The organism is Sphaerisporangium rhizosphaerae, from assembly GCF_042665155.1.
Classification (GTDB): Bacteria; Actinomycetota; Actinomycetes; order Streptosporangiales; family Streptosporangiaceae; genus Sphaerisporangium; species Sphaerisporangium rhizosphaerae.
Genome location: NZ_JBHTCG010000004.1, coordinates 1 through 57,671, shown reverse-complemented (window position 1 = coordinate 57,671; position 57,671 = coordinate 1). Strand labels below are relative to the sequence as shown.

General features: G+C 70.4%; 44 protein-coding genes and 1 pseudogene (1 of these 45 running past the window's edge). 13 read left to right on the top strand and 32 right to left on the bottom strand.

What is annotated here, in order from left to right:
* The 13 genes and pseudogenes from ACFQSB_RS07425 to ACFQSB_RS07365 form a co-directional block, all read right to left on the bottom strand.
* Nucleotides 1-528: the 5' portion of a D-sedoheptulose-7-phosphate isomerase gene (locus tag ACFQSB_RS07425; RefSeq protein ID WP_459117327.1), read on the bottom strand. 204 nt of this gene lie to the left of the window's left edge; the window shows 528 of its 732 coding nt (coding positions 1-528); it begins with the start codon at nt 526-528; the stop codon falls past the left edge of the window.
* 5 nt (nt 529-533) lie between these two features.
* On the bottom strand, nt 534-1,757 hold the full coding sequence (locus tag ACFQSB_RS07420; protein ID WP_380825128.1) for a glycosyltransferase: 1,224 nt from the start codon (nt 1,755-1,757) through the stop codon (nt 534-536).
* Between the two features lie 242 nt (nt 1,758-1,999).
* Nucleotides 2,000-3,022, bottom strand: a pseudogene (locus ACFQSB_RS07415) (glycosyltransferase family 9 protein); the annotation flags it as partial.
* Nucleotides 3,019-4,134, bottom strand: coding sequence for a glycosyltransferase family 2 protein (locus ACFQSB_RS07410; RefSeq protein ID WP_380825125.1), 1,116 nt, complete (start codon nt 4,132-4,134; stop codon nt 3,019-3,021). The gene ACFQSB_RS07410 and the pseudogene ACFQSB_RS07415, both read right to left, overlap by 4 nt.
* Nucleotides 4,131-5,843 carry a carbamoyltransferase family protein gene (locus ACFQSB_RS07405; protein WP_380825124.1) on the bottom strand — a complete coding sequence of 571 codons (1,713 nt, stop codon included), beginning with the start codon at nt 5,841-5,843 and terminating at the stop codon, nt 4,131-4,133. The genes ACFQSB_RS07410 and ACFQSB_RS07405 overlap by 4 nt, the downstream gene beginning before the upstream one ends.
* 342 nt (nt 5,844-6,185) lie before the next feature.
* Complete coding sequence (locus ACFQSB_RS07400; protein WP_380825123.1) at nt 6,186-6,872, bottom strand: hemerythrin domain-containing protein; 687 nt, start codon at nt 6,870-6,872, stop codon at nt 6,186-6,188.
* A 244-nt stretch (nt 6,873-7,116) separates the two neighbouring features.
* Nucleotides 7,117-8,304 carry a hypothetical protein gene (locus ACFQSB_RS07395; protein ID WP_380825121.1) on the bottom strand — a complete coding sequence of 396 codons (1,188 nt, stop codon included), beginning with the start codon at nt 8,302-8,304 and terminating at the stop codon, nt 7,117-7,119.
* Nucleotides 8,301-8,609: a PadR family transcriptional regulator gene (locus ACFQSB_RS07390; RefSeq protein ID WP_354853543.1), complete on the bottom strand. Its 309-nt coding sequence runs from the start codon at nt 8,607-8,609 to the stop codon at nt 8,301-8,303. Before ACFQSB_RS07390 ends, ACFQSB_RS07395 begins: the two co-directional genes overlap by 4 nt.
* Nucleotides 8,610-8,827: 218 nt before the next feature.
* Nucleotides 8,828-9,223, bottom strand: coding sequence for a hypothetical protein (locus tag ACFQSB_RS07385; protein ID WP_380825120.1), 396 nt, complete (start codon nt 9,221-9,223; stop codon nt 8,828-8,830).
* A gap of 219 nt (nt 9,224-9,442) precedes the next feature.
* Nucleotides 9,443-11,581 carry a DEAD/DEAH box helicase gene (locus ACFQSB_RS07380; RefSeq protein WP_380825118.1) on the bottom strand — a complete coding sequence of 713 codons (2,139 nt, stop codon included), beginning with the start codon at nt 11,579-11,581 and terminating at the stop codon, nt 9,443-9,445.
* Nucleotides 11,578-12,912: a BREX system ATP-binding protein BrxD gene (brxD, locus tag ACFQSB_RS07375; RefSeq protein ID WP_380825117.1), complete on the bottom strand. Its 1,335-nt coding sequence runs from the start codon at nt 12,910-12,912 to the stop codon at nt 11,578-11,580. The genes ACFQSB_RS07380 and brxD overlap by 4 nt, the downstream gene beginning before the upstream one ends.
* An 8-nt stretch (nt 12,913-12,920) precedes the next feature.
* The gene (gene pglZ / locus ACFQSB_RS07370) at nt 12,921-15,830 is read right to left on the bottom strand and encodes a BREX-2 system phosphatase PglZ (RefSeq protein ID WP_380825116.1); all 2,910 of its coding nucleotides are present in this window, start codon (nt 15,828-15,830) and stop codon (nt 12,921-12,923) included.
* On the bottom strand, nt 15,827-19,714 hold the full coding sequence (locus ACFQSB_RS07365; RefSeq protein WP_380825114.1) for a hypothetical protein: 3,888 nt from the start codon (nt 19,712-19,714) through the stop codon (nt 15,827-15,829). Before ACFQSB_RS07365 ends, pglZ begins: the two co-directional genes overlap by 4 nt.
* 229 nt (nt 19,715-19,943) lie before the next feature.
* Between ACFQSB_RS07365 and ACFQSB_RS07360 the strand changes: the two genes are divergently transcribed.
* The 3 genes from ACFQSB_RS07360 (at nt 19,944) to ACFQSB_RS07350 (ending at nt 22,210) form a co-directional block, all read left to right on the top strand.
* Nucleotides 19,944-21,242, top strand: a complete 1,299-nt coding sequence (locus ACFQSB_RS07360; RefSeq protein ID WP_380825113.1) for an AAA family ATPase — start codon at nt 19,944-19,946, stop codon at nt 21,240-21,242.
* Nucleotides 21,133-21,807 carry an RloB family protein gene (locus ACFQSB_RS07355; RefSeq protein WP_380825111.1) on the top strand — a complete coding sequence of 225 codons (675 nt, stop codon included), beginning with the start codon at nt 21,133-21,135 and terminating at the stop codon, nt 21,805-21,807. Before ACFQSB_RS07360 ends, ACFQSB_RS07355 begins: the two co-directional genes overlap by 110 nt.
* Nucleotides 21,808-21,883: 76 nt before the next feature.
* Nucleotides 21,884-22,210: a cold-shock protein gene (locus ACFQSB_RS07350; RefSeq protein WP_380825110.1), complete on the top strand. Its 327-nt coding sequence runs from the start codon at nt 21,884-21,886 to the stop codon at nt 22,208-22,210.
* A 15-nt stretch (nt 22,211-22,225) separates the two neighbouring features.
* On the opposite strand, the gene ACFQSB_RS07345 is transcribed toward ACFQSB_RS07350, so the two are convergent.
* A complete protein-coding gene (locus ACFQSB_RS07345) occupies nt 22,226-23,044 on the bottom strand; it encodes an ATP-binding protein (RefSeq protein WP_380825109.1) in 819 nt (272 codons plus the stop codon).
* Nucleotides 23,045-24,139: 1,095 nt separating this feature from the next.
* Between ACFQSB_RS07345 and ACFQSB_RS07340 the strand changes: the two genes are divergently transcribed.
* The gene (locus ACFQSB_RS07340; RefSeq protein WP_380825108.1) at nt 24,140-25,117 is read left to right on the top strand and encodes a helix-turn-helix domain-containing protein; all 978 of its coding nucleotides are present in this window, start codon (nt 24,140-24,142) and stop codon (nt 25,115-25,117) included.
* A complete protein-coding gene (locus ACFQSB_RS07335; protein ID WP_380825107.1) occupies nt 25,108-25,320 on the top strand; it encodes a DUF397 domain-containing protein in 213 nt (70 codons plus the stop codon). Before ACFQSB_RS07340 ends, ACFQSB_RS07335 begins: the two co-directional genes overlap by 10 nt.
* A gap of 86 nt (nt 25,321-25,406) precedes the next feature.
* Here ACFQSB_RS07335 and ACFQSB_RS07330 read toward each other — a convergent pair whose 3' ends face one another.
* The 11 genes from ACFQSB_RS07330 to ACFQSB_RS07280 form a co-directional block, all read right to left on the bottom strand.
* Nucleotides 25,407-26,792: a serine/threonine-protein kinase gene (locus ACFQSB_RS07330; RefSeq protein ID WP_380825106.1), complete on the bottom strand. Its 1,386-nt coding sequence runs from the start codon at nt 26,790-26,792 to the stop codon at nt 25,407-25,409.
* A 132-nt stretch (nt 26,793-26,924) separates the two neighbouring features.
* The gene (locus ACFQSB_RS07325; protein ID WP_380825105.1) at nt 26,925-27,359 is read right to left on the bottom strand and encodes an NUDIX domain-containing protein; all 435 of its coding nucleotides are present in this window, start codon (nt 27,357-27,359) and stop codon (nt 26,925-26,927) included.
* Between the two features lie 35 nt (nt 27,360-27,394).
* Nucleotides 27,395-28,225 (bottom strand): protein phosphatase 2C domain-containing protein, encoded by an 831-nt coding sequence (locus ACFQSB_RS07320; protein WP_380825103.1) that lies wholly within the window; start codon nt 28,223-28,225, stop codon nt 27,395-27,397.
* Nucleotides 28,226-28,232: 7 nt separating this feature from the next.
* Nucleotides 28,233-29,195, bottom strand: coding sequence for a hypothetical protein (locus ACFQSB_RS07315; RefSeq protein ID WP_380825102.1), 963 nt, complete (start codon nt 29,193-29,195; stop codon nt 28,233-28,235).
* Between the two features lie 29 nt (nt 29,196-29,224).
* Entirely contained in the window at nt 29,225-29,980 is a 756-nt protein-coding gene (locus ACFQSB_RS07310; RefSeq protein ID WP_380825101.1) for a TauD/TfdA family dioxygenase, read from the bottom strand.
* A 111-nt stretch (nt 29,981-30,091) separates the two neighbouring features.
* Nucleotides 30,092-33,952 (bottom strand): BREX-2 system adenine-specific DNA-methyltransferase PglX, encoded by a 3,861-nt coding sequence (pglX, locus tag ACFQSB_RS07305; RefSeq protein WP_380825099.1) that lies wholly within the window; start codon nt 33,950-33,952, stop codon nt 30,092-30,094.
* Entirely contained in the window at nt 33,949-38,292 is a 4,344-nt protein-coding gene (gene pglW / locus ACFQSB_RS07300) for a BREX system serine/threonine kinase PglW (RefSeq protein WP_380825098.1), read from the bottom strand. The genes pglX and pglW overlap by 4 nt, the downstream gene beginning before the upstream one ends.
* 304 nt (nt 38,293-38,596) lie before the next feature.
* Nucleotides 38,597-39,640 (bottom strand): cobalamin B12-binding domain-containing protein, encoded by a 1,044-nt coding sequence (locus tag ACFQSB_RS07295; RefSeq protein ID WP_380825097.1) that lies wholly within the window; start codon nt 39,638-39,640, stop codon nt 38,597-38,599.
* Nucleotides 39,637-41,487, bottom strand: a complete 1,851-nt coding sequence (locus ACFQSB_RS07290; protein WP_380825095.1) for a SpoIIE family protein phosphatase — start codon at nt 41,485-41,487, stop codon at nt 39,637-39,639. Before ACFQSB_RS07290 ends, ACFQSB_RS07295 begins: the two co-directional genes overlap by 4 nt.
* A 133-nt stretch (nt 41,488-41,620) precedes the next feature.
* Nucleotides 41,621-41,899, bottom strand: a complete 279-nt coding sequence (locus ACFQSB_RS07285) for a hypothetical protein (RefSeq protein ID WP_354853506.1) — start codon at nt 41,897-41,899, stop codon at nt 41,621-41,623.
* Nucleotides 41,900-42,197: 298 nt separating this feature from the next.
* Nucleotides 42,198-42,974 (bottom strand): TetR/AcrR family transcriptional regulator, encoded by a 777-nt coding sequence (locus tag ACFQSB_RS07280; protein ID WP_380825093.1) that lies wholly within the window; start codon nt 42,972-42,974, stop codon nt 42,198-42,200.
* A gap of 137 nt (nt 42,975-43,111) precedes the next feature.
* Here ACFQSB_RS07280 and ACFQSB_RS07275 point away from each other — a divergent pair, with 137 nt between their 5' ends.
* The gene (locus ACFQSB_RS07275; protein WP_380825091.1) at nt 43,112-43,888 is read left to right on the top strand and encodes a DUF2306 domain-containing protein; all 777 of its coding nucleotides are present in this window, start codon (nt 43,112-43,114) and stop codon (nt 43,886-43,888) included.
* Between the two features lie 78 nt (nt 43,889-43,966).
* Here ACFQSB_RS07275 and ACFQSB_RS07270 read toward each other — a convergent pair whose 3' ends face one another.
* A complete protein-coding gene (locus tag ACFQSB_RS07270) occupies nt 43,967-44,758 on the bottom strand; it encodes a glycosyltransferase family 2 protein (protein WP_380825090.1) in 792 nt (263 codons plus the stop codon).
* A gap of 297 nt (nt 44,759-45,055) precedes the next feature.
* Here ACFQSB_RS07270 and ACFQSB_RS07265 point away from each other — a divergent pair, with 297 nt between their 5' ends.
* The 3 genes from ACFQSB_RS07265 (at nt 45,056) to ACFQSB_RS07255 (ending at nt 47,568) form a co-directional block, all read left to right on the top strand.
* Nucleotides 45,056-45,832 carry a CPBP family intramembrane glutamic endopeptidase gene (locus ACFQSB_RS07265; RefSeq protein WP_380825089.1) on the top strand — a complete coding sequence of 259 codons (777 nt, stop codon included), beginning with the start codon at nt 45,056-45,058 and terminating at the stop codon, nt 45,830-45,832.
* A gap of 107 nt (nt 45,833-45,939) precedes the next feature.
* Complete coding sequence (locus ACFQSB_RS07260; protein WP_380825086.1) at nt 45,940-46,749, top strand: polysaccharide deacetylase family protein; 810 nt, start codon at nt 45,940-45,942, stop codon at nt 46,747-46,749.
* Between the two features lie 117 nt (nt 46,750-46,866).
* Nucleotides 46,867-47,568 carry an HNH endonuclease family protein gene (locus ACFQSB_RS07255; RefSeq protein WP_380825085.1) on the top strand — a complete coding sequence of 234 codons (702 nt, stop codon included), beginning with the start codon at nt 46,867-46,869 and terminating at the stop codon, nt 47,566-47,568.
* Nucleotides 47,569-47,679: 111 nt separating this feature from the next.
* On the opposite strand, the gene ACFQSB_RS07250 is transcribed toward ACFQSB_RS07255, so the two are convergent.
* Nucleotides 47,680-47,988 carry a hypothetical protein gene (locus tag ACFQSB_RS07250; protein WP_380825083.1) on the bottom strand — a complete coding sequence of 103 codons (309 nt, stop codon included), beginning with the start codon at nt 47,986-47,988 and terminating at the stop codon, nt 47,680-47,682.
* Nucleotides 47,989-48,342: 354 nt separating this feature from the next.
* Between ACFQSB_RS07250 and ACFQSB_RS07245 the strand changes: the two genes are divergently transcribed.
* Nucleotides 48,343-50,571: a molybdopterin-dependent oxidoreductase gene (locus ACFQSB_RS07245; RefSeq protein ID WP_380825082.1), complete on the top strand. Its 2,229-nt coding sequence runs from the start codon at nt 48,343-48,345 to the stop codon at nt 50,569-50,571.
* On the opposite strand, the gene ACFQSB_RS07240 is transcribed toward ACFQSB_RS07245, so the two are convergent.
* Nucleotides 50,508-51,566, bottom strand: coding sequence for an anti-sigma factor RsbA family regulatory protein (locus ACFQSB_RS07240; protein WP_380825081.1), 1,059 nt, complete (start codon nt 51,564-51,566; stop codon nt 50,508-50,510). The two genes, ACFQSB_RS07245 and ACFQSB_RS07240, sit on opposite strands and share 64 nt — an antisense overlap.
* Nucleotides 51,563-52,420: an MEDS domain-containing protein gene (locus tag ACFQSB_RS07235; protein ID WP_380825079.1), complete on the bottom strand. Its 858-nt coding sequence runs from the start codon at nt 52,418-52,420 to the stop codon at nt 51,563-51,565. Before ACFQSB_RS07235 ends, ACFQSB_RS07240 begins: the two co-directional genes overlap by 4 nt.
* A 300-nt stretch (nt 52,421-52,720) precedes the next feature.
* Here ACFQSB_RS07235 and ACFQSB_RS07230 point away from each other — a divergent pair, with 300 nt between their 5' ends.
* Entirely contained in the window at nt 52,721-53,824 is a 1,104-nt protein-coding gene (locus ACFQSB_RS07230) for an acyltransferase family protein (RefSeq protein ID WP_380825078.1), read from the top strand.
* On the opposite strand, the gene ACFQSB_RS07225 is transcribed toward ACFQSB_RS07230, so the two are convergent.
* On the bottom strand, nt 53,803-54,483 hold the full coding sequence (locus tag ACFQSB_RS07225; protein ID WP_354853473.1) for a polysaccharide deacetylase family protein: 681 nt from the start codon (nt 54,481-54,483) through the stop codon (nt 53,803-53,805). The genes ACFQSB_RS07230 and ACFQSB_RS07225 overlap by 22 nt on opposite strands.
* 317 nt (nt 54,484-54,800) lie before the next feature.
* Here ACFQSB_RS07225 and ACFQSB_RS07220 point away from each other — a divergent pair, with 317 nt between their 5' ends.
* Nucleotides 54,801-55,163 carry a YciI family protein gene (locus ACFQSB_RS07220; RefSeq protein ID WP_380825076.1) on the top strand — a complete coding sequence of 121 codons (363 nt, stop codon included), beginning with the start codon at nt 54,801-54,803 and terminating at the stop codon, nt 55,161-55,163.
* 111 nt (nt 55,164-55,274) lie between these two features.
* Here the strand turns inward: ACFQSB_RS07220 and ACFQSB_RS07215 are convergent, their stop codons facing one another.
* Together ACFQSB_RS07215 and ACFQSB_RS07210 are read right to left on the bottom strand one after the other, a co-directional pair.
* On the bottom strand, nt 55,275-56,480 hold the full coding sequence (locus ACFQSB_RS07215; protein WP_380825073.1) for a cytochrome P450: 1,206 nt from the start codon (nt 56,478-56,480) through the stop codon (nt 55,275-55,277).
* A gap of 38 nt (nt 56,481-56,518) precedes the next feature.
* Nucleotides 56,519-56,980, bottom strand: a complete 462-nt coding sequence (locus tag ACFQSB_RS07210; RefSeq protein WP_380825071.1) for a GbsR/MarR family transcriptional regulator — start codon at nt 56,978-56,980, stop codon at nt 56,519-56,521.
* Between the two features lie 390 nt (nt 56,981-57,370).
* Here ACFQSB_RS07210 and ACFQSB_RS07205 point away from each other — a divergent pair.
* Nucleotides 57,371-57,671, top strand: a 301-nt coding sequence (locus ACFQSB_RS07205) for an endo-1,4-beta-xylanase (RefSeq protein ID WP_380825070.1), incomplete at its 3' end; no start/stop codon positions are given.

Genomic DNA, 57,671 nt, shown 5'->3' with positions numbered 1-57,671 from the left:
GTCGCAGAGCAGGTGGATCACCGCGAGGTGGACCTCCTGGACGGTCGCGCAGTCCTGCGAGGGCACCGCCACCGTCCCGTCGCAGCGCGCGGCCAGGGGGTTCGGGGCGCGCCCGGTCAGGGCCCAGGTGATGAGCCCGCACTCCCGGGCGGCCTCGGCGGCGGCGAGCACGTTCTGGCTGGTCCCGCTGGTCGACAGGCACAGCAGGACGTCCCCGGCGCGGCCGTGCGCGCGCACCTGCCGGGCGTACACCTCCTCGGCGCCGAAGTCGTTGGCGATCGCCGTGGCGGAGGAGGTGTCGGCGTGCAGCGGGATCGCCGCGTACGGGCGCCTGTCGGTGCGGAAGCGGCCGACCAGCTCGGCCGTCAGGTGCTGCGCCTCGGCCGCCGAGCCGCCGTTTCCGCAGGCCAGCAGCCTGCCGCCGCCGGCCAGCACCGCGGCCAGCGTGCGGCCCCAGGCGCGGACCCTCGGGGTGTCGGCGTCCACCGCCGACAGCGCGGCGCTCAGCCGGGAGAAGTGCGGGTGCATGGCTGTCAACCTCCCGCCGCGGCGAGCCGGTCCAGGCGGTCGCCGATCAGGCTGCGGTACACCGACTCGGTCTGCGCCGCCACCCGTGGCCAGCCGTATCTGGACCGGGCGCGGCGCACGCCGGCGTCGGCCATCGAGGCCCGCACGTCGGGCCGGGCGAGCAGGTCGCGCAGCACTCCGGCCAGCGCGCGGGGCCGGCGTGGCGGCACGAGCGCGCCGCACCCGGACACCGTGTCCAGGTGGCCGCCGACCGCCGAGGCGACCACGGGAACCCCGCAGGCCATGGCCTCCACCGGCACCATGCCGAACGGCTCGTACCACGGCACGGTGACCACGGCGAGCGCCGATCTCATGAGGGCGGGGACGTCCGCGCGGGCGACGCTGCCGATCAGCCGGACCCGGCCGGACAGCCCGGACGCTGCGACCAGCCGGGACAGTCGCGTCGACTCCTCGTCGCCGGGGTCGCCGCCCGCGATGGTGAGATGCGCCCCGGGCACGTGCGCCAGCGCCTCGATGATCGTCTCGACCCCTTTGCGCGGGACCAGCCGGCCGATGCTGAGGATCCGCGCGACCCCGTCCAGTCGCGGACGGCGCCCGTCCGCGTCGGCCGGGTGCTGCAGCGGCGCGTCGGGGTGGAACAGCGCGAGGTCCACGCCGCAGGGGACGACCGTGACCCGCTCGACCGGCACGTCCATCGCCGCCAGCTCGCTGACCTCGTCGGTGCAGGTGGCGACGACGGCGGCGGCCCGCCGTCCGATGTCGCGCTCGACGGCGAGGCGGCTGGGAGGGCTGGTGTCGGCCGCGCCCTGCCAGCGCCGTTTGACCGTGCCGAGGGCGTGGAAGGTCTGGACGACCGGGACGCGGAGCTTCTCGGCCGCCGTCAGGGCCGCCAGCCCGCTCATCCAGAAGTGCGCGTGCGCGACGTCCGGCCGCGCGGCCCGCCAGCGCCGCGCGAGATGGGCGGCGAAGGCGGGCATGTGCGGTAGCAGCTCGTCCTTGGGGAGCGGCTCGGGCGGCCCGGCGGGCACGTGCTCGACCGTCACCCCCGGGGACATCGTCACCGTGAGAGGTTCGTGCCCGGCGACGCGCCGGGTGTACACGGTGACCTCGTGGCCGAGCCCGGCCAGGGCCGCGGCCAGGCCGGCGACGTGGACGTTCTGGCCGCCCGCGTCGACGCCTCCCACGGCGGCGAGCGGGTTGGCGTGCTCGGACACCAGGGCGATCCTCATCGCGCCCCCTCGGGGACGCCGCCCGGGCCGCCGTCGCCGAGACCGGGATCGTCCGACCCGGGGACCTCCGGGCGGTGAGATTCCGGGCGGTGAGCCTTCGGGCCGTGAGCCTCGGGGCGGTGAGCTTCCGGGCGGTGAGATTTCGGGCGCTGAGCCTTCGAGCTGTGAGCCTCCGGCGGGACCGTCCGGAGCGGCAGGATGGCCCCGCCCTGCCCTGCGCCGCCTCGCCCCGCGCCGTCTCCCTGGGCGGCGACGAGGGCGAGCACCGTGCCGACGACCTGCTCGCTGGTCACCGACGACAGGCACGGGTGCCCGGCGACCGGGCACGCGCGCGCCCGGCTGCCACGGCACGGCGCGTTCTGGTCGCCGAGCAGGACGACCGGCACGCGGTACGGCGCCCAGCGCGCGGCCGGCACGACCGGGGCGAACAGGCTGACCACCGGGGTGCCGACGGCCGCCGCCAGGTGGGCGGGCCCGGTGTTGGCCACCACGGCCGCCGAGGCCCCGGCGAGCACGGCCGCGAGCTCGGGGAAGGTCGTCACGCCGCCGAGGTCGCTGCCGTAGGCGCCGGCGACCTGCGCGGTGAGCGCCTGCTCGTCCGGATCGCCGGTCACGACCACCCGCACTCCGGCGAGGACCAGGTCGCGCACCGTCCGGGCGTGGTGCTCGGCGGGCCAGGCCCGCGCGGGCGCCGAGGTCCCCGGGTGGACGACCACGTACCCGGGCGGTCCGGTGAACTGGTGCACCGAGGGCAGCGGCCGGCGTACCGCGAGCGCTCCGTCGTCGCCGGGGGGCAGCTCGAACCCGGCGGCCCGGACGAGGCCGAGCATGCGTTCGGCCTCGGGCACGTCCACGGTCTCGTCCACGATGTGCCGCACGTCGAGCAGCGACCCGGGGTAGTCCTCGCTGATCGCGGCGATGCGCGGCACGCCCGCCAGACGGAGCAGCAGCGCGAGCGGCAGCGACGACTGGTGGAAGGAGGTCAGCACGACGGCCATCTCCGGTGCGGCCTTCTCCACCAGGGAGGTCAGCCGGTCCACGTGCGAGCGGCTCAGCGGCAGCGGCTCGGGATCGATCCACGGCGCCCGCCATTCCAGCACCCGGTGCACTCCCGGCAGGAGCTGGGCGGCGGCGCCGCCGTTCGGGCCGGTGAGCAGCACGACCTCGCGGGCCGAGGCCGCGATCGCACGGATGGCGGGGCCGGCCAGCAGCACGTCCCCGGCGTTGTCCAGCCGCGCCACGAGCACGGTGCCGGGCCCGTTCACCGGCGCGCCCGCAGTTCGCCGCGCAGGCGGTGCACGCAGGCGACCGGAGGGATGATCACGCTGGTCACGGCCATGCGCAGCACCTCCTCGGGGGTACGGGGGCCGGGCGCGAGCCGCGTCCAGGCGAACTCGGCGGTCAGCGCGAGCCAGGCCAGCCCGGCCGCGGAGCCGAGCGTGGCCAGGCGGCGAGAGGCGAACGCGGACGGGCTGTGGGCGCCGGAGCCGAGCGCGGACGGGCCGTGGTGGGCGCCAGAGCCGAACGCATACGGGGTGTGGTGGGCGCCAGAGCCGAACGCAGACAGGGCGTGGTGGGCGCCGGAGCCGAGTGCGGGGAGGCTGTGGTGGGCGCGGGAGCCGCCGCGCGTCCCGCGGCCGCCGGTCGCCATCAGGGCGCACGCCAGCAGGCCGAGAGCGGTGGTCAGCGCGTGCAGGGCGAGGCGGCCGGGGACGTCGTCGACGGCCGCCCGCCAGCCCGCCCCGTGCAACCGCCGCATCAGCGCGTCGTCGGCGTTGCCGCGCTGGGCGCGGACGCTGGCCCAGAACCCGTCGTCGCGCACGGGGTGCAGGGTGACGCGCCGGCCTTTGGCGAGCCCGTACCCGGCCTTGAGCAGCCGCAGCGCGATGTCGGCGTCCTCGCGGTAGGCGTGCGGGAAGCGTTCGTCGAAGCCGCCGACGCGGTCGAGCGCCGACCTGCGGTAGGCCATGTCGGCCGTCGCCCAGGCGGCTCCGGCGAGCGCGGCGGTGTTGCGCTCGGCGTCGGTGGGCCGCCGTCCGCTCGGCAGGTCGACGCGCAGGCGTCCCTGCGAGCCGGCGACGTCGCCGGGAAGGTCGGCCAGGTCGGCGGCGAGCGCGTCGCGCCAGCCGGGGCGCGGCACGACGTCGTCGTCCAGGAAGGCGACCCACGGCGTGGTGGCCGCCCGCCAGCCCGCGTTCCTCGCGGCGGCGGGCCCGCGCCCGCCGGTGCGCAGCACCTGGACGTGGCCGGGCACCTTGAGCGCCGGGGAGAAGCGCGGCCGGTCGTCCACCACGATGGTCGGCACGTCCGCGTCCAGCGCGTCGAGGACCCGCCGCAGGCTCCGCCGGCCGATGGTGGGGATCACGACGGTGATCATGAGCGGAGCACCTCCCCACGGCGCACCAGGTAGGGGCCGATGGCGAGTACGTCGACCGGGGCGGAGCCGAAGCACTCCAGCGCGTCGCGCGGGTCGTCCACGATGGGACGGCCGGCGGTGTTCAGGCTGGTGTTGACCACGACGGGCAGTCCGGTGCGGGCCTGGAACGCCTCCAGCAGGCGCGCGAGCAACGGCTCGGCGCCGTGGTCCACGGTCTGCACCCGTGCCGTGCCGTCCACGTGGACGACGGCGGGGATGCGGTCGCGCCATTCGGGGCGCACGTCGTGGACGAACAGCATGTAAGGGCTGGGCAGCGGTCCGCGCTCGAAGATCTCGTGGGCGCGGTCGGCGAGGACCATGGGGGCGATGGGGCGGAACTGTTCGCGGCCTTTGACGGCATTCAGCCGCTCGGTGTTGCCGGGTCGTCCTGGGTGGGCGAGCAGTGAGCGGCGGCCGAGGGCGCGCGGGCCGTACTCCGAGCGGCCCTGGAACCAGGCCACGATGCGGTCGGCGGCCAGCTCGGCGGCCACCGCGTCGCCGAGGTCCTCGGGCCGCGTATAGGGCACTCCCGCGGAGGTCAGCCAGGCCGCGAGCTCGTCGTCGGTCCACTCGCGGCCGAGGTCGGTGCCCGTCATCGGGACGACGGCGTCGCCGTGCAGGTGTGCCAGGTGCAGCGCGCCGCCGAGCGCGGTGCCGGAGTCCCCGGCGGCGGGCTGGACCCAGATGTCCTGGAACGGGCCCTCGGTCAGCAGCCGGGTGTTGGCCACGCAGTTCAGCGCCACCCCGCCGGCCATGGTCAGGTACCGCTCGCCGGTCCGCTCGTGCAGCCACCGGGCCAGCTCCAGCAGCACCTCCTCCAGCCGCGCCTGCACACTGGCCGCCAGATCGGCATGGTCGGCGGTCCACGACTCGCCCCGCCGCAGCGCCTTGGCGTACTGGCCCCAGTCCACCGCCTCCACCCGGAACCCCCCGTCCCCGGTGGTGTAGACGCGCTCGCGCAGCTCACCCAGATGACGCGGCTCACCGTAGGAGGCCAGCGCCATCACCTTGTACTCATCACTCGACCGCAGGAACCCCAGATGCTCGGTGACCTCCTCGTACATCAACCCGAGCGAGTGGGGGAGCTGCTGGGCGGCCAGGACGGCCAGGTCGCCGCCGCGGTAGTGGCCGGCCAGGTGCGACACCGCCTCACCCCGCCCGTCGCACACCAGCACCGCCGAATCACGATAGGGCGCGGCCAACCCGGCCGAGGCGGCGTGCGCGACGTGATGCGGGACGAACCGCACCTGCGCGGTGTCCAGACCGGGCAGCGCGGTGGCCAGGAACGCCGGAGCGCGGCGCGCGTAGGTGGTGCGCAGGCCCTCCCAGCAGACCTCGGCCGTCGGGTCGGGCGGCATCGCCGCGTCCCAGGCGAGCCCGGGAGCCGCGGCCGGCGGGCCGAATCCGGCGGGCGACTGCTGGTCCAGGCGCACGAGCTCGGGATCGTAGGAGTAGGCGACGCCGTCCAGGTCCTCGGGGCGCAGGCCCGCCTGGCTCAGGCACCACGCGGCGGCCTGCTCGGGGAGCTCCCAGGCCGAGAAGGGCACGGGACGTTTGCCATGTTTGCGGCGGCTGAACCGTTCTTCCTCCGCCGCCGCGACGACCTCTCCGTCCACGACCAAGGCCGCTGCCGGATCATGAAATATGGCGTTGATCCCCAGAAACCGCATCGGCATACCTCCGTAGGGCCGCGAGTGGTCTGGTTACCGAGCGAAGCGGCTCTCAAACGCGCCTTTGCGCATACGTCGAGGTAGAAAGGTGTGAATCTTGAGCTTTGTCACTATGTGTAGCGAGAATCGGGCTTTTGTCGCTACGGGCGGGCGGCGTCGCGACCGGCCTCGGAGGGCGTCACCTGGCGGCTCGGGGAAACGTTTCCACCACCCCGTCGATCACCCTCGACGCGCATGTGGCTACGGCATTCTCCATGGCGGATGCAGACGTCCCAGCATGTGTCGGCGCGCTGTTCCGACCGGCGACCGCGACCGCCCCGGCCGCCGGGCGTCCTGTGCCGGTCAGCCCTGGCTGCGGGCGGGCGTGGTGGTGCCGTACACCCGCTTCGCGTGCGACGCGTACGCCCGCGGGGCCATGATCGGCATCAGCAGTCGCGCCACCAGGGGAGCCTCGGCGAGAACGTTCTTGATGACCTGCGGGTCCCCCTCGTACATGGCCATGCCGAAGGCCAGCGGGAGCCGCTTCTTCGGCAGATCCTCCATGCTGTGCTTGCCGAGCTCCTGCCATTCGGAGGCCGTGACGTACTTCTCGGCCAGGGGGAGGATGTGCTTCTCCTCCAGCGCCATGTGCTCGACCAGCGCGGCGTCGAGCCGGTCGAGGGCGCTTGCCAGCACCTCGCGGTCGTGCGCGGAAGCCTCGCGGCGCCAGGCGGTCAGCCCCGCCATGACCTCTTCGTTCGTCCGGTCGATCACCTCGTGCTGGCTCTCCATCCGGTGCACGACCGGGGCGACCTCCGTGCTCCCGCGCTCCAGCAGCTTCGGCCACAGCAGCGCGTCCTCTCCACCATGGTGCGCGTGAAGAATGGTGCAGAGAAGGCCGAGATGGTCGCTGACCGTCTCGCATCTGGCCTTGTCGCCCGCCGTGACGCCACGCACGAGGGCGGGCGCGAGACCGAACTCGCGGCGCAGCGAGATGTGCGCCATGTACATGTCACGGACGTCGGCCATCGGGCCTTCGACGGATGTCACCTGTTCCCCCGGACTTCCCCGTAGCCGGTGGGCCACGCGTACCGAGGCGGTCCACAGGCGCGCCGGCTACGGCAGTGCTTGAAATTTCAATCGACATTAACAGGGGGATATGACGAAAAAGTTACCCACAAGTGCGGTGACCGCATACGTTCACCGGGCGCCGCTCTCCACCCGGGCCATGCCGGCGCCGTCCTACGGCGGGGACCCGGTGACCCGCTCGCCATACGAGGCGGATGCGCTTGCTTCACGTCTCGACGTCCCCGCGGAGCCCGGCCCGCTGCCACGACGGCCGGGTTCCCTCCCGCCTCGGTGCGGTGGTCAAGGTGAGGATTCCCAGGACGGTGGCCGTCAGGGCGCTGAGGACGGCGCCCGTCTGCTCGCCGGCGGTCGCGGCGAGGCTGGTGAGCGCGGCGCCGGCGAAGGTCAGCGTCCGCAGCACCGCCGTCCGTCTCCGTACCACCGGGCGGATCATCGTCGCCAGCACCCCGGCGAGCAGGCTGCCCCACACGATGGCCGCGACGTATTCGTCGCCCGCCTCCATGCGGCTCAGCGCCTGCCGCACCTGCGGCGAGCCCGCGTTGAGCGGAACGATGTTCGGCATCCGCTCAGGGAACAGCAGCCACGCCGCGTCGCCGAGGACGGTCACGACCGCGCACCCGACGGCGCCGGCGCAGAGCACGGCCATGAACACCTGCGCGGTGTCACCGGTGCGCCGGGCGACCGCGAACATCGCCGCCGCCAGGGCGCCCACGAGCGTCAACGCCGGCCAGAGATCCTGCCCTGGCAAGGCGTCGGCCAGCGGCGGCATGACGCGTTCGAAGGGGATGAGCGCGAAGCCCGCCGCCCCGGCGACCACACCCGCCGCCGTCCCGTACGCGAGCGCCGCCGGCCGCGCGGCCGACCCGCGGGCGGTGGCCGCCAGCATCACGGCGGTATAGAGGACCAGCATGATCATGCTGAGCGGGATGTGCAGCTCGGGCCGCAGGTACTGCGGGCCCCGAAGGTCCCTGACGGCGACCAGCAGGTACGCCACCGCCACGGCGTAACCGGCGGTTCGGATCACCCGCGCCGTCGGCGAGCTCGCCACCGGCCCGAACAGGCCCGGCCTGCCGCCCAGCCAGGCCAGCGCGGCGAGAACCAGCGTCAGCGTGACGACGAGCACCCGGGCGCCGGGGTAGACGATGCCGGCCGCCAGCACCGCGGCCACCGCGGCCGCCGTGCCTCCCAGATGGCCCAGAGCGCGCTGCGCCGAAGGCTGGACCAGGGCGGCCCGGACGCAGCCGAGCGCGAAGCGCAGGCGCGCCCCACCGCCGTCGACCTGCTCCAGTTCGCCCCGCATGGCGGCACCCCACTCCCGCCGCGTCGCGGGCAGCAGCCACACGGCGAACGCGAGCAGGCGTCCCGCCGCGTCCCGGGACGGCCGCCGGTTCACCACGCGCTCCGCAGTTCGCCGCTGACGCGGCTCGCCGGCGCCTCGGCCGCGGCCCTGGCCATCTCCAGCCCGGCGCCGGTCAGGCGGTACAGATGCCTGGGCGGACGGCCCGCTGGGGGGTCGGACTCCCATGCCGTCTCCAGCATCCCCCGGTCGGACAGCCGCATGAGGATGGGGTAGAGGGAACCGGCCTTGAGGCCGACCTGCCGTCCCAGCTCATAGCCGTACCGCCACTCGGACGGGTCGGCGGCGAGGGCGGACAGCACGGCGACGGTCTGCGGGGAAGGACGTCGGGCTCGGATCACCCGGGTAACTCTACCTATATAGACTTATTCGGCAAGGGCGTGACCGGATGTGGACACGCGGCCTTCACACCTCCGCAGTACTGATCGGCCCGGCACCACCTTCACGGCATCCGGCCCGGACACCGCCTTCCCGACGTCCAGCCCGGCACTGCTTCGTGGCATCCCGCCCGGACACTGCCCATGTGGCGTCCGGCCCGGCGTCGCCGCCGTGGCGGTGGTCATCCGGTCCGGCGGCGCCGTCGCCGCAGGACGGTGACGACGACGGGCCATGGCAGGCCGCAGGCGGCGGTGACCGCCGCGCACATCGCGAGCGACAGCGGGGTCAGGTACGCCAGCGCCAGAAAGATCAGCGGGACCAGCACCAGGCCGTCGAGCACCGGATGGGCCTTCGACCACGCGGTGACCTCCTCGAAGAACAGCGGGACGAACGTCAGCGCCCCGTACACCACCGCCGCGAGGACGCCGACCGCCAGGCCGTGCTTCTCACCCAGGCTGATGGCCAGGTAGACGTCCACCGGGACCAGCAGCAGCCCCAGCCACCAGGGCGGCATCCGCCCGTCGAGTGCGCGCCGCACGGACGACGCGGACGGTACGGGATGTTCGGACGTGGTCATGAGTGCCTCCTCTGACGTCCCCTGCGAACGGACGGCACGCGTTCACCCACACCGCCCCGCCTCCCCCAGTGAACGGCGCGCCGCTTGCAATCGCCTTGCAACGCCCCCGAAGGCGTCGTTGACCGGGGCGATGAACGGCACCGCGTCCTGGTGTCGAGGCACCGGCGGAGACGAGATGCCGAGGTTGACCTCGAGCGGTGCCCGCATGGGGCACCGGCTTCATCGGTCGGCTGCCGTCGTCACAAAGCGCTGTGGCCGGGCGAGCACGGCAGCGGCTCCGCTGAAATCCGCCAGTCTGGTGGCCAGTGTGCGCTCGGCCAGGCGTGAGGGCAGAGCGGCGTTGAACTTCAGTCCCGCCACCGCCTTGGCATCGGGTTCGGGCAGGCACAACGAGTCGGCGGCATCGCGTACCGCCTCCGCCCAGATCTGGGGGGTCACATCGGTGCGGAGGCGCAGCCAGGCATCGGTGACCTGCTGTTTGGGGTCGGTGATCGATGCGAGCGTGCTCCGCAGCGTCATGTTGGCGCGATATCCGGCCCAGGTCCACCACCGGACGTCATCCTCACGGACGATCACCGTACCGCCGGGGTGGACGACGTCGATGTGCGCGTCCCGGGCGAGGGACAGGTTCTCGCGGGCGCGCCGGGTGAGCCGTACCGGGGGATCGGCGCCCAGGAGCACCTCACGCATGGCCTGGGTGAGCTGGAAGGACCCGGGCTGAGAGCGGATCCCCGACTGCCAGCGGGCCTTCCCCCCGTGCTCGGCCTCTTCGACATGGCATCGACGGCGTTTCCAGTCGACCCAGGTCACCCGCCAGCTCCGGCCCGCCAGCAGGAGCAGGCGGGGACCCTCCTGGCGATCGGTGAGCAGCGACGGGTCGGTACGGCCGATCTCCGCGCGGCCGTGCAGGACGGTGAACTGCGGCGCGGCTGTGAAGACCGTGGTGAGTTCCATGAAGTGACGCCGCCCGAAGGCCGCCTCGGCGGCAGGGCCGATGAACAGCATCCCGTCCTCCGTGTCGAGATACCCGGCGGAGACGAGATGCTTCAAGATCGGCGTTGCCGCGGGGCCGAACGGGGGGAGGCCGGGCCACCATTCCGGCCATACGTGGTCGCCGACCCGGTGCTCTTGCAGGCACAGCGCGAGAAGCTGCTGCGCGACGATGTGCCGCGGTTCGGGCGGAGGCATGACCGGTTCGACCCAGTGCCGGCCCCAAAGGAGCAGGAGCCCGGCGGCCTGGACGAGCCCTCCCGGGTCGAGGGCGAGGAACAGGCAGTTGCGGGTGGAGCCGGGCCGCCGTCCGGTGCGGCCGACGCGCTGAAGGAACGAGGCCACCGTACCGGGCGCGTTGATCTGGATCACGCGGTCGAGGTCTCCGACGTCGATGCCCAGTTCCAGGGTCGAGGTGGCGACGATCACGCAGTCTCGCTCTTCGCTGAAGGCACGCTCGGCCCGTCGTCGTTCCTCGGCCGACAGTGAGGCGTGCGAGAGGAAGGTGGTCACGCCCAGGGCGCGCAGGCGTGCGCCCAACTCCTCGACGAGCCGGCGGGAGTCGCAGAAGACCAGCCGTTTCTCGCCGCGGTGCAGGCCGGCGACGACTTTGGCCGCGTTGGCGGTCGATCCCACATAGTCCAGTTCGATGTCACCCGGGGGTGGCTGGTCCGGTGTCCGGTCCAGTGATCCTTCAGGTGGTGGGGACGAGTCGGGGGCGATGATCCGCGCCGCCCGTGCGCCCCGGCTCGACCCCTGCAGCCAGGTGAGGAGATCGGCGGGGTTGCCCACGGTCGCGGACAGGCCCACCCGCTGGATCGGCCGCCCTGCCACCCGGGTCAGTCGTTCGAGCACGCAGAGGAGGTGCCAGCCGCGGTCGTCTCCGGCGAAAGCATGGATCTCGTCCACGACGACGACCCTGATCCCGGCGAAGAAGACATTGTGCTCCACCTTCGTGCTGACCAGCATCGACTCCAGGGATTCCGGCGTCGTGAGCAGGATGTCGGGCGGATCGCGCAGGATCGCGGCACGCGCGGCGGAGCCGACGTCGCCGTGCCAGAGGGCGACGCGACGCCCCAGCCATCCGGCGTACCGTTCGAGCCGGGGGAGCAGGTTGTTCAGCAGTGCCTTGATCGGGCACACGTAGACGATCGAGACGCCGGTCCAGCGGCGATGCGCCATGGCCGACAGCAGGGGGAACATCGCGGCCTCTGTCTTACCGCCGGCGGTCGGCGCGAGGAGAACGGCATCCTCTCCAGAGGTGAGTGGGCGCAGGGCCTGCCGCTGCAGGGGGCGCAGGGACGGCCAGCCCAGCGTGTTGACGATGTGGTGGGCCAGCGTCGGGTGCAGAAGCTCCAGGTCGCTCACAGTTCGAGTTCCACGGCGTCCGCCGAGTTCAGCGGTGCGTCCGCGGCGCCACCCCGTCGTCGGGTCGTGGCGTTGCGCTCCACCGCCGTCAGCTCGGCGGGGGCGAACGTGAGCCGGTAGTGCTCGCGGGGGACGAAGTCCTCGAACTGGTCGACCCGGTCCATGACGTCGACCAGCTTGCGCAGGAACAGCCGTGGCGCGACGCCGACCAGTTCGCCCAGCTCTCCGCTCACCTCCCGAGCGAGTTCGGTGATGTAGGCGTCATCGACCATCGAGGTGACGCGCTGGGACGACGCCGACCCGTTCGCGTAGAGGTCTCTGACCTTGCCGCCCAGCTCGGTCAGCGAGGCGAGGGTGAAGCCCGGCAAGCGGATCTGGATGGCCCGGGGGTTGTCGAACCGCGGGTCGGGAAGAAAGTCGGTGGCCAGCCGCTGCGCGAGCGGCGCGAGACGCTGCACACCCTGCGGCCCCTCGAAGAAGGCCGGTGTTCCGGTGATCAGCAGGTAAAGCCCGGGGAAGCGGCCTGAGTGGATTTCGTCGATGAGCTGGCGAAGCGAGTTGAGCGCCTTGTCACGCGCGTCCGAGCGCACCCGTTGCAGGGTTTCGACCTCGTCCAGGACGAGCACCAGGCCGGGATGGCCGGAGTCGCGTAGCACGGTCAGCAGCCCTTGGAGGAACCCGAGGGCGCCGAAGTGGTCGAGGTCACCCCGCACACCGGCGGCGCGCCGGGCGGCGGCAGCCACGTTCGGCTGCCCGCCGAGCCAGGCCATGATGGCCTCCGCGGTCGTCGGGTCTCCGGTGGTGGACGCCTCACGGTAGCCGCGCAGCGCCGCCGCGAAGGTCGGCGCGGATCGGCTCACCTCGCTCAGGCGCTCTTCCAGCAACGTGGCGACGGCCTGCCCGAGGGTCGCGGGCTCGGCTCCCGCGGCGAGCGCGTCCTCCTCCAGCACGTAGAACCAGGCGTCGGCGATGGGCCGCAGGGCGCTCGGCGGGTAGCTGGCCGTGCAGAGACGCTCGGTGAGCCGCCGGTACACGGTTTCCAGACGATGCAGGGGCGTCTCGTTCTCCGACACCTGGATCTCCGCCACCGCCATGCCTCTGCGCTTGGCCGTTTCGGCCAGCCAGCGGGTGAAGAAGGTCTTCCCTGAGCCGTATTCGCCTCTGACCGCCTTGAACACCGACGCGCCGGACGCGAGCGCGTCCAGTTCCTCGCCGATGGTCTGCTCGAACCGGTCGAGGCCGACGGCCAGCAGATCGAGACCCGCCTGCGGCACCGCGCCCTGCCGGAGCGCGTCGAGGACCTCACGCCGTCGGGCCGCGCTCGCGGGCACGCCGGAGATCATCGCCCCTGCCCTTGAGTCTTGTCCGCCCTGTCCGAGCCGGACGGCCGGGCGCCCGCGGAGCCGGCCCCCGGCCCAGGTCGCCGTGGGGCAGGCCGTAGCCCGAACTGCTCGCGCAACAGGTGCGGGTCCAGGCGTACGCTCCGGCCGTTGTCGGTGATCGAGAGCACGGGATAGTTGTCGACGTTGAGCATGCGCTGCAGCGTGGCCACGAAGCCCGCGGCCCGCACGGCGTGCTCTCCGGCGCTGTCGGCGACGACGGGCAGCGGCAGCGGGCCGCCCGCGTCCAGCAGTGCCAGCAGCACCGACTGGATCTTCGGCTTCGCGATCTTGCGTGGCATCATCTGATGCTGGGCGGCGAAGAGCTCACTCGCGAGCAGATCGGTGACCAGGACCTCGTTCGGGTTCGTGACGGCCGGCGCCGGCGGCGCGGCGTCGAACAGCGCCGGCGCGGTCTCTCCGTCGAACAACGTCGGCGGGGGGACGGCCTCGACCGGCTTCTTCCCCCTAGCCCGAGACCTGGCCGGTGCCGGTGATGGCTCGTCGGCGACGGGCGGGCGGGCGTCGAGCGACCACCATTCCGGACGCTGGTCGGGGAGCGCCCGCCACCCCTCGGGCACCGAGGAGCCCAGCGGCAGGAAGGCCAGCAGCGGGATGGTCACCTCGGCGAGGGAGGCCCCGCCGTGGTACCCGGCCTTGCTGGGCAGGTAGCGGAGCGAGGGATCCCACAGGGCGACGAGCCGGCCGCCCGCGACCCGGGGACCGGACAGCTCCACCTCTCCCTCGCCGGGTGGGCGTCCGGCCTCGCGGTGACGGGCGGAGCCGGCGTCGGCGTCGGCGCGAAGCGTGCCGTCGCGTTCCAGCACGTGCCCGTGGTCGCTGGTCAGGATGACCGCCCTGCCTTGGAGACGGGCATAGTGCAGCAAGGTGCGCAGGATGCCGATGTCGGCGATCGCCCACACGTCGTCCACCCGGCCCCTGCCTTTGTCGAGGCTGTCGTCGATGGCGTTCAGCACCACGCCCACGTGCACCGACGCGTCCTCCAGCGCCGCGGTCAGCTCGTCGCCCAGTGAACGGCCGGCGTCACCCGCCAGGCTGTCCTTGTGGAAGAGCCTCACCGTGCGCCCCCGCCAGAACGGGTGGTTCTCGAACGCCTTGCGCTCATCGGCGGCGCCGCCGGTGGTGAGGCGCGCGGCGAACAGGCTGGCCCGGGACACCCGGGTGACCGTGGGGATCGCGGCGACCACCGCCCGCCGCCGTGGCCGGCCGGCGTCGGGCAGCGGGTCGTACTCCTCCCAGTGCTGCCGGCGGAGCTCCTCGGCCAGTTCGGCGGCGACCGCGGTGCTCATCCCGTCGAGGACGACGAACAGCACCGGCCGCAGCCCTTCCGGATCGTCACCGCGGGCGACGAGCGGGGAGACGACCCGGGGCAGCACGGCGTCCACGGTGAGCAGATCGCCGGGACCGGTGGCGGTCCACGCGGCGAGCTTGGCGGCGAACGCCCGGTTCAGATCGCGCCCTCGGTCGCGGACGAGATCGTGCAGCTTCTCGTACGCCTCCTTGAGCGTTTCGTTGTGCGGTTCGCCGACCCAGACGTCGTCGCGGGCGCGGTCGACCCATCCCCACTCGTCCACCTGCGCCTGCACGGCCGTGCCCACGCCGCTGACCAGCGCCACGGCGTCGAACGGGCGCACCAGCCACTGGAGGAGCCGCCGAGCCATCTCGGCTCGGCGCACTCGATGGGCCTGCGCCGGGGCCAGCGTGTGGGCACGCAGCTCGGCGACGGCGCCGGCCAGGTCGGTCAGGCTCTCCGGTGACCGCTGCCTGATCGCGGTCTTGAGCGTGGCCGCGACCTCGTCGATGCGGTCCTCGAACCCGGAGGGCAGCAGATCGCTGTGGCGGGCCGCCGGTCGTGCGCCGAACTGCACGACGAGTTCCTCCGCGCGGTCGAGGACGGCCTGGGCCAGGCGGCTCTCGCCGACCGAAGCGCCCTCGCGCAACAGGCGGGTCAGGGTGTTCTCGGCGTCGGAGGCGAAGGCGCGGATGGTCGCGTCCGTGACCGTGGCCGGGGACCCTGCCTGCCTGGACGTGAGGGCGGAGATGTAGGCGAGCACGCCTCCCTGCGAGCGCTGTGCGACCTGCTCCGCGGCCGGCGCCCACAGCGCGCCGCACAGGACGCCGAGCGCCAAGGCGTCCTCCGCCCGGCCGCCGTCGGCCAGACGGAACACGACATCCGGCGTGCTGCCGGCGATCTCCGTCAGCCATCGGCGCAGGCCCGACCGTTCGCCGTCACGCAAAGCGCCGAACGCTTCCACCGCGGCAGGGTCGGTGCTCCAGACCAGCAGAGCGCCGGCGTTCAGTTCGTCGGCCCCGATGCCGAGCCGCTCCAGGCGCAGGCGACGCGCGGCGAGCTGTCTGAGCGCGGTCTCCCGGGTCAGCATCGCTCCGGCCAGCCGTGGCCATCCTCCGGGCGGCATCGCGTCGATCAGCGCCTCCGCAGCCCAGCTCTCGGCGAGGAGCCGCGGGTCGGTCTGCTGGGCGCCGAAGCTCTCCTCGACGAGCAGCCACGGCTCGACCACGAAGACCCGCTGCCGGATCACCCTGCTGAGCAGCCCGACCCCGAGCGCGCTCTCTTCGGCGTCGGTGAGCACGACGAGCACGGCGTCGTCATCGCGCTCCAGGTGGACGGTGACCTGTTCGATCACCGCCAGCGGCGACACGGCCGCCACGATGCGGACCGGCCGCCCGTGCAGCACGGTCTCCTCAGGACCGGCCCACACCGGCTCGGCTCGGATGAGCAACGCCCGCTGGTCGCTCTTGGCGTACTTGCGCAGCAGCCGGGCGACCTCCTGTTCCAGGGCGGCGGTCGCGACGGGCAGGGGCCGGGGCGGGGCGGGGATCGTGCTCACGAACGGGGGACCGATCGCATGGAGATCTCGACGGCGGCCTGGGGGTCGGCCTTGGCCAGCTCACGCGCGTGGGCCAGCAGATCGGACAATTTACGCTCCAGGTCGGAGTCGGGCGCGGGAAGCGTCCGGGCCTCGTCGAGCAGCCGCGTCAGGCTCTCCTCCAGCAGGGACACCGGCCCCTGGTACACGACCTTCGCCGTCGCCGGTGGCCGTGAAGGTGGTGTCACCGCGTCGCGGAGCAGCCTGGACGCGGCCGAGGCGGCCTTCGCCAGCGCCGGAACCAGGGGGAGGGTCAACTCATCGGCCAACGCGACCTGCCGCAGCTCGCCGAGGATGAGCCCGGCCCGCGTGCGATGCGGCTCGGGCAGGTCGGCGATCAGCGCGAAGCTGTCCCAGCGCGCGGCCCGTAACGCGGCCACGACCGTCGCCGCGCTCTTGATGCTCGTGCCCGCCCGCTCGGGCGCCTCGCCGACGTCGGCGGTGGCGAGCCGCTCGATGATCTCCAGCTTGGCGTGCTGTGAGGTGAGGCCGTCGAGCAGGTCGGCGGCCAGGCGCGCGGTCCGCAGCCGGCCGTCCTTCGCCTCCAGGTGCAGGCCCAGCATGTCATGGTGGTTCTCCAACTCGGCGACGAGCTGGTGGGCGGCGTCGCGGAAGCGGCGCGCGTCGTCGGAGAGCGCCCGGGCGAACAGGCCGGCCAGCCGTGCCCGGCGGGCGGCGGGTGGGTTCTGGCCGAACAGGTCCATCGCGCGCCGGCGTGCGGCCTCCCACACCTCCTCGCTCGGGGGCTTCTGCTCGCGCAGGGCCATGTCGTCCCGGATCTGCGTGAGCTCGGGGTTGACCGGGCCGCCGTGCTGGACCCACGCCCGGTCGGTCTGCTCGGCGAAGCAGGCGATCACCAGGTGGACGACCAGCCGGTCCATCCCGCGCGCGTCGGGCCGGCCGTCGGCGCCGTTGATCCAGCCGGCCAGCGCGGGGACCTTCAGGTCGCCGTCGACGCCGTCCTGAGCCACGCATTGGTGGATGTGGCGCCGCCAGTGGGTGCCGAGGACGAAGGCGGCCTCGTGCATCTCGCCGAGCAGCAGAGGGTTGGCGATGCGGCGCATGGTGGCCCGGTGCGGCCGGTCGACCTCCACCCGGCCGTCGGGTGACTCGACGGCCTTGCGCACGTAGTCGAGCACCAGCCTGGCGTCACCCGGCTTGACGACGGCGGTGGCGCCCGCACCGTCCGGGTCGAAGTCGGGATGTGCGGGGAACTGGCTGGTCATCATCTGGCCGGCCAGCCGATGCATGGCCTCCGCCAGAGAGGCGCCCGAAGGCAGGCGCGGGTGCAGTTCCTCCGACAGCGACAGCAGATGATCGTCGAAGCCGGTGACGACGTCGCCCTGTTGCTTGATCGTCAGCCCGTACGCCTGGCGCAGGGTGTCGGTCAGCCTGCCCTGCAGGACGTCCCGCTGGCCGCTGAGCGTCTGGCGCGCGCGGTGCCGGTCGGTCGGGCCGAGGTCCTTGGCGAGTTCTTCGAACCGCTGGCCGTGCAGCGCGTATTCGATGGTCACGAGCTTGCGCAGGTCCTGGGTGCGCTCGGTGGACAGCGAGGCGGGCACCCAGCAGAGCGTGCGGTCGCGAAAGCCCTTCGCGAACATCATCTGGACGCGGTTGCGGTCGTCGGCAGGGGTGTAGTCACCCTCGTCGAAGGGGTAGTCGATGATGAGCCGCCAGCTCGCGGGGCCGGCCGGATGGAAGACGTCGTCGCGCAGGTCGTCGTGGTCGCGGATGTTGCCGAAGACGACCTCCACCGAGCGTCTGCTGCCGCGCCAGGCGAAGTCGTACCGGTCGCCGCCGTACTCACCGGTCTCGGTGACGCCCAGTTCCTTGTAGAGCAGCTTCCTGACGAGGTTCTTGCGGGTGCCGGCGGTGTCGGCCCCCGCGTTGCGGGCGTTCTCCAGGATGGAGTCGACGTCGATGCCGACGAGTTCCAGGCCGACGCCCGGGTCGTCGCCCTTGGTGAACTTGATCTCGTTGAACTGGCCGGCCCACTCTTCGACCTTGCGGGCGACCTGTCCGACCTCGCCTCCGGGGATGGGGCTGGTGACGCTGCCGTGGTTGAGCGCGGCCAGGCGGCCGGCGGTGAGGTTGTGCAGCGCCGGGACGGTGGGCGCGAGCGCGGACAACAGCAGCGTCTTGATCAGCCGGTCGTCGCCGGTGAAGGCCCGGACCCGGGCCACCAGCCGCGCGTCGGACGCCTCACCGCGCCGCACCCGGCTGATCTCCTCTTCGGTGAGGTCTCCGTACCGGGACAACAGGTGCGGGCGGAGCTTGGTGTCGTAGAGCTTCTGCGCGGCCTCGAACTCGACCTTGAGCTTCTGCGTGAACGGCTCGTCACCGCCCTCGGCGATCACGTCGTAAAGGTCGCCGAGGGGGATCAGCTCGCCCAGGCGCAGGTCGTCGCGGCGGCGGATCAGGATGCGCCGCATGAGCTTCAGCGCGGTGCGGGAGCGTTGGAGGGCGCTGGAGATGTGCACCAGCGTGTCCATGAAGGCCGGGCTGAACGGATAGGTCTTGCGGAACGCCTCGATGTCGGCGCCGGTCGCGTCGCCGGTGCCGAGCAGGGTGTCCCACACCTCGCGCCGCACCTTCCCGGTCTGGTCGAAGGCACGGGCGATCGCGGCCTCGGCCGTGGAGTCCTTGGGGGTGAGCAGCCGTTGCCGGGTGATCTCTGGAAGGTTGCGGTCTTCCAAGGTGATCGTGTCGAAACGTCCCTTGGCGAGGTCCAGCGTGTCCTGGAACCCCAGCTCGACGGCGCCGATCACCTCCTGGCCGACCAGCTCGCGCAGGTCGCGCTGGCGGGCGATGAGGCTGATCACCGGTACAGGCCGGGTCGCGTCGCCCGATTCGACGAAGTTGGTGATTTTCTGGACCTCGCGGGCCACGAACTTGGAGTCGCCCACCGAGTTGGCGAGCCAGAGGATGAGCTCGTCGAGGAAGAGGATGAGGGCGTCGTAGCCGAGGTCCTTGGCGTGCCGGCTGAGCTCCCACAGGCCGCGGTCGAGGGAGACGTACCCTTCGGCGTCCTCTTTGGCGTTGGTGAAGAAGCCCCGGTTCCAGGTCTGCAGCAGGTCGTTCACCAGGCGGCGCCGAAGCGTGTCTCCGGGGGTGAGGGCGACGGGGTGGTCGGTGTCGCCGTCGGCGGCGTCCGCGTGGGACCCGGCGAACGCGGCGTCGAGCTTCTCGGGCGTCCAGAACGCCGCTGTGTCGCCCCATTCGTCGGGCTCCGCGGGCCCGTCGCCGCCGGGGAGCCCGCGGATGAACGCCTGGTCGCCGATCTGGGCACGGAGATGGCGCGCCTGTTCGAGCAGGGCGTCGGTGCGGTGGACGGCCGGGATGGGCGAGCCTGGTTCGAGGGCGCGGACGTAGTCGACGTACCGGCCGAGGACGCGGTGCTCCAGGGACTTGGCGTCCAGGAGATGGAACGGTACAAGGAGGAAGCGCCTGCCGACCAGCCAGTCGTGCCTGGCCAGCAGGCCGGCGAACTCCTTGCGCTCGCGCGCGGCCTTCTCGCCGCGCAGCAGGGCGTGCAGCACCGCCATGAAGTGCGACTTTCCTGCGCCGAACGACCCGTGCAGGTATGCGGCTTTGGAGCCGTTCCCGGTCACCGCCGCTTTGATCAGCCCGAGCGCCCGGTCGTAGTTCGCGACGAGGTCGTCGGTGATGACGTAGTCGCGAAGTGTCGACTCGGCGTCTGTCACTCCCTCGGCGAGCTTGAGCACGAAATCGCTGTCGCTCATCTCCTCGGGGATGTCGATGAACTCCCGGAGTAACGGCTGCTGGCCCGGCGTCGTCATGACCCTCACTTGTTTGACCTGCGGCAGGAACATTGTTGAGCTCATCAAGGTAGCCGTGCGGCCACGTCATATGGAAGTGGGGCCGGAATGCTGCACTGGGAGATTTAGTAGCGAATGAGTGTTTTGTCGGGTTCATTGAAGCTAAGTATCACGAATATTCGACGTCCCGCCCGCTCGCCGACTCCTTGATCCCGTACAGTTGCCAACGCCCGTTCACGCGGTTTCTTCACAGAGACGAGGGTAGAGGGCTGGCAGGGAAGGGGACGGCGGTCCTATGTTGCTGAGTTTCCGCGTGGCCAACCATCGATCGCTACGCAGTGAGCAACAGTTGCTGCTCACCCCCGGCCTCAGTGCCGATGGTCCGGCTGACGTCGACGGGAAAGCCGCTCGGGTGCTCGGCATCTTCGGCCCCAATGCCTCGGGCAAGTCCAATGTCATCGACGCCATGCTCTACATGCGCGACCTTGTGCAAGGCTCTCTGCGTGAGAGTGAACCCGGTGCCGGGATCCAACGTCACCCTTTCGCTCTGGCGCACGCCGCGCGCGAGATCCCATCCACCTACGCGATCGATCTCCTTCTTGAAGGAGTCAGGCACACGTACGGCTTCTCTGTGGACGACGAGCAGGTGGTCGAAGAGTGGATGTACAGCTATCCGCAGAAGCAGAAACATACGATTTTTCACCGCACTGAGGACGTGTACTCCTACGGCGATCATTCTCCGGATTCCATGCGACAGGTGGAGGGGATCACGGAGTCGAACGTTCTGTTCCTGTCCGTGGCCGCGCGGTCGAAGCAGGGACTCGTCCGGCCGGTCTACGACTGGTTCGCCGGTGTGCTCGACCGAAGGCCCGCGACGGGACGCCCATCGTATGGCGCCGGGCTGACCGTGGCGGCCCTTGGGCGTCGGGGCTACATCGAACGACTCACGGCACTCCTGCGGGCCGCGGACACGGGTATCGAAACGGCCGAGGTGATCACGGAGACGGACGCCGAGCTGGCGAAACGAGTCGCCGACTTGGAACTGGACGGCCGGTACCTTGTGAAACCTCGCAAGTATCTGGTCTTCAGACACAGAGGCGAGACGGGCGCGTTCTCCCTGAGGCTCGAAGACCAGTCTCTCGGGACGCGCGCTCTCTACGAGATCGGCATACCCGTCTTCCGGGCATTGGACCTGGGACTTCCTCTCATCGTGGACGAGCTGGACTCTAGTCTGCATCCTTATCTGTCGGCGCAGCTCATCCGTCTGTTCAGTGACCGGTCCACCAATCCCCACGATGCTCAACTGATCTTCACCAGCCATGACGTGACGTTGCTCGGCCGTATTCAGGGTGAAGAGGTACTCGACCGCGACCATATTTGGTTCACCGAGAAGAACGAATATGGCGAGACCGAATTGTTCTCATTGTCAGAGTTCGAGCCCCGCCGGGACGAGAACCGGGCGCGGAGATACCTCGCCGGACGCTATGGTGCTGTCCCGATCGTCGATGACGATCTCTTTGCCGCGGCTCTGGCAACGCGTGGGGAAAGGGACGATGGTTCCTCGGGAGCGCAAGACCGGGAAGGTCAGCACTGAGACAGATCTGAAGCGGAACAGGCGTGGAGTCCGGACGGAACGTTCCAGCTTTCTGATCCTGTGCGAGGGAAAGACCGAGAAAGACTACTTCACGGGCATGAGATCTCGGCATGGCCCGAATCTCGCGGTGAACATCCCGAAGGGCGGCCACCGGGCTGTGGTGCGGGAAGCGGCCAAGTGTGTATCCGACGAGTACGACGCCGTCTGGTGCGTGGTCGACACCGAGTTGGACCAATCGCTTACGAGAGAGATGGTGCGGGCGGCGGAGAACTGCGAGGTCCGCCTCGCCCTGTCGACTCCGTGCTTCGAGTTATGGCTGCTCCTGCACCATGTCGACCACGGGAAACCGTTCCAGTCCGCCGAGAGTGCCAAGAAGCTGCTCAAAGACGTCGTGCCCACGTGGAGTGAGGGCGCGACGAAGTACGCCGACTTCGCGCATGGGGTGGAGACCGCCTGCCGGCGGGCGCGTAAGCTCCACCCCGATGACGATGATCCACTGAAGAATCCCTCGACGAGCGTCTGGCGACTCGTCGAGAGCCTGCGATGCGGAGCCGCGTCCAAGTGATGACGGCTGCCTGGCCGGTCATCGTTGTGGTGGCCGGTCCGTAACTCCGTCAACTGGGCGAGTGAGGAGATCTGTGATGGGCGTGGAGCCGGGTTCGGTCGCCACCGGAGTGGTGGTCGAGTGGAGTGACGAAGAGGGCTGGGGCTACCTCCGGTCCGCAGATCTTCCCGGCGACGTTTTCGCCCACTTTTCCATGATCGTGGGAGAGGGATACCGATCACTCCGTCCCGGACAGCCGGTCCGGTTCACCTGGGAGCGGGCCCGGCAGGACGGCTTCGACTTCCGCACGATCGAGATCTTCACAGGGGATGACCTGAAGTCGGGTCGGCCGGGCGCGGCCGGCGGGCGTCGTGATGACGGAGGCGCGTACACCAGCCACCTGCGGATCGATTTCGACCAGTAGGCGCAGTGGTGAGTGTCAGCCGGCGTGGGAGGTGTCCGCCGCCGGGGCGGTCAGATGCCAGCGGCACCAGACCGTCTTGCCTTTGCCCCTCTCGTCGGGGAACGGGGTGACGCCGCTGTCGTCGGCGAGAGCGTCGACGATGGTGAGACCGCGACCGTGGACGGCCTCGACGTCGAGGTCCAGGTGGCGGGGCAGTTCGGGGCCGTGGTCGGTCACGCGGACGCACAGGGCGCGGGTGCCGAGCCACAGGGACAACCGGACCGGAGGCTTGCCGTAGGAGACGGCGTTCGCGAGCAACTCCCCGACGGCTAGAACGACATCATCGGCGAGTTCGGGCAGCGCCCAGGCGATGAGGGTCTCCTTGACCGCGCGGCGCGCCTCGCCGATCATCGACAGGTCGTCGGTCAGGTCCCAGCAGGCGGTACGCAGACCGCCATCCCGCGTCGGTGGCATCGGTGCTCCGTGAGGTGTCGGACGGCTCGGGGGAGCCGGGTGGGTGGGGCGGCGCACACGGTCTGCCGCCGCTGGAGTGCTGAAGCGGCCGGGGGCGGGGTGGTAAAGGACCGCCCGTTCGGCCTCGCGCATCAGGTCGCGCAACTCGTCGGCTGTGCCCGCCTGTAAGACCAGGGGAGCGGGCAACGGCCAGGTGGCGACGGCGTGGAACCGCCGGGAGCCGACGCCGTACCAGATCGCCCAGACGGGCTCCATCTGGTCCAACTGCTGAGCGGCCGCCCGCTCGGGCGCGTCCCAGCGCCGCGAGGGGGCAAGCGAGGGCGCCACCCCCGGCCGGTGCCGGCCGCGCGCCGGTGCCGGGGTGGCCGCGTCCCCGCTCACGCCTCCGCCCCCCTGCGCCGCCCATGCCGCCCATCTCGTGCGCCTGGCGCGGCCGGAGGCTGCGGCCTGATCGGCGTGCCGCCGCCCGCCGTTCGTGTCGGCTGCGGTCTGATCGGCGTGCCGCCGCCGCCGGCCGTTCGTGTCGGCTCCGGCCTCCGGTGCCGCCCAGACCCTCCGGCGACGGTGCCGTGCGGGAGGGTGAGCGGTCGGACGTCCGGCGGCACGAGTGGGCGTACGGGCCGCCGAGGGACGGGCGGGCCCGTCAGGCCGAGACGCCGCCGTGCCGCCATCCGGGCCTGGATCTGCGCGGTGGTCGGCTGTTCCCACTCATGACGTGGACGGTGGGGAAGGCTCGCGGCCTCGTGGGCGTACGGCGGGTGCCCGCACCAGCGGCAGCCGAGCGGCATCGGCGGCTCGTCAGCGTGCCAGCGGACACGGATCACGCGGATCCCCCTGCTGGGAGGGCACCCTCGACTAGGGTTCTGCATCGGATCGGACCTCCGTCGTCCGGTCAAGGGGCTTGCCCGGCCTCCACTGCCGAGGCGAGCCCCGCTTCATTTACGGGCTGTCCAGCCACAGGCCGGTTTCGGCCTTCGGGGGTTCCGCGCTCAGCGAGCCGATCACTGAACCGGAGTGGGGCACGAGCGCGGCCTCTCCCCGCGCTCAGGGCTTGATAGTGCGCTGTCCACGAACGTTCACCGGCTCGGGCGCCGTAGCAGGCGCCGGCATCGCCGTACCACGACCCGCCGACCCGGCGCCGATCACTGCGGCACGTGGCCGCCGGGGGTGGAGAGCCGCGTCCGGTGAACGTATGTGGTCACCGCACTGGATCGGCGAGGGTACGGCGGGACGTGGGTCGACGAATCCGGCGTCGTCCTACGGCGGGTAACCGGCCCCGAGCCCGTACAGCGGCTTACTGGGTACGGCTTGCCAAATAGTGACAAATCTGTGTCCCGCTGGCAGGCTGCCTATCTGCGGGCAATAGCGCCGCATTGAGCTCGCGAGCTCCAATTCCCACCTCCATATCCGGACAAGTCTGTCTATTTGCTTTGCTTGCGCTCAGGCCCTGTGTATGTGTGTGAGCGCCATGCTGTGATGGCGTCCCGGTTTTACCGAAGCACTTCACAGCTTGCTCCTAAGTGGCTACTTTTTGCAGTCGAGTGGTTGGTACAACCTGGAGACACTTTTCGTGTTAGCCACAGTCCAAGCGCTGTACGACCGCTGTACGACCGCTGCCGAATGGAGGAGGGAATGCCCGCGCCCGCCGAGCTTCACCCCAACGCCAGTCCTCTCGCCTTCTTTGGCTCTGAGCTGCGCAGATACCGGCAAAGAGTCGCTATGTCCCAGGAGGATCTAGCGGACAAAATCAACTTCAGCGCCAGCTTGGTCGGCTTCGTTGAGCGAGCCAAGCGCTTCCCGAGTCGTGACTTCGTAGAGCGCTGCGATGAAGCGCTACTAGTGAACGGTGACCTGATCCGTCTCTGGCCGCTTCTCACACGGGAAGCGAGTCCACCGTGGTTCCATGGCTGGCTGGATGTCGAACAGCAAGCACACACGATTCGCACATGGCAACCCCTGGTCGTCCCAGGATTGCTCCAGATCGAGGAGTATGCTCGCGCGGTCATTCGCGGCGAACCGCATATATCCGAGGATGAGGTGACCAAGAAGCTAGAAGCTCGTATGGAGCGTCAAGCGATCTTGGCGCGCCACACGCCGCCCGTACTGTGGGTGGTGATCGACGAATGCGTTCTACTGCGCCCGATCGGTGGTCGAACAGTTATGCGAGGGCAATTGGAGAGGCTCCTAGAGGCAGTGGAGTCCCCGCGGATCAGCATCCAGGTGGTGCCTATGGTGCTGGGCGGCACCACCGGGATAGCTGGGGGCTTTGTCATCGCCCAACTTCCGGGACGCTCGGACACGGTGTATATCGAGTCCGCGACGCATGGGCACGTTACGAATCGCGCAGAAGAGGTCGAAGCCATCCACAACAGGTACGACACCATACGGATCGAAGCACATCCCCAGCATGTCTCCATCGAGCGGATCAGAGAGGCGATAAAGGCATGGAGTTGAGCGAAGAACTCCGGACGGCAGCATGGCGCAAGGCCACGAGGAGCGCTTCCAACGGGGGTGACTGCCTGGAGGTGGCGCCGTTGTCTGGGGGGCGGGTCGGGTTGCGGGATACCGAGGCTCCGGAGCGGGCGCCGTTCGTGGTGAGCGCGAGCGTGTGGGACGCCTTCATCGACGGCGCCAAGAAGGGCGAGTTCGACTTCTGACGCCAGGCGCCCGGTGACGGTCCCGCGCCGGGCCCTGCCGTCAGGTCGTCGCCGATGACGGATCGGTGGCGCGGACGATCGGGTGTCTACCGGCCGCCCGGCTTCCCCGCCGGGTGGCCGCCCAGCAGCGAGGCCAGCGCCAGGACCATCAAGGCGACGGACAGGCCGAGCGCGGCGTACCAGCCGTGCGACAGGGTGATGCGGAAGGTCATGCCCATGCCGCGTGCCTCGGAGACCGAGAGCAGCCCGAAGTTCGGATGCCTGCTGTGCAGGTCGTCCTGGCGCAGCAGGACGGCGACGACCGAGGCCACCGCCAACGCGCCCGGGATCGTGGCCCACACGGTGGCCCGGCTGCGGGTGAACCCGTCCACGATCACGAGGGTCAGCGCGAGCACGGCCATGATCAGCGTGCCGATGCCCCAGGTGGTGGCGAGTCCTGACACGTCCGCGAGGGACGTGGTGATGGTGAGGGGCTTCTGCAGCACGCCGACGCTCGCCCACGGCAGGAACGTCGCTCCGGCGAGGCCCGCGGCGGCGACCCCGGTCGCGGCGGTGACCACACGGCGCAGAACGGAGCCCTTCTGCGACGGCGTCAAGGTGGCGGTCGCGGAGGAGTCGGCCGTCCCCGCTCGGGCGCCCTCGGCGAGCAGGGTTTTGGACGCCACCGGCGCGCCCTGGCCTCCGAGCAGGGCCAGCAGCACGTCGCGCGCGGTGGGCCGGCGAGCCGGGTCCTTGGCCAGGCACGCGGCCACCAGACCGCGCATCGGCCCGCTCAGGCCTCGAAGGTCCGGCTCCTCGTGCAGGATCCGGTGCATCACCGCGGGGATGGAATCGTTGCCGAACGGCAGTACGCCGGTCGCGGCGTAGGAGAGGGTGCACGCCCAGGCCCAGACGTCGGCCGGCGGCCCGGCCACGGCGCCGCCGAGTTGCTCGGGCGCCATGGACACCGGGGTGCCGACGACCGCGCTCGTCAGCGTGCCGGTGGCCTCCAGCGCGCGGGCGATTCCGAAGTCGATGACCCGCGGCCCGTCGGCGCCCATGATGACGTTGGCCGCCTTGAAGTCGCGATGAACGACGCCCGCCTCGTGGATGGCGGCCAGAGCGGTCACCGTCGCGATGGCGAGCCTGTCCAGCGCGGGTCCCGCTGGGGCGTTCCCCGCCGTGATCACCTGGGCCAGCGAGGGACCTTCGACGAACTCGCTGACGATGTACGGCCGGTCGCCCTGCACCTCGGCGTCCAGCACCCGGGCCGTGCAGAAGGCCGCGACCCGTCCGGCGTGCGCCAGTTCGGCGGCGAAACGCGCCCGCGCGGCGGCGTCGTCACTGAAACGGGCATGGAGCACCTTGACGGCCACGGGCCGGCCGTCCGGAGCCTCGCCGCGGTAGACGGCCCCCTGGCCGCCCTCGCCCAGCAAGCCGAGTATCCGGTACACGCCGACCCGCGGCGGGTCCCCAGGTCTGAGCGGTCGCATGTCGGTGACGCACCTCCCCGGCTTGGGCGCAGGAGAGTTTACCGCTCCTTGATCCAGGAGCGCCCACGGCGGCCCGGGCGGACGGCGCACGGTGGGCTCGCCGTGTGATCAAGGCACCTGGGGAACTACGGCTCAGCGCTGGGTGACGATCTTCTGCCAGGTGTGGATGGTGCGCTTGTAGGGCTCGGGCATGCGCAGGGCGGGCACGTCGTCGTAGGCGAACAGCCCGAGCTTCTTGTGCTCGTTCGAGCTGCGCACCTCTTCGTCTCCGTTGTAGGTGGTTCCGTAGCTCACGATGAAGCTGTGCCGCAGTTTGGTGATCTCGTACACCCAGGTGTCGATGATCTCTTCGACGCTGACCGTGAGGTGCAACTCCTCGAAGACCTCACGGCAGACGCATACCTCTGGCGTCTCACCGACTTCGAGTTTCCCGCCCGGCAGTTCCCACTCATCCCGTTCATTCATGAGCAGCGGGATCTGCCCGCCCATGTCGATCACCAGTTTCACCGAGATCGGCAGTTGGTACTCGTAGTACCCGGGGTTCCGCTCGACAAGGTACTCGGGCATGCCATCACTACGGAGGCGGTCAGGGCCGTCCATGTTCATCTCCTGCTCTCGCTGTCCAACAGAATGGCCGCCACATCGTCAGCGCTCTTGAATTTCTCACCTGGCAGGCCAGCCGAAGATGCCTCGTGCCGCCTGATCAGCCGGGTGACGCCCTCCAGGCCGGCATGGCGCGCATAGCGGCCGAGCTCCTGCCAGTCGGGGAACAGCCGGTAGTCGTCAACGGCTCGGGCGAATCCGTCCGTGCAGATCAAAACCGTCTCAGCGAGCTGCAGCGGCATGGTGTGCCGATGGACGTGGAAAACTCCCGCCGGATGCCCTGAGAAGACCGATTCCGGATGGACGCCTGTGATGTACTCCATGCGCCGGGAGAACATGGCGGCCACGATCTCTTCCTTCGTCTGCCGGGCAGACCTCGACTGCCGCACGGCTCGTGCTTCACGTCGATCGAAGAAATCGGTGCTGACCTGTTGTTCCACGAGGTCTCCCGCGTAGGCCACCAGCACGGCGTCACCGATGCGGCCCAGCTCCACAGAACCGTCGTCGAAGACCGCCAGCCCGATCGAGCAGCAGGGATGATGACGCAGGCCGGAGGGAGCGACAGAGGCCAGCTCGGCGCGAACCGTCTCACCGAGCCGGTCGAAGACATCGGCGACCTTCGTGAACTTGTTCAGTGCGCCCAGCTCGCGCAGACCGCGGTCCACCACGTCCACCAGCCACTGGACATTCGAGCTGCCGGGGAGGGTTCGTTCGTTGGTGAAGTCGGTCGCGCCGTCGATGACCCACCCCAGATTCCCCGACGAGCCGGCTCTGTCCTCGGTCGGCTTCGTGCGCGAGCCAGGGCTCCCGGTGATGTCGAGCACCTTCACTGTGGTGTCACCGTCCGAAGATGTGCGGGATCAAGATGAGAGCGAGACCCGCTGCGAAGCCGACCAGAACGCGCCAGAGTGACCGCGCCGCCATCAGGGAGAACGCCGAGAACACGATGACGACCGCTCCGGCCATCACCTCGATGAGCAGAACTCCGTCCGAAGGCTTGCTCTGGCTCGCGATGTTCGCCCCGGCCGCGATCAGAGCGACCACAGCCGCGAGCAGCCCCAGAAGCTGTAGTTGCTGGTTCTTGAACTCGGTCAGCTCTCGCTTGTTGCTCTCTTGCATCTCGTGCCATCGCGCCTGCTGCTCCATCATGTCGATGCGCATGCGTGTGGTCTGATATTGCATCAGCCGCCGGTGGTAATCGCGGGCCTGGCGAGGCTCCAGCTCTATCGCCCGGGTCACGGATATGCGAGCCGAGTCGAATTCACGGCGAAGTGCGAGAATGCGCGCCTTTGTCTCGTGATAATGTGCGATCCTCCCGTTAGTGGATGTTATGGCCGAGTCTGCACAACGCTCGGCCTCTTCAAGGTCTTTGGCCGTCGGAGATTCCTCTCTCCGCTCAAGGTACTCTGCCATGAAGGCGGCCAGTTGATGCACGACCCCGGCGACATCCGGCATGTCCCGTGCCGCCCGGCGAGAATATTCGACGGCTTTCCGGAGGCTGGCCACATCGCCCCGATTGCGCTCGATTATGGCCAGGAAAGTGGGAAAATAGGGCTCTTTGCCGAAAAGCTTGGTATGAGCCACGACGGTGTGCTCGTACTCGCTGTGACGTTCCTCTCTGCGCAGGCGGAGCAGTACGCCGTACAGCGCGCAGAAGCGGATGGAGTGGTCGACCCGAGGCAGCCCCAAGATGCCGCGCAGCGTCTCCTCCGGGTCGGGGATCTGTTCGACGACCTGGCGGATGGCCTGCGGGAACTCCGCGGAAGTCTGTCCGGGAAGGGCCTGCAGGTGCTGGATCACCTGGCTGTACTGCCGAGAATTGCGCACCCTCAACCTCTGGTCTCGTCGGAGCCATACTCCGCCGGTAATCGGAAGCCTTCGTTCAGATAGGCGTACTCGGACGACCGGGTCACGGTGGCCAGGAGCCTCACCGCCCTGCGATCCCCGATGAACGCTCTGCGGCCGTGCAGCATCCGCAGGTTGTGGATCAGATAGCCCTGGCCGTGGACGAAGGCATGGTCGGCGGGTGCCGGCAACGTGCGGAGCAGACGCAGCAGAGGCTTGGCCGCGAGCGTCGCCGCATGAGGACGAGCCAGCGCGTCGCTCCGGTACCTGATCCGCCAGAGGTCGGAGTCGCCGCTGAACTTGATGACGGGCAGCCACGGGTGCCCCGGAGCCAGGAGCACGACGTTGCCGGCGTCGGCGAGCAGCCTCTTCTCCTTGGCCTCGCGGATGGCGCGGGCGCCGTCCAGAAGGAGTGACTGGCCTCCCTGGCAGGCGTGTTCGACAGAGAGGCAGCCCACTATGGTCGGCTGCGCTCTGGTGTGAGCCCGGTCGGTGTGCAGTGGCAGAGGCTCTCTTGTGAAACCTCTGCCGTTCTTTTCGCCGCTTGTATCGGTGGGCTCGATGATGGTGATGCCAGGGCTGTTCTCGTGAGGGTGTGGATACGGTTCGGTCCAATCGTACAAAAAGGACCTGACCTCTTCTACGGTGGCTTGATCGAGTAATAGGACGCCGGTTTCGGCGAGTCTCTCTCTGGCCTCCGCGCTGCCGAGTCGCCTCCCGTCGGGCGTCAACAGTCTCATGTCGCACCCTTCGCCATGGAAGAGAGCCGGATTGGCAGGGTCCAGGTCAAGTAGACCCCATATTCCGCTGCCTTCTCCAGAGCGGCGAGGTAATAAGGGATGCATTGTCAGTTATGCGCTCCGGCGGGTCCGGCTGGTTTTCGGAGGACGCCAGGCGGTGAGGTCGTCGTCGCCGAGATTGAGCCGGTCGCGGGTCTGGTTCAGGAAGCCTTCGTAGACGTCCGCCGGGGTGCCGCTGTAGTGCGGGTCGAAGTCGTCGTGCCACTGACGGACCCACGGCAGCACCTCGCGGAGCCCGGCCAGCAGAGGGGCCAGCCGGTCCGCCTGCCAGCCGTGGTTCTGCTCCCGATCGACGATGGCCGTAGCGAGGGCCTGGGCCTGCTCGCGGTGGTCCCAGCCCGCCCAGCCCAGCAGCAGCGTGGGGTCGCCGTCCCGGCTCGCATGGGGGTAGGAGATGAACCGCTCCTTGGCGACGTCCAGCTTGCCGCGGTTACGCCAGTACGAGTTCTTCAGGAAGTCGCCGGAGCCGTACTTGGGTGGCACCGGGATCGCGTTACGGATCCTCTCGACCTCCGCCTCCAACGCGCGGTACCTGGCGTCCAGCTCGGCCCACTCGTCGAAAGCGTGCTTGGCCGCCGTCTCGTCTCCCGACTTCTGCGCGGCCTCGGCGATCTTCCGCTGCTGGTCGGCCGCCTCCTTGGCGGCGTCCGCGACGGACTGCGCGGCGTCCTCGTGACGCTGCCGGTCCCAGACGTCCTCCCAGTCGGCGCGCTTGTCCAGGCCGGAGTCCTTGTAGCGGAGCTGAGCCAGGTAGGGGACGTGCTCGTCCGCCACCAGCTCGGCAACGACCTTGTCCAGCTCCTTGCCAGGGGCGTACAGCTCGGCGACCGACACGAAGTCGGCGTCCGGCCGCAGCAGGTCCGCGAGCTGTGCCGTGCTGAGCATCCGCGGCTGGTCCGGAATCCCGTCCACATCGTGGAACCACAACTCCCGCGCCTCACACCGATCCAGCAACCAACTGCGGAGCGCCTTCGCTTGGAGCGAATCCCAGCCTTCCGTGGCCCAGCGCCGCTTGTACTCCGGCCGCTCGATGAGGCCGATGTTCCGATCGGTCTCGATGAGAGCGATGCGCCTCTCCACCACGGCCTTGTACTCGGGCGCCCAGTGCTCCGGCAACTCGGTGATCGGCGTGGAGCCATGCCGAGCGAACCACTGCGTCTCAACCTCGCCCCGCGCCATCCTCCGCGCCAACACGATCTCGAACGCCCGCTCCCCCAGCCTCAACTCCGGCACAACCTCCACCGGCGCCGTCAGCTCCTCATCCAACAGGCCATAAAGCGAATAAACCTCCCAGTCCAACTCCTCTTGCAGAGTGATCATCTGCAGTCGAAGAGAATGCCACTCGTTACGGACTAGTCTCAGCCCTTCATGATTGGGTACTATCTGCGCTTTCATGTTACTGGGGCTTACTGACAAGAGCTGCTGTGCAATTTCGGCCATGTATGAGCCTCTATTGAGCGGCAGCTTAGCTGGGAGAGGGAAGCTGCGGAGCTTAGTTCCTGTGAACTCGTAAAAACGTTCCCATTCTTGAGACTTGAAGCCTTCGTTGACGCCTTGGCTTCCTTTATCGTGACTTACCTGCTTGAGCCAGAAGCATGCTGTAGAGCTGTTTAGTATGGCTGTGAGCTCTAGATGCTGGTCGCGGATGGCGCGAGTGCGGAGCTTGATGACCGGTGCGTGACGATTGAATACTCTCTTCTCGCCGCTGAAGACAAAATGATTATGTGTTGCTACGGTAGAGAAAGCGATCAGCTCTGGTGTGTCAAGTTTGCTTCGGTAGAGTTCCCTGTATTCATACCAGGCAATCTGCTCGATATTTTCGATTGCCACACTGAAGCGCTTGCGCCTCTGTAGGCTGCGTCGGTTGGGCCAAAACCACTTTAGTAAGCTCGTCGTAAGCGACAAGGTCTCCAGGTTGTTGGTGTATGGCCAGACAGTTAGTGTGTTTTCGCTGATCGTGTAGTCGCGAACTTCATCTCCTTCTATGATGGTACTTGTGGGTAAGTCCGGAAATCTCTTCTTGAAGTGCCCGGGGACTAGGAATGCTTCATCATCGCCTGTGGTAGTGGCGACCCCCGTAGCAGCCTTAGTCTCGAGCCGCTGAACTGCTCCGGATTCGATCGACTCCTTGGCTTCGGCGGCTCCTCCGCCCGCGAGGCTCCAAGGGTAGGTGGCTAGCTTTCGCCGGGGAATATCACTTACGCTGAGCCAAACGCTACTCGATCCAGGCTTGTTAACTTGGCTGGTAATTGCTTGCCATACATGACCCTGGCTTGGATCCTGTGGAGGTCCAGGCTCGCCTCGGATGCCTAGGACCGCACGTATTGTAGGAGCTCTCTTCCATCTCTTGTTCTTCCCGAAAAGCACGATAGTTGGAGTACCGTGGCCGGGAATGTATGCTCCGGATGTATCAATTACGTGGCTTAGCTCAATATCGTGGGCAAGGTACTGTTCAATGAACTTCCTACCGAACTCCCGCTTCATGAATGAATTGGCGGTAATTTGCCCAACATATCCAGCGTTACGGCCATCTTCGTCAGATGTGCAGGCAAGTTCGAAGAAACGCTGAGCGAATGGGATTGAAAGCGCGTACTGGCCCGAGCAGGCGTCGTACAGCTCCCGATAAAGATCGTTGAGCTTCTTGTCCTTAACGGTGATATATGGCGGGTTCCCAACTACGACATGATAGGTGCCGGTTGTGAGGATTCTAGGAAAGCTGTGGACATCCTCGGTGTCGTAGGCGAATTCGGCGAGTTCATCCCTGGGGGTGGGCTCGACCGGTTCTTCTGATTGGGCGAAGAGGTCGCCTTGTTCGTTGGGAGTTGTGAACAGGGCGCCTTGGTCGGTGGCTCCTCTGAGGACGGCGGCTTCGGATTCCATGCCTGGGATGGCCAGTTGGCGGGCTTTGATTAGGGAGTCGCCGATGGCGAGGTTGAGGGGGAACTCGTAGGGCTTGGCCTCGTCCAGCGTGGTGAAGCCGGAGGCTTTCAGGGCCGCGATGAACAGGCGGAAGCGGGCGATCGCGATGGCGAACGGGTTCAGGTCGACGCCGTGGACCGATTTGAGGGCGAGCCTGACCAGCTCGCGGGCGTCGCGGGTGGGAGCGTGCCGTACCCACTCGGCCAGCAGCCGGTGGAAGGCGCCCAGGACGAAGTGGCCGGAGCCGCACGTCGGGTCGATCATGCGGAGCTCTTCGTGACCGAACTCGGCGATGGCCGGGGTGAGGGTGTAGTCCAGGATGAACTCCTCGACGAACTCCGGCGTCTGCAGCAGCGCGTACGTCTTGCGCGCCGCCTCGGAGAGATCCTGGTACAGGTCGCCGAGAAAACGGGTGTCCCAGTCATCTGACACGAAGTCGTGGACGAGCCGCCCGTCCTCGCCGCGCCGCCGCCAGAAGGCGATCAGTTCCTTCGCGGCGTCGTGCGAGACGGGGATCTGGTACAGCGGGTTGTGCTTGCGGTCGAACAGCAGCGCGCCCGCCTGGGAGCCGCCGATCTCGCCGAACGCCGCGAGCAGCCACCCCCGGTCCGTCTCGGCCGGGTTGACCCGGAAGAACTCCTCCTGCGCCTCCTCGGCGAGCACCATGCGCTCGGTGGAGGGGCCGGCGAGGTAGGGCGAGGTCAGCAGCCCGTTGTCCTCGCAGAAACGGACGAACACCGTGCCGAGCACCCACGCCGCCGCGGCCTGGGTCACCCGCTCGTCGCGCCAGGCGGTCCAGGTGGCGGCCGTGCGTCCGAGTTTGAACGCCAGGTCGTACTCGGCGTGCAGCCGGTCGCGGACTTTGCGCGCCGGGGCGGCGGCGCCGTTCGAGGCGGTGATCTCGGTGGCCGTCTCCGCCTGACCGCGAAGGTCCTTCTCCAGCGCCTTGACCTGCTTCTGGAGGTCGGCCAGCAGTGCCTTGCGGTCGATCACGACGCTCGCGCTCCACTTCGGTGCTCGTTGGCCACCCAGGCGTCAGGCAGCTTGATCCACTCGTTGGGCAACTGGGCGGGGGTCAGCGCCCCGTCCAGGCTCGGCGAGCGGCCGGGATCGGTCATCGGGCACAACAGCCAGACCGGCGCGCCGCCGCCCCTCGCCTGTTCGGCGAGGCGGCGCAGGAGGTTCAGCCCGTCGTAGCGGGCCAGCGGAGCGGCGTCGTGCAGCAGCAGCGGACCACCGGAGCGTTCCGCCTCGACGCGGGGGCCGATGAGCGTCCACGCCTCCCGGGCGTACTCGGCGAGCTTCAGCGCACCGCGGCTGCCCGGTTCGGCGAGGTCGGCCCCGAGGATCGTCTCCCACTTCGGCAGCGGCCGGGGGTCGATCAGCTCATGCAGCGCCGCGACGAACAGCGCCGACACGTTGACCGGGCGGACGCCGAAGCGCGTGGCCAGCTCGCGCCGTGCCCGTTCGTAGCGGGCCATGCCGACGGTCAGGGCGCGGAAACCGCCCCGCCGGGCCGACACCAGCCGCTCCTCGGCGCGGAGCGCCTCGGCCAGTTCAGGGGTCGCCGCCGTCCACCGCGAGGCGCTGCTGCGGGTCGACCGGCGGCGGATGACCGTGCCGGACACCGAGTCCGGGGACTGCGGGCGGACGTACCGGCCGTCCCGCCACCTGACGTCGAAGCCGGCGTCCCGCAGCAGCGTGTCCAGCCGGGGATGGCCGGGCAGGGGGGCCAGAGCGGGGAAGCGGGCCCGTACCCGCTCGTGAACCTGCTCGGGACGCAGGCCGCCCGGCCCTCCGCCGGGCGCGAACGGGACCACGCCCGCCTGGGTGAGCCGCAGCGCCCGCACCGGGTCCAGGTCACGCGGGTAGATCTCCAGCCGGGAGGTGGCCGCCGCCCGCTGCGAGGCGGCGGCGGCGAGCTGGACCAGGCGCCGGTCCTCCAGCGCCGGCGCCTGCTCGGGGACGGCCACCGCGCGCAGTTCGCGCAGCACGGTGGCCGAGGTGGGCAGCACCTCCTGGGCGGCGAGCCGATCGGCGGCCTTGCCCAGGGCGTCGGCGTAGTCGAGCAGCGCTGGAGCGGCCGGGGTGTCGGGCGAGTCGTCCGCGCCGACCTCCAGCGCGACCATGAGCAGGTCGCCATGGCGGCGCAGCAGGAGCCGCGGCTCCTCCGGCTCCTGCACGATCGGGTCCACCTCCGCCGCCGCCCGTACGGCCGCCAGGGCCAGGGCACGGCGCAGCCGCGGGTCGGTGCGGCGGGAGCCACGCGCGGCGAGCACGGCGTCGGCCAGCTCGCCCACCGCCATGACCCGGCCGCTCTCGGCGAGAAGGCGGAGGATCTCGGCGCGGACACTGTGCACCACCCGCTCGGCGTGCCATCGGGCGCGCTGCCGGCTCAGCACCTGGGCGACCCGGCCGGGTGTGACGCCGACGGTCGCGGCGACGACGGGCTGTTGGGGCCAGGGCGGCAGGCCGGGCAGTGCACCGCTCGCGTCGGGAAGCCCCAGCAGCAGCCGCGTCGCCTCCACCTCGTTGGCGTTGCGGTCGTTGCTGTGCCGGTCGGGCACCAGCAGGGCGGCGATCGTGTCCAGTCCGATGCGCGCGTGGGCGGCCGCGTCGTCTCCGCGGGTCGCCGACGCGGCCTCCTCTCGGGCGGCGGCCTTCTCCCCTGAGGTGATCGGCTCGCTCTCGTCGAGCCTGAGCCTCCAGTCGCGGATGCGGCGCTGCAGTTCCTGACGCGTCTTGGCGCCGAGCCCGGGAAGGCTCATGAGGGTCTTGGAGGGCAGGGCGAGCAGGTCGCCGACGGTCGTCGCGCCCAGCCGGTGCGCGGTCGACACCGCCCGCGGGCTCAGGCCGGCCGTCTCAAGGACGGTGGTGCGGGTGGCGGAAAGGGCGGCGGCGTCGCGCGCCTCCTCGGCGGTGACGTCCTCGGCGGGCAGGTCGCCCGGATGCCCGGAAGGCACCGGGGGCGAGGCGTCCGAGCGGCGGAACACCTGCAGCCAGGCGTTGCGCATGTCCTTCAACGACTCGAACCGCCGGCGCGCGTCGCGGTGCAGCGCGCGGAGGAAGAACTCGACCAGCCCGTCTCGTACGGCAGGGTCGAACGCTTCGGCGGCCAGCGTCGGCGGCCCTTCCGTGTACCGGGGCTCGGTCGCGCCGTCCCCCCACACCGGAAGCTCTCCGGAGGCCATCTCGTGCAGGGTCACCGCCAGGGCGTACCGCTCGGCGTGCGCGTCGTACACGGTGCGTCTCGCCGTGCCGAGGAACGGGTCCAGGTAGTGGGGCGTGCCCGCCTCGATCTCTTTGACCGAGATGCCGGCCAGCGAGAAGTCGAACAGGACGAGCTGGCGCGTCCGGTTGGGCCGGACCCTGATCGCGATGTTGTCGGGTTTGATGTCGCGGTGGGTGACGCCCTCGCCCTCCAGGAAGTCCACCGCGCCGAACAGGTAGTCGCTGTAGGTCTCCAGCTCGTCCGGCGTCAGTGCGCCCTGCTCGCGGATCTTCCGGGCGACGGTGTGCTCCCCGGCGTGCTCCAGCACGATGCAGGTGCGCCCGCCCACGCGGATCGGCTCCGGGCGGATCAGCTTGATGACCCGCGAGTCGTCACGCAGATCGCGCAGGACCGACGCCTCGTGGTCCAGCCGCGCGGCCTTCTCGTCCGACAGGGCGACCTTGAGCACCTCGAACCTGCCGGTCTGCAGGTTCTCCACGAGCAGGGCACGGGAAGTGGAGCCGGTGCCGAGGCGCTTCTCGACCCGCCACTCGTCGTCGAGGGTGTCACCCGGCCGGGCGTCCAGCGGGTCGAGCTCGTCGTCGCGGTCGCCGGCCGGGTGGACCGTCTCGGGGGCGGTCGCCTCCTCCTCGACGAGCTCCAGCATCTCCAGGAACTCCGCCACGCTGGTGAGCCGCTGCGTCGGCACCGGAGCGGTGGCCGCCTGGACCAGCTCGTCCATGAACTCGGTCACCGAGTCGGCGACCGTGGAGGGGCGCAGGCCGTTCTCCTTGGACAGGCGGGCCAGCAGCTCGGCGCGCCGGTCGCCGGGGGGTTGTCCCGTGAGGAGCAGATAGGAGAGAGTGCCGAGGCCGAACACGTCGAGCGCCACGGGGTCGGGGCTCGGCGCGTTGAGCTCAGGGGCGAGGTACGCCTGGGCGGAGGCCTCCATGTGGTGGCCGGCATGGCTGCTGGAGCTCATCCGCAGGGCGGTGCCGTCGGTGTCCTCCCCGCGCGTGGCGGCCTGCCAGTCGCTGATCTGGAGCTGAGGGTTGAGCCAGCCCTGCTCGGGAGCTCCCTTCGGTGCCCGGCTCGGGGTGACCAGCACGCTGCGCGCGGACAGAGCACGGTGGTGCAGGTGCCTGCGGTGCGCGTAGGACACCGCCTCGGCGAGCTGGCGGATCAGCCCCAGCCGGGTCAGCAGGTCGAGCCGGCCGCCGTACTCGCCGACGTAGTGGTCCAGGCGCATGGCGCGAGGGTCATGCCGGAAGATCAGCGCGGGGCCCGCCTCGTGCTGCTCCATGGTGTCCACGCGCACGATGCCGGGGTGGCTGATGCCGTGCAGGGCCAGCACCTCGCGGCGGGCGGCGCGGCCGATGCTGGCCCGCATGTCCTCATCGGCGTTCCGCTCGACCAGGTAGATGCGAATGCGGCGCTTCTCGGCCGGGATCTGGTTGTGCGCGGCCAGATGGTCTTCCCAGGTGGGGCCGACGTCGAAGGGCCGCGGTTCGAGCTCCCAGGCGCCCACCTGGAGATGGGAACGGCTCTTGGCGATGCCCACCGTGCGCAGCCATCCGTCGAGCCGGCGGGAGAACTCGGGAGTGATGCGGTTGCGCTGGTCCTGGGGGGCCGGCAGGAGGAGGTCGGACAGCACACGCGGCAACCGGCCGTTCTCCGGGCCGTACACGCCGTTGCGGTGATGGTCGGGCAGGTCGACGTCGAGCGAGGGCACCGACAGGAAGACGGCGGCGTGGATGTAGGGAATGCGCCCTCGATGCCCCGCCGCCCGCTGTAAGAGCGATTTGAGCTGCTTTGCCTTGGAATCGGCGAGATGTAGTGGATTGTCGAAATAGCGAGTATTGCTGCCGGTGGTCTGCACCCAGTTGGCGCCGCTGGCGCTCAGCCGGCCGTGCAGACTCTTGATCTCTATCAGGAAAAGGCCGCCGGGTGCGGCCACGAACAGATCGACCTCGCGGACATGGCCGGTGTTGGCGGTGAAGGTGAAATTCGACCAGGCGCGATAAGGCTCGGCGTCAGGCAGGGCCGTGCGCACGTGCTCCAGGGCTTCGCGCTCATGCTGGTACTGGGAAGGCGTGATCGTGGTCCAACGGCCTTCGCGCACGTCCGGATCTCCAGTGCAGTGGGGGGCTGCTGCGTGGTTTCCGGGCCAGAATAGGTCGCTGACTGGAAGGTTCGCGAGCGCTCCGATAACGGGCGGCTCACAATGGCTTCATTGTCAGAAATGTCCACGGCATCTATGGCTCGGCCCATTGCGGTAACGGCGGGGCGTCTCTGCCGTCGTCGAGTGCGATGCGTGATCCGGTCGCGCGGGCCATAAGGGGCGCGTCCAACGGTCGCGACCGCGAGCGTGGGGGACGCCTTCGCCGACGGCGCCGAGAAGGGCGGGATGGACTTCTGGCGGGAGGTCAGCTTGGGCTTTGGGCGGTGTGGATGCCGGCGGTGAGGAGGGGGTGTGTCCGGGGGAGGTCGTGGAGTTGGTCGCGCATCAGGCGCAGGCCGAGGGCGAGTGCCGCCGGGGGCACGCCGCGCGCTTTGAGGATGTCCCGGGTCCAGGCGACGAAGTCGGTGAACAGCGGGACGTCGTCCACGTACAGCGCGGCGGCGAGGAAGTCGGTGAGGTGGCCGAGATCGTCGGCGGTGGCCTCCCGCTGCCGCTCGTCGTAGGAGGCCATCGGCGGATGGGCCTCGGTGAGCGCGCGCATCGTGCGGGCGATCAGGTCGGCCCGGCCCGCCACGAGCCGGGCGTAGTCGGGGGAGGGCGGTCGCGGCGGGCCGCCGGGGGACGCGGCGGGGAAGGACGGCAGCAGCCCGGCCTCCAGCAGGTCGGCGGCGGCGTCCGCCGTCGGGGCCCAGCCGTCCGCGCCGAGCGCACTGGCGAAACGTCCGTCCGCCCCGAAACCCGCTCCGCCCGCGAGGACCGGGACGCCGGCTGCCTGGCAGGCGGTGATGGTCGCGTGCGCCCGGGGCAGCCGTGTGGTCAGCGTGCAGCTCACCGCCACCGCGTCCGGGCCGGTCTGGTGCAGGTGGGTGACCAGGTGGGGCGCGGGGACGCTCGCGCCGAGGAAGTCCACCCGCCAGCCGCGCAGCCGCAGCACCTCGGCCAGCAGCCGGGTGGCGAGCTGGTGGTACTCGCCGTCGGCGCAGGCGACGGCGACCCGGCCGAACCGGGGCGTGGGGCGCACGCGGGTGGCGATGGCGGCGACGGCCCGCTCGGTGACGGCCGTGGCCGCGTGCTCGCGGGCCACCGACCACTGGTCCGCCGCCCACAGCTCGCCCACCCGGCGCTGCGCGGGAGCGATGAGCTCCAGGAGCACCCGTTCGGCGGGCACGCCGTCGTCCAGCAGCGCCAGCACCAGGTCGACGGCGCCGTACTCGTCCGCCTCGCCGATGTGCTTCAGATAACGCTCGACGGCTGTGCTGAGGTCGGTGACCAGGGCGAGGTCGGTCATCTGTGCCTTTCGGGGAGGGGGCGGGCGCGGATGGCGAGCAGGGCGCGGTCGTCCTTGTCGCCGTGGGACGTCCAGGCGGTGGTGACCTCTTCGAGTCGTTGCACGACGGCCGAGATGGGCATGCCGGCGCACGTGGCGAGGGCCTCCTTCAGCCGGTTCGTCCCGTACAGCTCGGTGCCGGCGGGGCCGCCGGACGCCTCGGTGATGCCGTCGGTGTAGAGCAGGCACAGCTCGCCCGGGGCCAGTTCGACGGTGACCGGGCGGAGGTCGAGGTGGTCGTCGATGCCGAGCATGGAGCCCGAGGCGCTGACCTCCTCCACGCTGCCGTCGGCCCGCAGGATCAGCGGTTCCGGGTGTCCGGCCACGGCCACGTCGATCAGCAGGCGTCCCGCGCGGCCGGGGCGCAGCCGGGCCAGCACGAGCGTGGCGTAGGCGTCGGACGCCGGAGTGGCCAGCAGGGTCTGGTTGATCAGCGCGATCAGCCGTTCCGGCCGGTTCTCCACCAGCAGGAGCGTGCGCAGGCAGTGACGGATCCGCCCGGCCAGCACGGCGGCGCGGGCGCCCTTCCCGCAGACGTCCCCCAGGACGACCAGCGGCGCGTCCTCTCCCATACCCACGCGAGCTGGGACATCCAGCCGGACGGCGTAGGGGGCGTCCTGCCGGTCCACGCTCTGGGGCATGCCGGACCTGTCCAGGCCGTATGGGGCGCCGGGGCGGCGCTTGTCGTGGGGGACGCCGGGTCGGCCGGGGCTTGGGCGGCATACGTCGTAGAAGTCGCCGCCGATCAGCTCCGTCTGCTGCGAGGGGCGCAGCGATCCGGCGAGCTCGGCCTCGTCGAGAACGGGCAGCTCCGGCGGCAGCAGGTCCTCGGTGAGGATCGCGTTGGTGGCGCTCTGCTCCTGGTACAGCAGGGCGGAGGCGAGGGCGGCGCCGGCGCGGACGGCGAACGCGCGCACCAGGCTCTCGGCCGCCGCGTCGAAGGGCGGAGCGCCCTCGCGGCGGGCGAGGACCAGGACGCCGGCGGCCGTGCCGTTGCCGGGCAGCGGGGTCATCAGCAAGTGTCCCGCCCGGCCGAAACCCTCGGGCAGCAGCCACCCGGGCGCCCGGGCCGCGTCGATCCGGAGGTGGGGCATGGCCGCGTACCCGTACAGCGCGTCGGTCAGCTCCGGCAGCTCGGCGACGGACCGTACCTCGCCCTCCCGCACGGTGGATCCCCACGCCGTGGCGCGCAGCCAGGAGTGGGACCGGCGATGGTCGGGGAGAAGCAGCACCGTGGCGGCGTCGGCGAGGAACGACGCGGCGAGCTCGGCCGTGGCGCGGGCGCAGCGGCGCGTGTTGAGCGAGCCGGACAGCCGGTGGCCCGCCTCGACGAGGAACTCCGCGCGCTCGTGCGCGTGCGAGACCGGACGGAACTCCGCGCGCTCGTTCGCGGGTGAGAGCGGGCGGGCGCCGGCCGGGACCTCTCCGGCGACCTCCGACAGGAACCACGCCTGATGGGCCGGGCCGACCATCTCTCGGCGCACCCGGACCGTGCGCCCGCCGTGGACGGTGAGACGGCTCACGCCGATGGGCGTGGCCGGGTCGAAGGGGCATGCGGCGGTGGCGGCGGAGGATGTGGGGAGGCCGGGTATCGCGTCCGGGACGATGCGGACGGCGGCGGCGTTGGCCAGCAGAACGCGCCCGTCCGCGTCGCAGAGCACGACGCCCTCGCCCGAGGCCTCCAGGAGGGCACGCATCAGCGTGGCGTCCGGAGTCATGGCCGGTGCCGGCAGGAGGTCGGTGCGGTGATGGGCGGGAAGTTCGCTGGTGGCGCCGGAGATGTCACCGGTCGGTCGTGCTCGTGACATCACGAGGCCTTCCACATTGGGTGCAACCAGCCTACCTACCGACTTATCCGGTAAAGCCTGCCCGTGCCGATCGCGCATAGCGGTCCGGCGATCACAGGTGCCGTCGTAGCCCTCGGGAATACCTGGAATGGGGCTAGGGGCGCCGCGATTTCCACCACTGCGGGGGGATCCTGACCAGCCCTTGGACGACCGCCGCCGCGCCGGCGCCGGGGGTCAGGAAGTGTTCGGGCGCGAGCGACGACGGCGGGCGCAGCAGCAGCCGGACGGAGCCCACGAGCAGCACCAGCCATCCGACGATCATCACAAGCTGCCGCAGCAGGCAGGCCATGTGCCCGAGCAGGCTCGACGTCTGCCCGAGCAGGCCGCTGGCGGCGCTGACCACCGTGGAGGCGTCCTCCAGCCTCCGTGCCACTCTGGGTCGTCTCGATCTGACCACGTGGCCCACCTCCCACCAAAGGATCTTTGAATCCCTTCGGAGGGGCTCGCTAGCGCAAGCAATATCAACCGGCTCGCCCGCCCGCAACGCGAGCCGCGCACAGTGGGCAACTCTTCGAAATCGTGTTCGATTACATCCGGTCCCTTTGCCGGGCCGAGCGGGATTCCTGCCCTCGCGACAGGTGTGGCGCACCGCTCCCCCCGAGATGCCGCCGCGGTGTGGTTCAGGGCTTGGAAGCCTTCGCGGTCAGTGAGAACGGTGAGATCGGGGGCCGCTAGCTTGCCGCCGGATGGGGGCCGCGTTCGCGGACCAGTTTCTCGACGCCGTCGAGGATGCGGTCGAGCCCGAACCCGAAGTGGGAGGCGGGGTCCTCCACGGGCCCCTCGGTGTCGTATTCGTCGAAGACGCCGTCGTGGAGGGCTTCGGCCAGGGCGGGGAAGCGTTCGTCGATGAGGCGGGCGAGCAGCTCGCCGTACGACGGCGCCGCGGGTTCGTCCTGGCCGGGCGCGGTGCCGGGGTCGCTCGTGGACAGCTGCGTGTCTCCGCGCACGTAGTGCAGGACCAGCAGCAGCACCGACATCTTCTCGCGCGGCCGCAGCGCGGTGCCGCCGAGGGCGCGCAGCCCGGCGTCCAGCCAGGCCAGCTGCCCCGGGTCGAGCGGCGGTGCCCCCGCGGTGGTCACCTGCAGGATCCACGGGTGCCTGCGGTAGACGCCGGTCAGCTCCACCGCCCATCGGCGCAGCTCGGCGCGCCAGTCGGCCGGCGTGGGCGAGATGTCGGGCGCCGGCCCGGGTGCGGCGTCCAGCATGAACGTCCACAGCTCGTGCTTGTTGGCGACGTGCCGGTACAGCGACATGGTGGCGCACCCGAGCCGCTCCGCCAGGCGGGCCATGGACAGCGCCGCGAGGCCCTCGGTGTCGGCGATGGCGATCGCGGTGGTGACGATGCGGTCGAGGCTCAGCGCCTGCGCCGGGCCCCGCGCGCGGCGTTCGGAACGACCCCACAGGACTTCCAGTGTGCGGGGCAGCTCTCCGCCGGTCTTCTCGCTCATCGGCGCCATCCTACCGTTCTGCGTAGGGCATACGCGATGTGTATGACATACGCTCAGCGTATTTCCCACGCTCTGCGTATCAGATACGCTTAGCGTATGTCATACGCACCCAACCGCCCTTCCGATGAGGAGCCGTCATGGTCATGACCACCGAGAGCCCGTCCTCCCCGCCCTCCGGTCCCTCGGCCGGCTCCGTTCCGTCCCGCCGCTGGTGGCAGCGGCCGTGGATGGCTCCGCTCGGCTTCATCGCCGTGGTGTTCCTGGTCTACTCGCTGCCGCGGTACCTCACCGGTGACCCGGCCCTGTCCCGGGTGCCGCAGCCGGCGGGCTTCTCGGCGCACTATCCCCTGCTGGTGGCGCACGTCATGTTCGCCTCGGTCGCGATGCTGACCTGTTTCCTGCAGGTGTGGCCGTGGTTCCGGCAGCGGTACCCGGTGGCGCACCGGTACGTCGGCAGGGTCTACGTCTTCGGCGGTGTGCTCCCGGCCGGCCTGGCCGGCCTGGTCATCGGGGCGGGCACCCCGTTCGGGCCGGTCATCGCGGTCAGCAACGTGATGCTGGCGCTGCTGTGGCTGTCGTTCACCGTCGCGGGCTACCGGATGGCGCGGCAGCGGCGGTTCGTCGACCACCGGCGCTGGATGCTGCGCAGCTTCGCCCTGACCTATTCGATCATCACCAACCGCGTCTGGGGCGTCATCGTCGCCATCGTGCTGACGCCGCAGTTCGAGACCACCTTCAAGGGGGACGTCACCATGTTCACCTGGACGCTGGCCGGCCTCGGCGGCTGGCTCGGGTGGACGGTGCCGCTGCTGGTCGTCGAGTGGTGGCTGGAGCGCGGCGAGGCGGCCAAGCGCCGCGCGCGGGCGCGCTCCCGCGCCGCCCGCCCGGCCGCTGTGCACGGCGCGTACGAGTGACCGCTCCGCCTGTACGAGCGACCATGTCAGGCGGCGCGTACGAGTGACCGTCTCAAGCGGCGCGTACCAGTGACCGCCTCAGGCGGCGACGTGCTCCGAGACCGGGGCGACGGTGGCGCGGCGTCGTGCGGGCAGGGGACGGCCGCGCTCGCGCAGGATGGTCTTGAGCACCCGCCAGCCGTCGCGCACGGCGTGCAGGTTGCTCGTGCCGTGGATGCGGCAGCGCTCGTGGCTCGGGATCTCCTGCACGGCGAGCCCGGACTTGGCCGCCCGGACGTTCATCAGCGTCTCGATCTCGAAGCCGTCGCAGTCAAGGGCGAGAGCGTCCAGGTGGCGCGACCAGAAGGCGTTGTAGCCGTAGCACAGGTCGGTGTAGCGGGTGCCGTACAGCCAGTTGGTCAGCGTGGTCAGCACCGTGTTGCCGAGCGAGCGGGTGACGCTGATGTCGTCGGATCCCGCGCCCGAGGTGAAGCGCGACCCCTTGGCGAAGTCCGCCCCCGCGACCAGGGCGGAGACGAAGCGGATGATCTCGCGTCCGTCGGTCGAGCCGTCGGCGTCGATCATGACGATGATGTCGCCGGTCGCCGCCGCGAAGCCCTCGATGAGGGCGTTGCCCTTGCCGCGCCCGGTCTGCGGGACGACGCGCAGTTCGGGGCGCAGGGCACGCGCGACGGCCACGGTGTCGTCGGTCGACCTGCCGTCCACGAGGATGACCTCGTCGATCCAGCGTGGCAGGGTGGCGAACACGTGCGGCAGGTTCTCCGCCTCGTTCATGGCCGGAACCACCACGCTGACCGTCGCTCCGATGGCCAGGTCGTCGCTGACGGCGGTGTACTTGCCCTGGGGCGCGATGATCCCGTACGTCGTCATGGGCACATATTGGACCAGCCCGCCTGCAGGTGACTTGACAACCCCTTGCAAACCCATGGTCATCGACGCTTCCGGACTGGTCAGAGGCGGTACGTCCGGCAGAGGGGCTTGACTGCCGCGCCGGGTTTCGGTCGGGGGATTAGGGCGGCTATATCGGACATGTGCCTTGATCCGTGACCGCCGGTTCAGGCCGGCCACGTCCCGGGATACCTGGTTCACGGTGCCTTCTCCCGGGCGCCGGTCAGGACGGCCGAACCGCTCACGCTCGCCTGACGCCACGCGTGGGAGGCTACGCGCGTGCAGGATGTCAGTACGGGGAAGACCGGCCTCACTCCGCGGCTGGTCCGGGCCGAGCTCATCGTCGTCTTCGCCGTCTCGCTCGGCGCGAGCGCCCTGCGCTCCCTGATCTCGCTGATCGGCTCGCTCACCGTCCCCGCGGAGCTGAAGGCGCAGCACGCGGTGCTCGTCGGCACGAGGGCGCCCGGCCGCCCCTGGCTCGATCTGTCGCTGCAACTGGCCGACATCGCGATCGCCCTGGCCCCCGTCGCCCTGGTCGCCTACCTGCTGGTGCGGTCCGGGGAGTCGGCGCGCACCATCGGAGCCGACCTGCGCGAGCCGGGACGCGACCTGCTGCGCGGCGCGCTGCTCGCGGCCGTGGTGGGCGGCACCGGGCTGGCGTTCTACCTGCTGGCACTGCGGTCGGGCATCAACCTGGACGTCGTGCCCGACCGGCTCCCCGACGTCTGGTGGCGGGTGCCGGTCCTGCTGCTCGCCGCCGCGCAGAACGGCGTGCTCGAAGAGGTCATCGTCAGCGGCTACCTGCTGCACCGCCTGGACGCGCTGGGCTGGCGGCCCTGGCGCGCGGTCCGCCTGTCGGCGACGCTGCGGGGCTCCTACCACCTGTACCAGGGGTTCGGCGGCTTCGTGGGCAACGTCGCCATGGGCCTGCTGTTCGGCCGTCTCTACCAGCGGTGGGGCCGGGCCATGCCGCTGGTCGTCGCGCACACGCTCATCGACGCGGTGGCCTTCGTCGGGTACGGCCTGCTCCGCGGCCGGGTGAGCTGGCTGCCGTGACACCACGGGCACGGGCGACCGTCTGATGGGAGGTGACTTTCACAAGTCGCCGGAGTTCATTCCTGTCGGTCCGGCGCCTTTCGCACCGGAGTGGGTACCGTGACCTCGTGGATCAAAGCGAGGCCGGCCGTCGCCGCGCGCTGTGGGCCCTCGGAGCCCTTGCACTGGCGGGTTCGCTGGGTTCGCTGGCCGGCGACGCCGTGCGGTCGTCCTCACGCGCGCCGGGGGCCGCTCCGGCCCGGCACGGGCGGCGCAAGGCGCACCCGCGGGTCGCGCCGCCGCCCGCCGGGTGGACGGCGCACGCGCTGAAGGCCCGCCACCAGCCCGTGCGCAGCCTGCACGACCTGGCGCCGGCCGCGCCGCGCAACGCCATCGCGCTCACGATCGACGACGGTCCGCACCCCGAGTGGACGCCCCGCATGCTCGACCTGCTCGCCGAGCACGAGGTCAGCGCGACGTTCTCGCTCATCGGCCTGCAGGTGCAGCGCTACCCGCGGCTGGCCGAGCGCATCGTCCAGGCCGGGCACCAGCTCTGCAACCACACGATGCACCATCCCATCCCGTTCAACCGCCTGTCCGCCGGGCGCGTCAAGGCCGAGATCACCGAGGCGCAGCGGCGCATCTCCGACGCCACCGGCGTCCACCCGAGGTTCTTCCGCTCACCGGGCGGATCGTGGTCGCGGCAGGTGGTGCGCGCCGCCGGCGACCACGGCATGATCCCGATCGACTGGGACGTCGACCCGCGCGACTGGTCCAGGCCGGGCACCCGGCGCATCGCCCAGAGCATGCTCGCCTGCCGGCCGGGCGCCATCCTGCTGTGCCACGACGGGGGCGGCGACCGTTCCGAGACGCTCAAGGCACTGCGCACGGTCATCCCCCGCCTCAAGCACCGCGGCATGGCGTTCGTGGCCCTCTGACCCTGTCCGGCCGGGACATGGCGGTGTCGATCACCGGATTTATGGGGATAGACAGCTCGACGAGTCTTCACCCGTCCGGCCCGGGAGGCGGCACTGAGCACGCGCGGGGTGGTCGCCGTGGCCGGAGTCGCCATCGTGCTCGTCTCTCTCGCCGGTCACGCCGCGACGAAGGACACGACGCGCGTCACCGAGCGCGCCGGCCCGCTGGAGAACCCGGACGGCACCAGGCCGGGCCTGGTCGCCATCACCTCGCGCATGGACCGGGCGGCGGCCGTCGACCTGATCCGGCGGGTGCGGGTCGGCCGCCAGGGGTCCAAGCGCGGGTACACGCGCATCCGGTTCGGCGAGAACTGGGCGGACACCGCGCGGGGCGTGCCGTACGCGCGCAACGGCTGCCGCACCCGCGACGATCTGCTCGCCCGGGACGGCGAGGAGGTGGCCTACCGCCGCGGGTCCCCCTGCGTGGTGGTGGCGATGAAGCTGCGCGACCCCTACACCGGCAGGACGATCCGGTGGCGCAAGCGCGACGCCGACCGTGTGCAGGTCGACCACGTGGTGCCGCTGTCGTACGAGTGGCGCATGGGCGCCTCCCGATGGAGCATGGCCAAGCGGGTGCGCATCGCCAACGACCCGCTCAACCTGATCCCGGTCTACGGCCCGGCCAACGAGGACAAGGGCGGCGCGGGGCCGGCGTCCTGGCTGCCCCCCGTACGGAAGGTGCGCTGCGCGTACGTGACCCGTTTCGCGCAGGTCGCGGTGAAGTACGACCTGCCGGTCACCAGGTCCGACAAGTCCGCCATGCTCGCCCAGTGCCGCTGACCCGCGGCCGGTCGGTTCCCCTCGCCCGGCCTGCGACCCCGGCCCGTTCCCCCCTCGGCCCGCAGCCGCGGCCGGTGGCCGGTCGGTCGCCTCCGCCGGTCGGCGGCCCGGTCAGTTCCTCGCGCCGACCGGGTGGCGGTACTGCTCGGGCGCCATCGGCGCCTGGTTCACGTGCTGGTTCACCTGCGGCTCCTGCGGCGCGGGCGCGACCGGAGCCTGAGGGCCGGCGACGAGCCCGCGCACGGCGGCCTCGAGCTCCTCGGGGGTCTCGCCCTCGGCGAGCCGCGGGTCCGCCTTCGCGGCGCCCTTGGGCGTGGCCCAGAAGCGCCCGGTGTGCTCCCCGTACCACACCGTCCATCCGGGCAGCCGTGCCGCCAGTTCGCGTGCGACGGCCTTGCCGTCGGTGACCTCGTTCGCCATCACGACCCTCTTCCGTGGTTTCACCCGTCATCGACAGCCGGGACGGTCACCATCTGACGGAGCACACTGCCCGCGAGCTTCCTCGACGGGTGAGGCTCTCCCTTTACGGACGGTCGATCGGCCGGCTCGAACCAGACCGGACTGCCCGCTATGTCGCCGTGAAAACCCCCGGGACCCACCGTACGTGAGAAAAGCCGTTTATGGCCGTGAACCCGCTCGTAAAGGTGTGTGTGCTCCGGAGTCAGGCCCGTGACTACCCACCCGTATCGACCCCTATCCCACCGTTTGCTGGGGTTCCCCCCATCTCCCGCGCCTGCTCATCATGGGTCCAATCGACGATCTCAGGGAGTGCCGATGAGAACCGCGCACCGGACCTGTCCCCTATGCGACGCCGTCTGCGGCCTGCGGCTCACGCTCGACGACACCGGACGCGTCACGTCGGTCAAGGGCGACCCGGACGACCCGTTCTCCAAGGGCTTCATCTGCCCGAAGGGCGCGAGCCTCGGCCACCTCGACCAGGACCCCGACCGCCTGCGCGTCCCCCTCGTGCGCAAGCAGGACGACGAATGGCACGAGGTCAGCTGGCAGGAGGCCTTCGAGACCGTCGAGCAGGGGCTCAAGGGCGTCATCGACCGGCACGGCCGCGACGCCGTGGCCCTCTACCTCGGCAACCCGACCTTCCACACCATGGGCGGCATCCTGTACCGGGGGGCGCTGGGCCAGGCCCTCGGCACGCGCAACGTCTACTCCGCCAGCACGATCGACCAGATGCCCAAGCACGTCGCCTGCGGCTACCTGTTCGGCGACCCGCTCGCCATCTCGGTGCCCGACGTCGACCGCACCGACTACTTCCTCGTGCTCGGCGCCAACCCGGTGGAGTCCAACGGGTCGCTGTGCAGCGCCCCCGACTTCCCGAGCCGCCTCAAGGCGCTGCGCGGGCGCGGCGGCCGGCTCGTGGTCGTCGACCCGCGCCGCACCCGCACCGCCGCCGTCGCCGACGAGCACCTGTTCATCCGCCCGGGCACCGACGCGTTCCTGCTGTTCGGCATCGTCCACACCCTGCTCGCCGAGGACCTCACGACGATCGGCCTCGACGTCGCGGGGCTGGACGACCTGCGGCGGCTGTCGGAGGACTTCACCCCCGACATCGTCTCGCCGGTGTGCGGCGTGGCCGCCGCGGACATCGCCCGCATCGCCCGCGAGCTGGCGGCGGCGCCCACGGCCGCCGTCTACTCGCGCATCGGCGGCTCCACGGTCGAGTTCGGCACCGCGACGCAGTGGCTCGTCGATGTGATCAACATCCTGACCGGCAACTTCGACCGGCCCGGCGGCGTCATGTTCACCCGCACCGCCACCATGGACCTCGGCCGCACCGGCGAGCCGTACACCACCGGGCGCTGGCACAGCCGCGTACGCGGGCTGCCGGAGTCGCTCGGCGAGCTGCCGGTGGCCACCCTCGCCGACGAGATCGAGACCCCGGGCGAGGGGCAGGTCAGGGCTCTGGTGTCCGTGGCCGGCAACCTGGTGCTCTCGGCGCCGGGCGGCCCCCGCCTGGACCGCGCGCTGGCCGGCCTCGACTTCGTGGTCTGCGTCGATCCCTACCTGAACGAGACCACCAAGCACGCGAACGTCATCCTGCCGCCGCCGCGCATCCTGCAGATGCCGCACTACGACTTCCTGCTGCTGTCGGTCACCGTGCGCAACTACACGCGGTTCTCCCCGGCCATCCTGCCGCTTTCGCCCGAGCAGATGTCCGAGGCCGACATCCTGTCCCGGCTCACGCTCATCGCCTCCGGCCAGGGCGCCGACGCCGACCCCTCCGCGCTCACCGAGATGATGCTGGACCAGATTCTCGGCGGGGCCACGCAGGCGCCGGGCTCTCCCTTCGAGGGCAGGGACGTCGCCGAGGTGCGGGCCTCGCTGCGGGGCGACAGCGGGCCCGAGCTGCTGCTGGACGCCTTCCTCCAGCTCGGCACGCACGGACTGTCGCTCGCCGACCTGCTGGACAACCCGCACGGCATCGACCTCGGGCCGCTCACGCCCCGGCTGGCGGAGCTGCTGTGCACCGAGTCGGGCCGGGTGGAGCTGGCCGCGCCGCGGCTGGCCGAGGAGGCCGGACGGCTGCGCGAGCGGCTCGCCGCGCCGGCCCCCGAACTGCTGCTCATCGGACGCCGGCAGCTGCGCTCCAACAACAGCTGGCTGCACAACGTGCCCACGCTGGTCGGCGGGAGCAACCAGTGCACCCTGCACGTCAACCCGGCCGACATCGCCCGGTACGGCATCGGCGGGCAGGCGGTGATCCGGTCGGCGAACGGCGAGCTGGTCGTGCCGGTCGAGCCGAACGACGCCATCATGCCGGGCGTGGTCAGCCTGCCGCACGGATGGGGCCACGCGGGCAGCACCCAGCGCGTCGCGGCCGAACACGCCGGGGTCAACGCCAACGCCCTCACGGACGAGTCGGTGGTGGACGTGCCGTCGGGCAACGCCGTGTTCAACGGCGTCCCGGTGACCCTCGCGCCCTACGAGCCCGAGGAGCCGGCGCTGACCGGGTCGTTCCCGCTGTCCTCCACCGCCGCCGTCTGAGCGAGGTCCCCACCGGCTCCGGCCGCGGCGGGGTCGCCGGGCGGGGACAGCAGGAAGTGCAACCGCACGGAGGTGCCCGCGGGCCGGTGGTGGATGCGCACCAGGTCCGCCAGCTCGTTGGCGATGAGCACGCCGCGCCCGCGGGTCGCGCCGTCCGCCGGCGGGATGCGCCCGGTCATCGGGTCGGCGATGTGCCCGGTGTCGTCGAGCTGGCAGGCGAGCACGCCGTCCTCGGCCCACACCGTCAACGTGGCGGGCCCGGTCGTGTACTCGGTGGTGTTGGTGGCCAGCTCGTTCATCGCCAGCAGCAGCTCGACGACGCGCTCCCCGGCCAGGCCCTCCGCCATCGCCCGCACGGTGAGGAAGTCACGCACGCCCGGCAGCGCGCCGACGCCGGTGAAGGTGTACCGCTCGGCGTCGTCCGGCGGCGCGGGCAGCGGCCAGTCGAACGCCGCGGCCGTCTCGAGCGGGTCGCCGTAGGCGGCGCTGGCCCGGCTCCCGTCGGTGTCCTGCAGGGTGGGGTGGGTGCGCTCGGCGTCGGCCAGCGCCGAGGGGTCGAGCGCCGAGGCGTCGTACGGGCACAGGATGGCGGCGTCCCGGCCGGCGAACGCGGCGTTGATCAGCGCCTCGTGCGCGACGCAGGCCGGGTACTCGACGGCGCTGCGGCCCTTCCAGACGGGCTCCCCGATGATCCACACGCGACGGCCGGGGTGGGCGCCGGCGAAGGCCAGCAGGACCGAGGGGATGATGCGCCCCGGATTGCGGCCCGCGAGGGCCATGTCGGCGAAGGTCACGGCGTCGCCGTCGGCGCCGAGCCGCGCGCGGACCAGCTCGCCGTTGCCGCCGGGGACGGCGACCAGGGCAGGGTCCCCGGAGGCCAGCGCGCGCCGGACGAACGCCGCGCAGCCGGACGCGTACTGGTCCGGGTCCCGGTAGAACAGGCCGATGTGCTCGAACGGGCCGGCCGCCCGCGTGGACGGTGCGTACTGGTTCATGCGACGGCACCCGCGCAGGGATCGCCGCCCAGCAACCGCATCAGCTTGACCAGCGACACCGAGCAGCCGGTGATGCGCACTTCGGGCGGGGCGGTGGTGGCCGCGCCCATGAGCAGCCTGGCGGCGCCGGCGTCGGCGAACCGCAGCCCGGCCACGTCGAGGGTCACCGTGGCGTCCGGGCGGGACATGTCGTCGATGACGTCGGCCAGGGTGGCGGCCAGCGCGTCACGGTTGGAGGCGTCGGCCTCGCCGATCAGCCGCAGCCCCGGCGGCTCACCGGTGCGTTCCATGCGCAGCAGGGGCCGCCAGTTCCAGTCGGTGCCGGGTTCCATGCGGGACGGGTGCGCGGCCGAGACGCGCAGGAGGCTGACCTGGTCGAACAGCCGCCGGTCGTACAGGCAGAGGGCCATGGCGTAGCCGTCGGCGAAGACGCGGTTGACCTGGGCCTCGTACCAGTGGAGAGGGTCGGCGCCCACTACACCGGCTCTCGCCCACGACATGTCGCCGATCATGCGCAGGGCCGTGTATCCGCCGCCGCGCGCCACGGCGATCTCGCGCTGCCAGTCGTCGAGCACCACCATGGGGTCGAACAGGCCGTTGGTGAGGTAGTCGTCCCGCGGGTGGCCCATCTGCAGTTGCCCGGTGCGGACCAGACGCCAGGCGTCCACGCCGTTGTCCGTCAGCTCGCGCAGCAGGAGGTCCGGGGACGCGTCGGAGAGGTAGATGATCTTCTGGTTGGCGTCGGCGCCGGCCTGCACGTAGCCCGTTACGGCGGCCAGCCGCTGGTGTTCGTCGTCGAAGGTCCAGCACACGTGGTCGCCTGGACGTATCCGATCCACAACCGATGGATCCATCGGCCTCCTCATTTCTGGTGGACGCCTTCCCGTTCCGGTTCTGCTGACCACCGGACCGGGCCGCCGTCCGCCGCGCTGCCGGTCAACCCGACTGCACCGGGCCGCGATTCAGGCTACCAGCCGCATATCGACCGCCGTAGGTGATAACCCCGCACCTGGTTGGCCCGGTGGCCTCGGCCGCTCCCGGGGTCCCCGGCGGCGAGCGGGGGCGGGCGGGGGCGGGTCGCCGCTGCCGGGAATCGGCCGCCTACCTGGAGGAGGACGGCTGATTCGACGATCTATATCGCTATATTCATGGCCATGCTGCTCCCGGCCCCCGAGGTCGCCGCTCTACCGGTCGTGCATTCCGTCCGGCCACGGCTGCGCGTTCTCGATCTGCTGCGCTTCTGCGCGGCGTTCGCGGTGGTGCTCTTCCACTACGGGCACACGCGGGCGTGGGGGACGCCGAACGCCTTCCCCACCCTGAGCGCGGTGACCATGTTCGGGGTCTACGGGGTCCGCATGTTCTTCGTGATCAGCGGCTTCGTGATCCTGATGAGCGCGTGGGGACGCACCCCCGGCGAGTTCGCCTCCTCGCGGATCGCCCGGCTCTACCCGGCGTACTGGGCCAGCGTGATCATCCTCGGCGCGCTCGCGGTCGTGGGACTCACCACCGACCACCGGCCGACCCTGAGCGAGCTGATCGCCAACCTCACCATGCTCCAGCACGGGCTGCGGATCCGCGATCTGGAGCTGGTGTACTGGACGCTCTGGCAGGAGCTGGTCTTCTACGTGCTCATCGCGGTGTTCGCCGCGATCGGCTTCACCTACCGGCGCTGCCTGGCCTTCCTCGGCGGCTGGCTGGTGCTCCTGGCCATCGCCGAGCGGGTGGACGCCGACCTCCTCCAGGCCGTCCTCGTCCCCTTCAGCGCCCCGTACTTCATCGCGGGGATGGCCCTGTACCTCGTCCACCGCTTCGGCGGGTCACTGTTCCCCTGGCTGTTCGTGGGCGCCGGCTGGGCGGTCGCGCTCGTGCAGGTGCTGGGGGAGAACCCGCCGGCCGTCCAGCGGTTCGGGCAGGACCTCGGATCCGCCCTGGTGGTCGGCGTGATCTCCCTGATCTTCCTGGTGATGATCCTGGTCGCGCTCGGCACCTTCGACGGGGTCGACTGGCGCTGGCTCACCGTGCTGGGCGCGCTCACCTACCCGCTGTACCTGTTCCACCACCACGTCGGGTATCTCCTCATCGGGTGGCTGCACGCGCCGCTGGGCAGGTGGCTCACCCTGCCCGTGGTGCTGGCCGCCGCGCTCGTCCTCGCGTACGGCGTGCACCGGCTGGTCGAGGTGCCCCTGCAGGACCGGCTGAGGTCCGCGCTCAACCGGTCCCTCCGCGCCGACGACGGCTACTCGGACCGCGCGGGGTAGACCTCGCCGCCCTTGAGCTCGCGTCCCTGCAGCAGCGCCGTCACCGTCACGAAGTGGTAGCCCTGCTTCTCCAGCGTGGTCAGCACGGCCGGCATCGCCTTGACGGTCTGGGGGACGATGTCGTGCAGCAGGATGACGCCGTTGCGCTTGGCCAGCTTCAGCGTCCGCGCGGTGATGACCTTGGTGTCGCGCGCCTGCCAGTCGAGCGTGGAGCCCGTCCACAGGATCTGCGGCAGCTCCAGCTCGGCCATCAGGCGGCCGACCCGGGAGTCGGTGGCGCCGTTCGGCGGGCGCATCATCGTCGGCCGCTCGCCGATCGTCTGCTCGATCACCTCGGAGGTCGAGTTGACCTCCTGCATGATCTCGTCATCGGTCAGCTTGGTGAGATCGGGGTGGGTCCAGGTGTGGTTTCCCACCTCGTGGCCCTCCGCCACGATGCGCCTGGCCAGCTCGGCCCGGCCCTCGACCTTGCGGCCGAGCAGGAAGAAGGTGGCCTTGGCCTTGTGCTTCTTCAGCGTGTCGAGCAGTTCGGGGGTGTAGGGCCACGGCCCGTCGTCGAAGGTCAGCGCGATGCACTTGTACCGGGCGCAGTACGGCTTGGCCGGCTCGTCCGCCTTCTTCCCCGTCTCGGCCGCCGCCGGAACGGTCAGCAGGCCCATCGCACACACTGTTGCCACAAGTACTCGGACTTTCCGCCACATGGCCCCGAATCTTAGTGAAACGGCGCACTAGTAGCGATCTCTACGCACGGTTCCGTGCGATCGGTCCCCGGCGGGCTCGTGCGCCCGTACCGCGTCGAAGGGGACCCACCGGCGGTCGCGACTCTCTGACCTGGTGTTCCTGGGGAGAACGACGCCGACGAAAATTGTCCCGAAGAGAGTGTCGAAACGGCGTGCAGGCGTTCGACGCGTGTGTGACGGCTGGTCGACGCGTCCGGGATCCGCCGGACCCAGCCCGAGACGACAAGGGAGCGACAATGCGATTTCTGATGATGCACCGGCTCGACGAGCGTGCCCCCGAGGCCTGGAACCCCAGCCAGGAGTTCATGGAGAAACTGGGCGCGTTCATCCAGGACTCGATGGAGAAGGGCATCCTGATCACGGCCGAGGGCGTTCACCCGTCCGAGCGGGGCGCGCTGGTCCGCAAGGCCCGCAGCGGGGGGATCACCGCGATCGACGGCCCGTTCACCGAGGTCAAGGAGGTCATCGGCGGCTTCGCGCTGCTCAACTTCGACGACCGCGCGCAGGCCGTCGAGTACGCCAAGCGGTACGCCGACCTCTTCGACGACGTCGAGGTGGAGGTGCGCCAGGTCGCGGAGGCCGAGGACTTCCCGGCCTGACGACACCGGCGGGGCCGGCCCCATCGGGACCGGCCCCCGCCGGCGTCTCCGCGCCCATCAGACGCGGCGGGCGAAGAACGGTCCCGCCCGCCACGCGTCGGTCACGCGTCCTCACCCCAGGACGAGCGGGAGGCGGCGCACTCCTGTCAGAGACGGCGTGGGGATGAACCGCACGGGGTCCTGCGGGTCGGTGCGAAGGACGTCGAACCGGTCGAGCAGGATGTTCAGCGCGACCTGTCCCTCCAGCCGGGCCAGGGGCGCGCCCAGGCAGAAGTGGATGCCGCGGCCGAAGCCGAGGTGCGGGTTGGGCTCGCGACCGGGGGCGAAGACGCCGGGGTCGCGGAACTGGCGCGGATCCCGGTTGGCCGCCGCGAGCCAGACCATGACCATCTGGTCGGCCGGTATCGTCGCATCTCCGAGCCGCGCCTCCCGGGTGGTGGTGCGGCCGAGGAGGGCGAACGGGGTCAGGAACCGGATGGACTCCTCGATGACGGCCGGGATCGCCGAACGGTCGGCGCGTACCGCATCCTGCTCGCCGGGGAAGGCGTCCAGGCACAGCACCGTGTTGCCGAGCAGCATCGTCGTGGTGATGTGACCGGCGAGCAGCAGCACGATGGCGAAGTTCACCACCTGCTCGTCGGGCAGGCGTTCGCCGTCCACCTCCGCCTCCACCAGCCTGGTGAGCAGGTCGGCGCGCGGCCGCCGCCGGCGTTCCGCGGCGTGCGCGGCGAGGTAGGCCGACATCTCCTTCCACGGTCCCATCGTGGCCTGGAGGTCCGCGCTGCGCTCCTCGGCGGACCGGTTGAGCGAGATCTCGGCGTCCCGCTGGAACAGCGCGTCGGCCCACTGTTTGAACAGGTCGCGATCGCTGCTCGGCACCCCGAGCAGCTCGGCGATGACGATGACCGGCAGCGGGTAGGCCAGGTCGGTCACGAGCTCGAACCGCTCGCGCTCGCGCGCCGCGTCGATCAGCTCGCCGGTGAGCGCGGCGATCCGTGGTTCGAGATCGGCCACGACCTTGCGGGTGAAGGCGCTGCTGACCAGCTTGCGCAGTTTGCCGTGCTCCGGCGGGTCGATCTGGGTGATGAAGCCGTTCAGCGAGAAGTCGTCCTCGCTGGGCAGCAGCTCCTTGGGGACGACGCGCATGGTGTCGGAGGAGAACGTCGCCGGGTCGCCGAGGACCTCGTGGGCCTCCGGGTATCCGTAGACGTTCCACAGCCCGGTGCCGGCGTCGAACTCGACCGCCGGGCCCGAACGGGGCCCGTGCAGCCAGAAGTGCCGTTCGGGGATGTCGTACCGTTCGACGATGTCGGACATCGCCTCTCCTTGGTTGAGGATCCCTCTGCCGATGTGGGTCAGGACGACCTCTCGCGGTACTCCTTCCAGCGCTCGAACATCCCGTCCGAGTCCTGCAGGATGAAGGCGAAGAACTCCCGGGTGTCCTCCAGCCGGCCGCGCTGGCCGGGCCGGTCGTCACCGATGACGGACAGCCCGAAGTCGAGCGTGTCGAGGCTCTGCCTGACGATGGCGAGCTGAACCCGCATGACCTGGTCCCATCCGCCGCCGACCATCCGGTAGCGGTGCTCGCGGGCGGAGGTGGGGACGCGTTCCACCATCCCGCTCAGCTCGAGCTGCCTGGCGACCGTGCTGACCGCGGTCTTGCTCACCCCGAGCGTCGCCGCCAGGCCGGTGAGCGACTGGTCGGGCGGGTCGCAGATCATGAGCCACCCGTACAGGCGGCCCATCGTGCGCGTCCCGCCCAGCCGCTCCATGATCAGTCCCATGCGATCGACGAACTCGGCCTCCGAAACTTTCACCCGCGCCAACTCCGCAATGATCGTCAACTACGTACTTGACGAAGTGTACGTCGGTCGGCTCCGGACGTGAAGAGCGGCACGGACAGGACGGACCTCGCGTCCACGGAGAGGCGGCCGGGCTCATCGGGCGATCTCGGAGGTCTCCCGCGGTGACGGCGCACCTCTGAAATTTTCTTGCCGACTTGACACATTTCGGCAGGGTTTCCAGACTGTGTTTCCGAGGCGGCCCCTCCTGCCATGTGGTGGTGTGCGGTGAGGACCGCCATTCATGACGCCCTAGTGGTGTGCGTTCCCTGATCACGGGACGCGGCGTCGATCGCGCGGGGTGACCCCAGCGTGTCCGCATTTCCGTGATTCAGTCTGGAGCACTCAGTCATGGGCATTAGAGAGATGCTTCCGCCGCTGCCTTTCAGGCGGCCGCGGGTTCTGATCGCCGCCGCCGCCGGCCTGCTCGGCGTGGTCGCCGCGGTGACGGTACCGACCATGCCGGCCGGTGCGGCGGCGAGCACGCTCGGCGCGGCCGCCGCGCAGAGCGGGCGGTACTTCGGTACGGCCATCGCCTCAGGGCGGCTTGGTGATTCGGCGTACACGACCATCGCGAACCGTGAGTTCAACATGGTGACGGCCGAGAACGAGATGAAGATCGACGCGACCGAGCCCAACCAGAACCAGTTCAACTTCACTGCCGGTG

Bases quoted from the DNA above. Each gene is read 5' to 3' on its own strand.
- ACFQSB_RS07420 (WP_380825128.1), bottom strand. From the start codon at position 1,757: ATGAGGATCGCCCTGGTGTCCGAGCACGCCAACCCGCTCGCCGCCGTG.
- ACFQSB_RS07410 (WP_380825125.1), bottom strand. From the start codon at position 4,134: ATGATCACCGTCGTGATCCCCACCATCGGCCGGCGGAGCCTGCGGCGG.
- ACFQSB_RS07405 (WP_380825124.1), bottom strand. From the start codon at position 5,843: ATGCGGTTTCTGGGGATCAACGCCATATTTCATGATCCGGCAGCGGCC.
- ACFQSB_RS07385 (WP_380825120.1), bottom strand. From the start codon at position 9,223: ATGACCACGTCCGAACATCCCGTACCGTCCGCGTCGTCCGTGCGGCGC.
- ACFQSB_RS07365 (WP_380825114.1), bottom strand. From the start codon at position 19,714: ATGAGCTCAACAATGTTCCTGCCGCAGGTCAAACAAGTGAGGGTCATG.
- ACFQSB_RS07360 (WP_380825113.1), top strand. From the start codon at position 19,944: ATGTTGCTGAGTTTCCGCGTGGCCAACCATCGATCGCTACGCAGTGAG.
- ACFQSB_RS07355 (WP_380825111.1), top strand. From the start codon at position 21,133: ATGGTGCTGTCCCGATCGTCGATGACGATCTCTTTGCCGCGGCTCTGG.
- ACFQSB_RS07350 (WP_380825110.1), top strand. From the start codon at position 21,884: ATGGGCGTGGAGCCGGGTTCGGTCGCCACCGGAGTGGTGGTCGAGTGG.
- ACFQSB_RS07340 (WP_380825108.1), top strand. From the start codon at position 24,140: ATGGCGTCCCGGTTTTACCGAAGCACTTCACAGCTTGCTCCTAAGTGG.
- ACFQSB_RS07335 (WP_380825107.1), top strand. From the start codon at position 25,108: ATGGAGTTGAGCGAAGAACTCCGGACGGCAGCATGGCGCAAGGCCACG.
- ACFQSB_RS07330 (WP_380825106.1), bottom strand. From the start codon at position 26,792: ATGCGACCGCTCAGACCTGGGGACCCGCCGCGGGTCGGCGTGTACCGG.
- ACFQSB_RS07325 (WP_380825105.1), bottom strand. From the start codon at position 27,359: ATGCCCGAGTACCTTGTCGAGCGGAACCCCGGGTACTACGAGTACCAA.
- ACFQSB_RS07310 (WP_380825101.1), bottom strand. From the start codon at position 29,980: ATGAGACTGTTGACGCCCGACGGGAGGCGACTCGGCAGCGCGGAGGCC.
- ACFQSB_RS07295 (WP_380825097.1), bottom strand. From the start codon at position 39,640: ATGACCGACCTCGCCCTGGTCACCGACCTCAGCACAGCCGTCGAGCGT.
- ACFQSB_RS07290 (WP_380825095.1), bottom strand. From the start codon at position 41,487: ATGTCACGAGCACGACCGACCGGTGACATCTCCGGCGCCACCAGCGAA.
- ACFQSB_RS07280 (WP_380825093.1), bottom strand. From the start codon at position 42,974: ATGAGCGAGAAGACCGGCGGAGAGCTGCCCCGCACACTGGAAGTCCTG.
- ACFQSB_RS07275 (WP_380825091.1), top strand. From the start codon at position 43,112: ATGGTCATGACCACCGAGAGCCCGTCCTCCCCGCCCTCCGGTCCCTCG.
- ACFQSB_RS07270 (WP_380825090.1), bottom strand. From the start codon at position 44,758: ATGACGACGTACGGGATCATCGCGCCCCAGGGCAAGTACACCGCCGTC.
- ACFQSB_RS07250 (WP_380825083.1), bottom strand. From the start codon at position 47,988: ATGGCGAACGAGGTCACCGACGGCAAGGCCGTCGCACGCGAACTGGCG.
- ACFQSB_RS07245 (WP_380825082.1), top strand. From the start codon at position 48,343: ATGAGAACCGCGCACCGGACCTGTCCCCTATGCGACGCCGTCTGCGGC.
- ACFQSB_RS07240 (WP_380825081.1), bottom strand. From the start codon at position 51,566: ATGAACCAGTACGCACCGTCCACGCGGGCGGCCGGCCCGTTCGAGCAC.
- ACFQSB_RS07235 (WP_380825079.1), bottom strand. From the start codon at position 52,420: ATGGATCCATCGGTTGTGGATCGGATACGTCCAGGCGACCACGTGTGC.
- ACFQSB_RS07230 (WP_380825078.1), top strand. From the start codon at position 52,721: ATGCTGCTCCCGGCCCCCGAGGTCGCCGCTCTACCGGTCGTGCATTCC.
- ACFQSB_RS07225 (WP_354853473.1), bottom strand. From the start codon at position 54,483: ATGGGCCTGCTGACCGTTCCGGCGGCGGCCGAGACGGGGAAGAAGGCG.
- ACFQSB_RS07220 (WP_380825076.1), top strand. From the start codon at position 54,801: ATGCGATTTCTGATGATGCACCGGCTCGACGAGCGTGCCCCCGAGGCC.
- ACFQSB_RS07215 (WP_380825073.1), bottom strand. From the start codon at position 56,480: ATGTCCGACATCGTCGAACGGTACGACATCCCCGAACGGCACTTCTGG.